Annotated in this window: 50 protein-coding genes and 2 CRISPR repeat arrays (1 of these 52 running past the window's edge); of the genes, 7 read left to right on the forward strand and 43 right to left on the reverse strand. The window is 35.7% G+C overall.

Annotated features, from left to right (window positions below):
• Positions 1-169: 169 nt before the first annotated feature.
• The 7 genes from GKE48_RS12845 to GKE48_RS12875 form a co-directional block, all read right to left on the reverse strand.
• Positions 170-2,548 (reverse strand): ABC transporter permease, encoded by a 2,379-nt coding sequence (locus GKE48_RS12845; protein ID WP_154265035.1) that lies wholly within the window; start codon positions 2,546-2,548, stop codon positions 170-172.
• A gap of 14 nt (positions 2,549-2,562) precedes the next feature.
• Positions 2,563-3,228 (reverse strand): ABC transporter ATP-binding protein, encoded by a 666-nt coding sequence (locus GKE48_RS12850; RefSeq protein ID WP_071422048.1) that lies wholly within the window; start codon positions 3,226-3,228, stop codon positions 2,563-2,565.
• Between the two features lie 5 nt (positions 3,229-3,233).
• Complete coding sequence (locus GKE48_RS12855; protein WP_129900489.1) at positions 3,234-3,494, reverse strand: hypothetical protein; 261 nt, start codon at positions 3,492-3,494, stop codon at positions 3,234-3,236.
• 126 nt (positions 3,495-3,620) lie between these two features.
• Positions 3,621-6,008 carry an ABC transporter permease gene (locus tag GKE48_RS12860; protein WP_035300449.1) on the reverse strand — a complete coding sequence of 796 codons (2,388 nt, stop codon included), beginning with the start codon at positions 6,006-6,008 and terminating at the stop codon, positions 3,621-3,623.
• 165 nt (positions 6,009-6,173) lie between these two features.
• Entirely contained in the window at positions 6,174-7,205 is a 1,032-nt protein-coding gene (locus tag GKE48_RS12865; RefSeq protein WP_129976260.1) for a sensor histidine kinase, read from the reverse strand.
• A complete protein-coding gene (locus GKE48_RS12870; RefSeq protein ID WP_035394423.1) occupies positions 7,202-7,894 on the reverse strand; it encodes a response regulator transcription factor in 693 nt (230 codons plus the stop codon). The genes GKE48_RS12865 and GKE48_RS12870 overlap by 4 nt, the downstream gene beginning before the upstream one ends.
• A gap of 211 nt (positions 7,895-8,105) precedes the next feature.
• Entirely contained in the window at positions 8,106-8,231 is a 126-nt protein-coding gene (locus GKE48_RS12875; RefSeq protein ID WP_154301247.1) for a helix-turn-helix transcriptional regulator, read from the reverse strand.
• Between the two features lie 226 nt (positions 8,232-8,457).
• Positions 8,458-9,798: direct repeats of the CRISPR family, unit length 30 nt; unit sequence ATTTACATCCCACTATGTAACTATTAATTC.
• 632 nt (positions 9,799-10,430) lie between these two features.
• On the opposite strand from GKE48_RS12875, the gene GKE48_RS12880 reads away from it, so the two are divergent.
• Together GKE48_RS12880 and GKE48_RS14615 are read left to right on the forward strand one after the other, a co-directional pair.
• The gene (locus GKE48_RS12880; protein WP_154301248.1) at positions 10,431-11,117 is read left to right on the forward strand and encodes a hypothetical protein; all 687 of its coding nucleotides are present in this window, start codon (positions 10,431-10,433) and stop codon (positions 11,115-11,117) included.
• Between the two features lie 4 nt (positions 11,118-11,121).
• Entirely contained in the window at positions 11,122-11,268 is a 147-nt protein-coding gene (locus GKE48_RS14615; RefSeq protein ID WP_173016945.1) for a hypothetical protein, read from the forward strand.
• 207 nt (positions 11,269-11,475) lie between these two features.
• Positions 11,476-12,621: direct repeats of the CRISPR family, unit length 30 nt; unit sequence ATTTACATCCCACTATGTATCTATTAATTC.
• A 166-nt stretch (positions 12,622-12,787) separates the two neighbouring features.
• Here the strand turns inward: GKE48_RS14615 and cas2 are convergent.
• Genes cas2 through cas6 form a run of 8 tightly spaced genes read right to left on the reverse strand, consistent with a single transcriptional unit; the run spans position 12,788 to position 21,008 of the window.
• Positions 12,788-13,066, reverse strand: a complete 279-nt coding sequence (gene cas2, locus GKE48_RS12885) for a CRISPR-associated endonuclease Cas2 (protein ID WP_055215843.1) — start codon at positions 13,064-13,066, stop codon at positions 12,788-12,790.
• A 3-nt stretch (positions 13,067-13,069) separates the two neighbouring features.
• Positions 13,070-14,062: a type I-B CRISPR-associated endonuclease Cas1b gene (gene cas1b, locus GKE48_RS12890; RefSeq protein ID WP_118008700.1), complete on the reverse strand. Its 993-nt coding sequence runs from the start codon at positions 14,060-14,062 to the stop codon at positions 13,070-13,072.
• A gap of 20 nt (positions 14,063-14,082) precedes the next feature.
• Positions 14,083-14,577 (reverse strand): CRISPR-associated protein Cas4, encoded by a 495-nt coding sequence (cas4, locus tag GKE48_RS12895; protein ID WP_055215841.1) that lies wholly within the window; start codon positions 14,575-14,577, stop codon positions 14,083-14,085.
• A gap of 24 nt (positions 14,578-14,601) precedes the next feature.
• Positions 14,602-16,872, reverse strand: a complete 2,271-nt coding sequence (gene cas3 / locus GKE48_RS12900; RefSeq protein WP_154301249.1) for a CRISPR-associated helicase Cas3' — start codon at positions 16,870-16,872, stop codon at positions 14,602-14,604.
• Positions 16,873-16,922: 50 nt separating this feature from the next.
• Complete coding sequence (cas5, locus tag GKE48_RS12905) at positions 16,923-17,648, reverse strand: CRISPR-associated protein Cas5 (protein WP_330375421.1); 726 nt, start codon at positions 17,646-17,648, stop codon at positions 16,923-16,925.
• On the reverse strand, positions 17,632-18,501 hold the full coding sequence (cas7i, locus tag GKE48_RS12910; protein ID WP_055215839.1) for a type I-B CRISPR-associated protein Cas7/Cst2/DevR: 870 nt from the start codon (positions 18,499-18,501) through the stop codon (positions 17,632-17,634). The genes cas5 and cas7i overlap by 17 nt, the downstream gene beginning before the upstream one ends.
• The gene (locus GKE48_RS12915; RefSeq protein WP_330583138.1) at positions 18,502-20,262 is read right to left on the reverse strand and encodes a Cas8a1 family CRISPR/Cas system-associated protein; all 1,761 of its coding nucleotides are present in this window, start codon (positions 20,260-20,262) and stop codon (positions 18,502-18,504) included.
• A 23-nt stretch (positions 20,263-20,285) separates the two neighbouring features.
• On the reverse strand, positions 20,286-21,008 hold the full coding sequence (gene cas6, locus GKE48_RS12920) for a CRISPR-associated endoribonuclease Cas6 (protein ID WP_154301250.1): 723 nt from the start codon (positions 21,006-21,008) through the stop codon (positions 20,286-20,288).
• A gap of 299 nt (positions 21,009-21,307) precedes the next feature.
• Between cas6 and GKE48_RS12925 the strand changes: the two genes are divergently transcribed.
• Both GKE48_RS12925 and GKE48_RS12930 read left to right on the forward strand, forming a co-directional pair.
• A complete protein-coding gene (locus tag GKE48_RS12925; RefSeq protein ID WP_154301251.1) occupies positions 21,308-22,519 on the forward strand; it encodes a dicarboxylate/amino acid:cation symporter in 1,212 nt (403 codons plus the stop codon).
• A 78-nt stretch (positions 22,520-22,597) separates the two neighbouring features.
• The gene (locus tag GKE48_RS12930; RefSeq protein WP_154301252.1) at positions 22,598-22,942 is read left to right on the forward strand and encodes a phenylpyruvate tautomerase MIF-related protein; all 345 of its coding nucleotides are present in this window, start codon (positions 22,598-22,600) and stop codon (positions 22,940-22,942) included.
• Between the two features lie 59 nt (positions 22,943-23,001).
• Here GKE48_RS12930 and GKE48_RS12935 read toward each other — a convergent pair whose 3' ends face one another.
• From GKE48_RS12935 to GKE48_RS13000, 13 genes are all read right to left on the reverse strand, one after another.
• Entirely contained in the window at positions 23,002-23,643 is a 642-nt protein-coding gene (locus GKE48_RS12935; protein ID WP_154301253.1) for an ABC-2 transporter permease, read from the reverse strand.
• On the reverse strand, positions 23,643-24,491 hold the full coding sequence (locus GKE48_RS12940) for an ABC transporter ATP-binding protein (RefSeq protein WP_154301254.1): 849 nt from the start codon (positions 24,489-24,491) through the stop codon (positions 23,643-23,645). The genes GKE48_RS12935 and GKE48_RS12940 overlap by 1 nt, the downstream gene beginning before the upstream one ends.
• 11 nt (positions 24,492-24,502) lie before the next feature.
• The gene (locus tag GKE48_RS12945) at positions 24,503-24,877 is read right to left on the reverse strand and encodes a GntR family transcriptional regulator (RefSeq protein ID WP_154301255.1); all 375 of its coding nucleotides are present in this window, start codon (positions 24,875-24,877) and stop codon (positions 24,503-24,505) included.
• 297 nt (positions 24,878-25,174) lie between these two features.
• On the reverse strand, positions 25,175-27,904 hold the full coding sequence (locus tag GKE48_RS12950) for an AAA domain-containing protein (protein WP_154301256.1): 2,730 nt from the start codon (positions 27,902-27,904) through the stop codon (positions 25,175-25,177).
• 809 nt (positions 27,905-28,713) lie between these two features.
• Positions 28,714-29,736: a virulence RhuM family protein gene (locus tag GKE48_RS12955; RefSeq protein WP_154301257.1), complete on the reverse strand. Its 1,023-nt coding sequence runs from the start codon at positions 29,734-29,736 to the stop codon at positions 28,714-28,716.
• 26 nt (positions 29,737-29,762) lie between these two features.
• Positions 29,763-30,356, reverse strand: coding sequence for a hypothetical protein (locus GKE48_RS12960; protein WP_154301258.1), 594 nt, complete (start codon positions 30,354-30,356; stop codon positions 29,763-29,765).
• 115 nt (positions 30,357-30,471) lie between these two features.
• Positions 30,472-31,056 carry a DUF6933 domain-containing protein gene (locus tag GKE48_RS12965; protein WP_154301259.1) on the reverse strand — a complete coding sequence of 195 codons (585 nt, stop codon included), beginning with the start codon at positions 31,054-31,056 and terminating at the stop codon, positions 30,472-30,474.
• A gap of 737 nt (positions 31,057-31,793) precedes the next feature.
• Complete coding sequence (locus GKE48_RS12975; protein WP_154301260.1) at positions 31,794-33,329, reverse strand: ATP-binding protein; 1,536 nt, start codon at positions 33,327-33,329, stop codon at positions 31,794-31,796.
• 140 nt (positions 33,330-33,469) lie between these two features.
• Positions 33,470-35,047 (reverse strand): ADP-ribosylglycohydrolase family protein, encoded by a 1,578-nt coding sequence (locus GKE48_RS12980; RefSeq protein ID WP_154301261.1) that lies wholly within the window; start codon positions 35,045-35,047, stop codon positions 33,470-33,472.
• On the reverse strand, positions 35,034-35,714 hold the full coding sequence (locus GKE48_RS12985) for a DarT ssDNA thymidine ADP-ribosyltransferase family protein (protein WP_154301262.1): 681 nt from the start codon (positions 35,712-35,714) through the stop codon (positions 35,034-35,036). Before GKE48_RS12985 ends, GKE48_RS12980 begins: the two co-directional genes overlap by 14 nt.
• Positions 35,711-37,144, reverse strand: coding sequence for a 3'-5' exonuclease (locus GKE48_RS12990; RefSeq protein ID WP_154301263.1), 1,434 nt, complete (start codon positions 37,142-37,144; stop codon positions 35,711-35,713). Before GKE48_RS12990 ends, GKE48_RS12985 begins: the two co-directional genes overlap by 4 nt.
• Before the next feature lie 297 nt (positions 37,145-37,441).
• Positions 37,442-40,585: a type I restriction endonuclease subunit R gene (locus GKE48_RS12995; RefSeq protein ID WP_330583139.1), complete on the reverse strand. Its 3,144-nt coding sequence runs from the start codon at positions 40,583-40,585 to the stop codon at positions 37,442-37,444.
• Position 40,586: 1 nt separating this feature from the next.
• Complete coding sequence (locus GKE48_RS13000) at positions 40,587-41,861, reverse strand: FRG domain-containing protein (RefSeq protein WP_154301265.1); 1,275 nt, start codon at positions 41,859-41,861, stop codon at positions 40,587-40,589.
• A 259-nt stretch (positions 41,862-42,120) separates the two neighbouring features.
• Between GKE48_RS13000 and GKE48_RS13005 the strand changes: the two genes are divergently transcribed.
• Positions 42,121-42,837, forward strand: coding sequence for a restriction endonuclease subunit S (locus GKE48_RS13005; protein WP_154301266.1), 717 nt, complete (start codon positions 42,121-42,123; stop codon positions 42,835-42,837).
• On the opposite strand, the gene GKE48_RS13010 is transcribed toward GKE48_RS13005, so the two are convergent.
• The 11 genes from GKE48_RS13010 to GKE48_RS13060 all read right to left on the reverse strand — a co-directional run bounded on the left by GKE48_RS13010 (position 42,834) and on the right by GKE48_RS13060 (position 52,194).
• Positions 42,834-43,373, reverse strand: coding sequence for a restriction endonuclease subunit S (locus tag GKE48_RS13010; RefSeq protein WP_154301267.1), 540 nt, complete (start codon positions 43,371-43,373; stop codon positions 42,834-42,836). The genes GKE48_RS13005 and GKE48_RS13010 overlap by 4 nt on opposite strands.
• 13 nt (positions 43,374-43,386) lie before the next feature.
• Positions 43,387-44,370, reverse strand: a complete 984-nt coding sequence (gene xerA, locus GKE48_RS13015) for a site-specific tyrosine recombinase/integron integrase (protein WP_330583140.1) — start codon at positions 44,368-44,370, stop codon at positions 43,387-43,389.
• Between the two features lie 116 nt (positions 44,371-44,486).
• Positions 44,487-45,587, reverse strand: a complete 1,101-nt coding sequence (locus tag GKE48_RS13020; RefSeq protein ID WP_330583141.1) for a restriction endonuclease subunit S — start codon at positions 45,585-45,587, stop codon at positions 44,487-44,489.
• Between the two features lie 40 nt (positions 45,588-45,627).
• The gene (locus GKE48_RS13025) at positions 45,628-47,133 is read right to left on the reverse strand and encodes a type I restriction-modification system subunit M (RefSeq protein ID WP_154301269.1); all 1,506 of its coding nucleotides are present in this window, start codon (positions 47,131-47,133) and stop codon (positions 45,628-45,630) included.
• A 68-nt stretch (positions 47,134-47,201) separates the two neighbouring features.
• Entirely contained in the window at positions 47,202-47,417 is a 216-nt protein-coding gene (locus GKE48_RS13030) for a helix-turn-helix domain-containing protein (RefSeq protein ID WP_015560982.1), read from the reverse strand.
• A gap of 356 nt (positions 47,418-47,773) precedes the next feature.
• Entirely contained in the window at positions 47,774-49,084 is a 1,311-nt protein-coding gene (locus tag GKE48_RS13035; protein ID WP_154301270.1) for a reverse transcriptase domain-containing protein, read from the reverse strand.
• Positions 49,085-49,645 (reverse strand): SLATT domain-containing protein, encoded by a 561-nt coding sequence (locus GKE48_RS13040; RefSeq protein WP_173016946.1) that lies wholly within the window; start codon positions 49,643-49,645, stop codon positions 49,085-49,087.
• A gap of 189 nt (positions 49,646-49,834) precedes the next feature.
• Positions 49,835-50,368 carry a hypothetical protein gene (locus GKE48_RS13045; protein ID WP_154301272.1) on the reverse strand — a complete coding sequence of 178 codons (534 nt, stop codon included), beginning with the start codon at positions 50,366-50,368 and terminating at the stop codon, positions 49,835-49,837.
• A 169-nt stretch (positions 50,369-50,537) separates the two neighbouring features.
• Positions 50,538-51,050: a GNAT family N-acetyltransferase gene (locus tag GKE48_RS13050; RefSeq protein ID WP_154301273.1), complete on the reverse strand. Its 513-nt coding sequence runs from the start codon at positions 51,048-51,050 to the stop codon at positions 50,538-50,540.
• 11 nt (positions 51,051-51,061) lie between these two features.
• On the reverse strand, positions 51,062-51,544 hold the full coding sequence (locus tag GKE48_RS13055) for an NUDIX hydrolase (protein ID WP_330583142.1): 483 nt from the start codon (positions 51,542-51,544) through the stop codon (positions 51,062-51,064).
• A gap of 53 nt (positions 51,545-51,597) precedes the next feature.
• A complete protein-coding gene (locus GKE48_RS13060) occupies positions 51,598-52,194 on the reverse strand; it encodes an HD domain-containing protein (RefSeq protein ID WP_154301274.1) in 597 nt (198 codons plus the stop codon).
• 412 nt (positions 52,195-52,606) lie between these two features.
• Between GKE48_RS13060 and GKE48_RS13065 the strand changes: the two genes are divergently transcribed.
• A complete protein-coding gene (locus GKE48_RS13065) occupies positions 52,607-52,990 on the forward strand; it encodes a plasmid mobilization protein (RefSeq protein WP_154301275.1) in 384 nt (127 codons plus the stop codon).
• The gene (locus tag GKE48_RS13070; RefSeq protein WP_154301276.1) at positions 52,977-53,243 is read left to right on the forward strand and encodes a hypothetical protein; all 267 of its coding nucleotides are present in this window, start codon (positions 52,977-52,979) and stop codon (positions 53,241-53,243) included. The genes GKE48_RS13065 and GKE48_RS13070 overlap by 14 nt, the downstream gene beginning before the upstream one ends.
• Before the next feature lie 365 nt (positions 53,244-53,608).
• On the opposite strand, the gene GKE48_RS13075 is transcribed toward GKE48_RS13070, so the two are convergent.
• The 4 genes in view from GKE48_RS13075 to GKE48_RS13090 are tightly spaced (at most 26 nt apart) and all read right to left on the reverse strand, a layout consistent with a single transcriptional unit that may run on beyond the window.
• Positions 53,609-53,974, reverse strand: a complete 366-nt coding sequence (locus GKE48_RS13075; RefSeq protein ID WP_154301277.1) for a hypothetical protein — start codon at positions 53,972-53,974, stop codon at positions 53,609-53,611.
• 21 nt (positions 53,975-53,995) lie between these two features.
• A complete protein-coding gene (locus tag GKE48_RS13080; protein WP_154301278.1) occupies positions 53,996-55,336 on the reverse strand; it encodes a UvrD-helicase domain-containing protein in 1,341 nt (446 codons plus the stop codon).
• Between the two features lie 13 nt (positions 55,337-55,349).
• Positions 55,350-57,095 (reverse strand): ATP-dependent nuclease, encoded by a 1,746-nt coding sequence (locus GKE48_RS13085; RefSeq protein WP_154301279.1) that lies wholly within the window; start codon positions 57,093-57,095, stop codon positions 55,350-55,352.
• Positions 57,096-57,121: 26 nt separating this feature from the next.
• Positions 57,122-57,671, reverse strand: partial view of a hypothetical protein gene (locus tag GKE48_RS13090; protein ID WP_154301280.1) — the 3' portion only. Its footprint extends 128 nt past the window's final position; 550 of the gene's 678 nt are visible here — the last part of the coding sequence; its start codon lies beyond the right edge, outside the window — the gene reads right to left on this strand; its stop codon occupies positions 57,122-57,124.

Raw genomic sequence — 57,671 nt, forward strand, 5'->3', positions numbered from 1 at the left:
AATGGTAATATTATCATCAAACTTTTGGAAGAACTATAAATGTCCGAGGTGCCTTTGATTTCGACAAAAAAACAGGCCGAATTGTTACAAAGCTCGGACATTTCAAAAATTTTTTGAGAAATGGCGAAAAAAGCGGGGCAGCACACGCCGCCCCGCCGATCCCATACGGTTATTCCATCGTCCGCATTTGTTCAATCAGGGATTGTTTTTTCTGTCTGCGGACTGTCCATACAGACAAAATCAGCTCCATTCCGAATAATACCAGAATGAACAGGCCCATTTCCAAAACCGGGAATTTGTAAGGCACTACCTTTCCGGCAAAAATGGCAATGCTCATTTTTCTGCAAGCAAAGATGGAAGCCGGAAGCCCAACGATCAGCGTCGCCAATGTTGCAAAGAGCGCATAGCACAGGCCCTCGCAGATGTTCATTTTACATAGCTGTTTTTGTGTTAGACCGATGGAACGCAAAACACTGTTTTCCTGCTTTCTGGACATCTGGTTAGAGAGTGTCGTATTGATAAGATTGATAACACCAAAAAGGAATACCAGCCATGAAAGCACCTCCATACTCCCGAATGCCACCTGATCTTTCGACTTCATATATTCAATCCGTATATTTATTTCATCTAAAGCAAGGTTACTATGGCTGGCAACAATATTTTTTAAGCCAGCTTTTACGATTTCCGCTTTTTTCGGATCGCTTGCAATACTCCACGAATAGTCAAATGAAGTAATTTCCGGGTGTAGTTCACAGAACAAATCCTGTGGTGCAAATGCAACAGCCCCATCAATAAGTAATTTACCATGCCCGGTATATGTGCCTGGGCCAAATAGCCCTGATATAGTAACAGGAACGGATGACTGCCCCTCTCCGAAAGATATTTCGACCGTTGAACCAACTCCCATATCTTCATAAGAATCTACAATCGAGCGTGAAATTACGATACTATGAGAATCTGTTGGCATCGTTCCCTCCGTCAATGCAGCCTCAACCTTAGCATAATTCTGATCGGTCAGCATATCACAGTTTCCAGTGTTCTGATTGATGTCCCCCTTAAAAGTTGTATGAAGCGTTTGTCTGTTTGCAATTACATCTGTGACACCATCAATAGATAAAATTTCCTGCTTTAATTCCTCGTTCAGTGGATTTCCTGCTGCCATAAGTTCTTCTTCTGGCACTTCTGATTGTAGATAAATTTTATAATCGCCATCTGGAAAATAAAGTCTTGCCCGTGCTTCCGGGGAGCGCGTTAATACAATGGAAGATACCACAAGTAGGATAATTCCGCCCAAACTCAATGAGGCTACAATAGCAACGGTCTTTTTTCCGTCACGCTTAAAATTCGCAATTCCCATTGAAACAGGATTGAGCTTGATAGTCTTTTTCCGGCTGCGGATGTCCTTTTGCGCCGGGGTAAAACGGACGGCTTCAATGGGGGAAATCCCTGCCGCAATTTTCACCGGCTTACGGATGGAAACAGATACCATGATCCAACTGCTTATAAGCGTTAAAATAACCGTTGCCACATAGGAAACAGCGTTAAAACCCTTGGAAAACAGGAGGAAACCGCCGCATACGCCCAGCACTGTGCCAATCAGAATCCCGATACTGCCGAGTTTGCGTCCCTCGTTCTTTACAATCCGCTTGATTTGCTTTGGTGTCGCACCAATCGTCCGAAGCTGCCCGTAGCTCTTGATTTTGTCATTGATGGAAATACGGAAGATACTCTGGATCACAATATAGCCGCCGATCAGAACAATGGCAATCACGCTAGCCATCAGTGGTGCAAAATCAAAGGATTTAGAGGCATAAGCAAAATACTTGTTGTTCATTTTGGGTATAGGAAGCTGATATTCCTCCGCAATCTCCCTACAATAAGAGGTCATCAGTTCTTCGTCCAACTGGTCGCTGTTTTTGAAATGGGCATAGGCACGATACCCAGCGGGGTTAAACCCATCCCATTCTTTCAAGGCAGCTTTGGAAAGAATGATAGCGCAGGTATTCGCTTCTTTTTCGTTTACGCTGTCCATAATGCCGGTAACAACATAATTACCATGAAAGCTCTCGGTGTCTAAGGTCACAGTGTCCCCAATTTTGGCATTGTTTCCATAGGTGGAAAGAAAGTATTCGCTTACGACAACTTCATTTGCTTTTTCAGGAACCCGGCCCTCTAACAACTCCATCTGCGCCTTGGTAATCTCCATCATTTGCGCGTCGCAATACACATAGGACGCATGATAGCCTTGTTCTGAAAGTTCCTCACCCAGCATATAGTAGCCGCCTACGCGCTCAAACTCCGGCAGTCCTTTCAGGGTTTCAATGTCGTTTTCCTCTACGCCCATCCAGACCGCCTCATAAGTATCAACAACCTGATTGCGCTGCATTTGTGTCAGGGAAGTAGATACAATTCCCGTAAAGCAGATCAGAAACGCCGCCAGCGCAACAGCGATCACTACCATCAGATTCCGGCGCTTCTCGCTTTGCAAACTTTTCTTTGCCAGCTTCTTTGTAATGGCGCTGGTATCATTTTCAAAAGGCCATGTCATAGCCTGCCACCTCCTTATTCCACAATCTTGCCATCCTCAATGCGGACAATCCGATCTGCAAGACGGGCAATGTCGTTGTTGTGGGTAATCATCACGACAGTTTGCCGGAACTCCGCACTGGTGCGCTTGATAAGCCCCAGCACCTCGGCACTGGTCTTACTGTCAAGGTTGCCGGTCGGCTCGTCGGCCAGCACAATAGCCGGTTTGGTAATCAGGGCGCGGGCAATCGCCACACGCTGTTGCTGTCCGCCGGAAAGATTGTTCGGCATATTTTTCAGTTTATCTTCCAGCCCCAGCAGGTGAACGATCTCGTCCAAAAACTTCTGATCCACCGTGTCCCCGTCCAGCTCCACCGGCAGGACAATGTTCTCATACACATTCAGGATGGGAACAAGGTTATAGTTCTGGAAGATAAAGCCGATGTTGCGGCGGCGGAAGATGGTGAGCTGTTCGTCATTCATTTTCGACAGCTCTTTGTCCCGGACAATCACATTGCCGGAAGTAGGGGTGTCCAGTCCGCCCATCATGTGAAGCAGGGTAGACTTGCCGCTGCCGGAGGTTCCCACAACGGCCACAAACTCGCCGTCATTTACGGAGAAGTTCACGCCGTCAAGGGCGCGGGTGATATTCGGCTCTGTGCCGTAATACTTTTTCAGGTCGATAGTCTGTAAAATGCTCATAAAATTCAATCCTTTCTTTGTTTGTTGTAAATGCGGAACGCTGCTGCGCCGGTGGCCGCCAACTGTACCAGAATCAGCACAGCAAACAGGCCGAAGCTCTCATAGTAGAACAGTTCATCCCAAAACAGGAGAACATCACAGAGAGCAGTCAAGGCAACCGTCCAGCGGATGTGCCGGGCCAGCCATTGCCGGAATACCAGCACAAGGGCAACGGGCTGGACGATCAGCAGCGCCAGATTCAAAATCAAGGTCGGGGTCAGTTCCATTGCGTCGCCTCCTCACTTTTGTTGATAAGGTCATTGTAAAACCCAAATGTCCGCGAAATGTTACAGCGGCCAAAAAATTTCATTGAAAATCGGGGTGAAATGTTACAACACTCGGACATTTCAAAATCAGTCTGCCATTTTGATCCGTTCCACCAACGAATTTCTGCATTGAATTTTTAGACAGATAGCAGAAATTATAATAGGTGTTATTATTAAGCAGACACCGTAAATCAGTAATGGAATAAAAGGAAAAGCATATTGAAAATAAGTTAATCCATTCGCAGACAATATCCGTACTAACAAATACCCTATCAAGGTTCCTACCACAACCGTAATAATCAAGCATGGAATAATCAGTAAGACACTTTCATGCAGCAGCATTTTCTTTAGCTGCTTTTTTGTCATACCGATAGATTCCAATATTCCAAATTCTTTTCTCCTTGTACTGATACGACTAATCAAGGTGTTTGTCAGATTAAAAATGCTAAACATAATGACAAAGGCAGATACTCCATAAACTTGTACGCTGGTATTATGAATCGTATTTGCCGAAGATGCTTTTACCTCTTGTAAGGTTTCCATTACCAAATCAGGGTGTCGGGACAGTATATTATTTAATTTGCTTTCTACTGATTTACCCACTTTTTCATATTCAGGTACGGACAAAGTTAAGGAAGCTGTTAAATCCATATCGCCCCACAACTTTTCTATGGTTTCTTTGGGGAGATAAAAGCCCTCATTCATACTTTTTTCGGAAGTACCGGCAATCAAAATATCTATGCTGTGTTCAGCCCCATCAAACCATCGTAATGTCACTTTTTCTCCTATTGACGGGCAAGCATGATAGACTTCTTTCTGTACACTTGTTCCTAATATAACCATAGCGTCTTGTTTCACCAATGTTTCGTATGTCCAATCAACAGGAAGCGTTTTCAAAATTTCTTCCTGATTATCAGGCGTAATCGGAATAATGGGAATTTCTAATTGTTCATTGTGATACTCAATAATGGCTGCGGTTCTCTCCGTAGCATAAATCTCTTTAACTTCCGGGATTTGTTGCAATTCTTCCATGAGTTCCTGTGAAAAAGGCGTATCAACTTGATACTCCGAAATACCATACGGTTTCGGATTGACTAATGTATTGTGGTTAATCGTAATATAATATTCTCCATCTTCCAAATTCCCCATTCTTGCAAAGGAATCTGGATTCCATGATGATATAAAAGTGGCTCCAACCATAAATAAAATCCCGCCGATTGCAAGCGAGGCAATCGTCAGATTGTGTTTTTTTCGATTCTGCTTTTCGCTCAATACGGCTAAAGAATACGGTGAGAGACGAATATGATTTTTCCTGTTCCGCACTCTACTTTCTTTTAGTTCTGGATTGTTTCCAACATATTTTGTTGCTTCAATAGGGGAAATATTTGAAGCTATTTGTGCGGGCTTGTATACGGAAATTTGTACGATGATAATGCCTAATATTATTGCGAAAATACTTGTGGCTATGGCATTGATAATCGTTATTCCATTCGGCTCTAACAAATATGCAAATATGATACCTACTGTAATACCGGCAGGTATTCCGAACAGGCAGAAACGATACCCCTCTTTACGAATCATCCGCTTAATTTGTTTTTCTGTCATGCCAATAGTTTTGAGCTGTCCAATCTGCGACACTTGATTTGATACCGAAAGGTAGAACACACTGTATATGACAATTCCGCTTGAAAATGCAATAAAAAGAGTAGCTAAAAGAACACCTCCCATTCCTGATCCACTGATAAGTGAGGAACAGAATTTGCTATTAAAATAAAGCTGGTTCCTGCTTATGTCTTGGGATAAAGCCAGACGATATACTGTATTCTCAAAATCAATAAGTCCCATTTCCGTGGCACCATTTACACGAATCAAGGCACTATATGGAATATCAGATAATAACACACCCTGTTCTGCATACGCTGGGGAGACATAAAAGTAAAATGTTCCTGTTTCCACATTATCAGTAAAACCAGTAATGATGAAATCCTCTGTTTTACTCCCTGCCGTTGGTAAAGTGATGGTATCTCCTATATTTAGCTGATACCCCAGTTCTAATTGCACATTTTTATCAATTACAATTTCATTGTACTGTTCTGGACAGGTTCCACTGACTAATTCATAGGATTTTATAATTCCAAAACCAGTCGGCATATAAACCGCTTCAAATTTGATCCCATCCATCAGAAAACTATCACTATGCTTATAGGGTACAATATCTTCAAGATCAGGTTCTTTTTTCAGAACTTCTATCTGTTCTGCTGTAAGCCCCCCGATGGTAGCTTGCTGCATTTGATTCAAAATCTTTTGTTCACTAATTTTGCTGCCTTGTTGGAATAAGGAGATTCCCACAATCAAACTAATTGCCAGCGCAATGGTCAAAACATTAAAAAAGCAAAAAATACGATTTGAAGATACATTGCGTTTTGCTAATTTCTTTACAATGGCGCTGGTATCGTTCTCAAAAGGCCATGTCATAGTTGTATCACCTCCATATTTGATAAGGGTATTGTAAACCCCAAATGTCCGCGAAATGTTACAGCGGCCAAAAAATTTCATTGAAAATCGGGGTGAAATGTTACAACGCTCGGACATTTCAAAAAAATTTACGGCGGGCAGCCGGAAATGGCCGTCCGCCGCGTTCTATTTTGTAGGCAGCATAATGGAAAATTCCGAACCCTTGCCCGGCTCCGAAACCACTTTGATATAGCCGCCCTGCCGCGTTACGATCTCGCGGGCCAGATACAGGCCAATGCCAACGCCCTGCTGTTCGTGTACTTCTTCCTCACGATAAAAGCGCCGGAAGATAGCGGCCTGATTGCTTTCGGAAATGCCCTTGCCGGTGTCGGTTACTTTAATCTCCACATACATTTCCCATAGCACCACCGACACAGCGATTTTTCCGCCCGCCGGGGTGTATTTCACCGCATTGTCCAGCAGGTTAAAGAGGGCTTCGGATGTCCACTTGCTGTCATGGGAAACGGTCAAATCCTCCGGGCAGTCCACGGACACAGCGATTTCCTTTTTCTCCGCTGCATACACGATCCCACTCATGGCCTGCGCCACAGTATCAAAGAGGCGGCCCGGTTTCTTATCCAACTGGATCACGCCTGTTTCCAGACGGGAGGTTTTCACAAGGGCCTGAAAGAGAAAGTCCAGCTTATCCGTCTGGCTGCGGATTCCCCGGATAAAGTCGGTGCGCTCTGCCTCGGCCATAGGCTTTTCCAGCAGGGTGTCCGTCGCCATTTTCAGATTGCTTACCGGCGTTTTCACCTGATGGGAAATATCCGATACAAGGGTCTGTAACTCCTGCCGTTCCTCGTCCACCCGGCGGCGGTTCTCCTGCATGATCTGGTAGAGCCTTGCCAGACGGTGCCCAATTCTGGCAAGCTGGGTTTCGCTGTCCTCTGGGCGCTGGGGCGCTTCATTCCCGGCGATCATGTGGTCTAAGGTCTGGCACAGGTCAGCGGTAAACTGCGACAGCCGCTTTCCAAACGCCTGCGTCAGTACGAAAATCCCCACAAGGGCACACAGCAGCAGCGCCCCGCCTGTCAGCAGCACCGCCGTCTGTTTTGTCACAAAAAACAGGACTATGGTGATCCCGGACATGGAGAGGACAAGCCCTATTGCCACCCGGCCAAACAGCCGCTTTACCGAGAGGTTTTGAACCTTCATTTTGCCTCGCCTCCCGTCCATTGATAGCCCATGCCGTAAACAGTCTTGATGTAGGGTGCGCCGCCGTCGGATTCGATCTTGCTGCGAATCCGGCTGATGGAGGTTGTCAGGGTGTGTTCGTCTACAAACCTCTCGTCTATATCCCACAGCTTTTCCAAAAGCTGCCCACGGGTCAGCACTTGCCGGGGATTTTTACGAAACAGGTTCAGCATTTTGTACTCCATCGGGGATAGGGTCAGGGGCTTGCCGTTTAGGGAAGCCGTCTGCTCCGAGAAGTCCAGAAACAGCCGTCCGTCATCGTAAATGTCCTTAGCCGGTTTGTGGTGTTCCAGCATGGCGAACATGGCTTTGATCTTCCGCTGCAAGGCCCCGATTACAAAGGGCTTTGTGATGTAGTCCACCGCGCCCACCTCATAGCCCCGTATCTGGTCGCTCTCCTGATCGTTGGCGGTCAGGAATATTACGATGGTGTCCGGGTGCTGGGGCTTTATCAGCTTGCACAGTTCAAAACCGTTCCCGTCCGGCAGGTTGATGTCCAGCAGCACTAAATCAAATTCCCGCTGGCGGATGGCTTCGGCTGCGGTTCTGGCATTTAGGGCAGAAGTCACGCCGTAGCCGTCTGCGGTCAGGTTATAGTCTAACATCTTATTCAAAAAACTGTCGTCCTCGACAATTAAAATCTGCTCCATATTCTCACTTCCTTTGCTTTTTGCAGATAGTATAACAGGCAAATGTCCGAGAATTGTTACAAGGACAAATATATTTATCATTTTACAGCTTTTTTATGTGTACTGCAATTTTATAAAAGAAAGGACAGCAGTATCATCAAATTGCTGTCCTTGCGGTTTATTATAGCTGGTAGTGTATAAGCGTGGGTTCATCATATTTGGTGTGGTATCTTTAACTATGGGAAACTCCACGCTCCCATTTGGCATACGCCTGCCTCGATATTCCAATAACCTCTGCGATATCCTCCTGTGTCTTACCTGCAATCGACCTCAGCATTATAAGATTTTCCTGTAGCATAATGTCAGTCCTTTCTGTTGTTATGTATGTATTATAGCCCATGTAAAATGTGGATTCCACCAATTGTAGTTGTCAGAAAAGTGGGAATTGTGGTGGAATTGGTTGCGTGGAGGGGATTGCATTTATCAATCATATTGATCCTGTCAAAAGCGCATAATTTAAAGCCACTATTTTGTTTAATAACATATCCTATCTTCAAGAAAATCAAACATATAATTGTATCGTATTTTATATTCCACTATGTAACTATTAATTCCCTGCTTGCTGGAAGAACATCTTATATCCGCAGTTCATTTACATCCCACTATGTAACTATTAATTCTGCTGCCTTCTGTGCCATATCAAGAAGTTTATCCTCATTTACATCCCACTATGTAACTATTAATTCCGATCCTGTTCGATTTCGTATTTCGCCATTAACTCCATTTACATCCCACTATGTAACTATTAATTCAACTGTTGGGGTAGAGAAAGTAAATACTCTTATGTTATTTACATTCCACTATGTAACTATTAATTCCTCCCCCACACGCGCGAACCTACTGTCCCATTTAAATTTACATCCCACTATGTAACTATTAATTCAATTCCCTGGCAGCTCTATCCTGTAATGACATTATGATTTACATCCCACTATGTAACTATTAATTCAGAGGAGAACCAGGACAAATTATTTACTTCAAAAATATTTACATCCCACTATGTAACTATTAATTCATAGATTCAATACACATAAAAAGATGACCACCAAAATTTACATCCCACTATGTAACTATTAATTCGAATTTCTTTTCGATCAGGTCATTCGCGATAGAAAATTTACATCCCACTATGTAACTATTAATTCCACATTAGCGTCTGCTGCCTGCTGCTCGTTTGCTGTATTTACATCCCACTATGTAACTATTAATTCCTATGCAACTAAAAATGATATTAATAATCTACAAATATTTACATCCCACTATGTAACTATTAATTCCTATTTCGACAGAAAATTAAATAAACCTTTTAATTTATTTACATCCCACTATGTAACTATTAATTCTTGCCGCATACCTAATGCCCCAGCTTTCATATTCATTTACATCCCACTATGTAACTATTAATTCTATATGACAATGACTCTTCACTGTAATCTTTTTCACATTTACATCCCACTATGTAACTATTAATTCCGTTATACCATGAGATTTTATCCTGCTTTGAGATAATTTACATCCCACTATGTAACTATTAATTCCATCGGATGCCGTTTTTCCGTCTGCTTTCTTTGTGATTTACATCCCACTATGTAACTATTAATTCGTATAACAGCTTTTGTTCTCCACCTTTTGTAAGGGTATTTACATCCCACTATGTAACTATTAATTCAAAAACAGCAAACAATCATTGAACAGTCGAAAATCGATTTACATCCCACTATGTAACTATTAATTCGGAAGTTACGTATTAAAGTAAGGAGAGAAAGAAAATTTACATCCCACTATGTAACTATTAATTCCCAAAGTGCAAAAATTGTTTACAATCATAAGCCAGTATTTACATCCCACTATGTAACTATTAATTCCCGTAATTTTATATACATCTTTAAACCTCTAATCTAAAGCTGTTATTTGTCGTTCTAATAAAATCTCACATATATTACTAATGTCATTTTCAATAAATTCAAATTAAACGCATAAATTAAGCCTTTGTCGACCTTGCTTATATTTTACACTATAATAGGTCGACAAGCAATTTCAAATATATCTTTATCATTTTTCACTTATAACTTTTCTTGCTTTTCCCACAATTCACAAAATACATAAGTCGATGTCAAATCAATGCCATTGCTAATTGTAAAAACAGTGATATTTTTACCCTTGAGAATAATTTCATAAGTACCTCTAAAATGTTTTTATATTGTTTAAGGCATTCAAAACTTTGCTATCAGATTCCATATTAAATAAATCTTTTTCATCTCAAAAATATTTTCAATTCCTCAGATTGTCTAATTTGTAAGTCATATTCTTTTAATTTTATCTTTTAAATATATCATTGTTCTGTCTATTTACTACTATATTTTCTCACCAGTTCCCTATCGCTGGCATATATTCACCATCAATTTTCTACTGTGATTACCCATGATGCAACCAGCGTATTCATGATAAAAAGGTCAAAAAAGATTACAAACAGGATTAGAAACAGCAATATACTGTCATGCTGGTTGATCAGTTTGACAGGCTGTCTAGGTATTCCTTAGACCCGGATAATCAGAAGATGTATGCAGCTAGGAAGGAACAATGGGAGCAACAATTATCAGATAGTCAGGAATATAGACCGATAATAAGAGACGATAGTAAGACAATCGAGGTTAGACCAGATACAAAAGTAGATGTAAAAAAGATTAATACATATCAGGAAGATATATATGTATCAGATAATGTTGATATAAAGCCAAGAACATTACACGAGATTTATACCAATACTGTTAAGGCACTTAAAAAATGGGATATTTCAAAAGATAGGATGCCAGAGATAAGAATATTGTCAAAAGATGAATTAAAGGCATATGGAAAGTATGATGCAGTAAATAATGTTGTATATTATATCCCAGAAATTGCTAATAAAGACATTGTGGGACAAAAAGGTGTAACAGAGTATCATGAGATGTGGCATATGAAGCAAGCTGAAAAATTTAGAAGTAAAGGCTGGAATATCACTAAAGAGAACTATAGCGAGTATATTAGAGAATTAAATAAAGAGTGTAAGAAAACAATTGACGCACTTGGTATAAATGAATATAATGTGGGTAAGATAAGTGATTATGCAAAGAAAATGTATTTTGCAAATCGTTATGATGAAGTTGAAGCGGAATATATGACATTAATAAAAAGAAAGGGGTAAGATTATGCCAGTAAAATATCCAGAAGAGATACAGAAACTTATTGATATTTTTGAACCATTTATGGTTGGGTGTCATCTTGAAAATGCCCCTAAAGAAGCAATAGAAGCTGCTGAGAAATTTAAAAAGTGGGCTTGGGAACAGGGACAGTAGATGAGTAGCCACCAGTCGAGAGATTGGTGGTATTTTTATACCCAATTTTAAGAAAGTGAGGATTTAGAAATGAAGAATTATGCAAGAGCAAAATCTTAGGCAGATATGCTTGCAGAAGATTTGTGCATAGTAGAATAATTCAAAGTTGCACCGGTGCAACAGAATAACGATAAAAAATATTTCTCTTGAAATTACACCTATTCGCAGATTTACATTCCACTATGTATCTATTAATTTTAAATACTCCGGATGATTAAGCACGCTGTCCTGCCCATTTACATCCCACTATGTATCTATTAATTCTACACGCTCAAGGCTGCCTTCTGGTATCATGTCGTAATTTACATCCCACTATGTATCTATTAATTCAATGGAATCCCTGTCCTTGACCATCTTGTCAACGAAATTTACATCCCACTATGTATCTATTAATTCGCTAGAGCCGCCCTTATTAGTGCCGTTTGGACTTCATTTACATCCCACTATGTATCTATTAATTCCGGGCTTATATTGTGCTTTTTCGGGGTTGTCTAAAATTTACATCCCACTATGTATCTATTAATTCGTAAAATGACAGTAAATGAAAAGATATTTGAAATAAATTTACATCCCACTATGTATCTATTAATTCTCCGTCCAAGCTGTTGTCTAAAGGTTCAACAATAATATTTACATCCCACTATGTATCTATTAATTCTCATACGGAGTCTCCTGTGCTGCCTTGTCATCTGTATTTACATCCCACTATGTATCTATTAATTCAGACAACAAAAGCCGCATAACAACACCGCTACTGTATTTACATCCCACTATGTATCTATTAATTCCATTTTTCTGCCTGTGCTTGTCCTTTGTTATGTACTATTTACATCCCACTATGTATCTATTAATTCTATTAGCAGTAGCAAAACCTTACGACATGATACCGGAATTTACATCCCACTATGTATCTATTAATTCCCTTGTCTCCCTGCTTTGCAGATACCAAATATCTTTAATTTACATCCCACTATGTATCTATTAATTCCGTCAAGCGTATCTTCTCCGTCGTCAAGAATTACATTTACATCCCACTATGTATCTATTAATTCATCTTTGAAGATAATGACTTTTTGTCCTGGTCTTCATTTACATCCCACTATGTATCTATTAATTCGTACAGATATAAATATACAAAATGAGTTAATAGAAATTTACATCCCACTATGTATCTATTAATTCGTAGCGGAGAAAGAGAAAGAAGCCGCGGAGACATAGATTTACATCCCACTATGTATCTATTAATTCTTCTTTTTCCTGTTTAACTTTTTTAATTTTATTATAATTTACATCCCACTATGTATCTATTAATTCCCGTAATTATTAAAGCCTCTCTGTTTCTCAACTCTGAAGCGTTATTCTGTCTACCCTTTAAATCCGCCAAGAGATTACTAATACTTTATGCCCTTAATATGCCAGAAGCATAGCAATATCGCCATTGTCGACTCTGTGCATATTTTACACTATTTCTGGTCGACAATCAAATTATGAAACTCGTCAAATCATCTTCCTTACCCCAAAATTCTTTATCCAGCCATTTTTCACTCCTGCTTTTGAATAAAATGACTGAATCCAGATTAGTATTAACATGTGGTTTCAACTCACCCCGTAATTTTTCTAATTGAACTGTTGATATTTCTCCTTCAAAGACAGAATTCTGAATATGCGTCAGATACTTTTTGCAGATTTTGAAAATATGTGACCATCTCTTTTGCCCATTTTCATCTTTACTAACATCATATACAAGTACAATATACATATACTACCACCATATTCTAAACCCTTCATATTCTTTCTCACCTATTAAATGCTTTATAAGCTTATATGCTTCTAACCTCATCAGATACTGGTAAGACACCTGTCTTCCCAATTCTTTATGCATTATCGTTTTCTTCATACGATTCTCAAATTCTGAAACAATAAGTTTAGAAGCTTCTTTCTTAAGATGAAGATAGTTAAGTTCTTTTGTAAAGCTGTCTTCTGTTATCTGTCTTCTGTTTAACAACGAAAATATCAATCTGTCTCCAATCAATGGTTTAAATACTTCCGATATATCCAGACATAATGAATATCTTCTTACTCCCGGTTCATGCAGATAACTTATCGTTGGATTCAGTTGTGTATGATATATCTCGCTTAATAAACGCGTATACACTAGGGAATTAACAAATGAAATCAATGAATTAATCATATTGTCTGGCGGATGCATAACACGCTTATCAAACTGTATATCCTGATTAACAATCACATTCCACGCTGCATAATATCTCTTTCTTATATTTCCTTCAATTCCCATCAATTCTTCTATTGTCCTTGCTTTACAAAGAGTTCCACGAAGTGAATCTATATCCCTCATATATTCCGAGACATCTTTTTCTCGGCCATTATAATATCTGAGATTTCTATATATATTATCTGCTGCCGCCTGTATAAATTTTATGGCAATATCCAATCTCTTATCATAATCCACATAATGTTCAACCTGCTTAACCAGCAACTGACCTGCTGGATTTCCATCCTTTGGATAAAAACTTCCTGAATAATAATTATAATAATTAAAGAAATGTATAGGTATTCCATACTGCGATATATAATTAAGAAATGTCGTATTAAACGACATTTCAGACATTACATATATATCTGAAATTCTTTCAATTGGAATATCTCTTTTTTCTCCGTCATAAGCAGTGAACTGTAATGTATTATCCTTGCGTTTTAAATCCCCATTATTATACACATAAAAACTCTGTTTCAATTATCATCACCTTCTTCTGTCTATATAAAACACAAATCATAATATGCACATTTTTTGCATATCTTTTTCTCTTCCAGCTTCGGCGGATACTCCTGATTCTTCACACTAATGATTTCTTTTATAATATCGTCTAGTTTTTTACAGTCCTCATCCGACAATTCTACATCAACATTTTTCTTCAGCAGCGGATAGTCTATCACGCCATGAAGTCCATCCACATTTCTTTTTTTCAGGTAATATAGATAATACTTAACCTGCCATATTCCAGCCTCTTCTATACTCTTGCTCTTCTTTATCTCATGAAGTTCATTTTTTTCATGAATAAAATCAATATTAATAATGCCATCTATTTCAATATGCTTATCATCCCGCTTGTAACTGTTCTCATCCAGCAATTTTCCAAGCTGCACATTTTCATTCTCATCTTCCATATTAATCTGATGACAAAAATACCATAACTTTCTTGAGCACACGAAATAATAATAAATCATCACTCCTGTTATTCTTTCTTCCATAAAATGCTCCTATCGTATGAATATTCAGACAAATATATCTCTTTCATATTCGCCTAAAACTAACCCTGCTCCTGTTAAATCCACAACATTGAAATCGTACATAATACATGATCTATGAATATCACTACCATATATTACATCACGATCTATCCCATCCGGATATTTCTTATAAGCATATAACTGTATAGAAATCACATATGAATCCAGCTTTGTCCTTGCGTCATTCTTCTCTCTTCTATCAGCATCAGAGCTATGCATTATATCAATACACTCGCTTATAACTTCACGATTATCTTCATATACGTCATCAGGAATAATTTTAATACTGTTAATATCCCTGAATTTTTCATCAGCTTCACTTTTACTGTATTCTGCTGGTGTCAGTTCTTTAAACATTGCAAGAAACTTCTCTATATCCCTGTAATAATCCGTATCCTTTATCTCATCTGTACAGTATACTTTATTGATATATTCAGATTTGTCTGATTCTGTCATAACTCTGCCAATATATTTTTCTAAACACTCAACAGAACGAGTGTATATCTCACGATTATATATAGCCCGGCTGACTCCTACTCCATTTGCATTAATGTATATATGTATATTGGCCTTATCCGGAATATACCGACCTTTCCTGTTGCATCTTCCCATTCTCTGCATCAAACTATCAGCCGTACTCATCTCTGTATACAACACATCAAAATCAATATCCAGACTTGCCTCAACTAACTGTGTTGTTACCCATATTCCCGTTTCATTTTCACTATCTGAGAACTTTATAATCTCATTTTCCAGCATTCTCTTATGTTCTTTGGTAAATCGTGCATGCAGAAGATGAACATTATCTGTTTTTTCGGTCAGGCTTTTATATATCTGCTGTGCCTTTTTTACCGTATTGCATATTACAAGAACCTTTTTATCATAGCTATCTTCTACAACCCTATCTATTTCTATATCGCCATCTTTTATATCTATCCAATGTCTTTTAAGATTCGATAATGCAGAAAAATCCCTGTATTCATACTGATTATCAGCCATCAATCCATATTTATGCATAAGACTTCCCAATACCGGTGGAAATGTTGCTGTTATTATGGCAAATTTCCCACCCATATCAGTCACTATCTTTAATCCATATATTATTGCTGCTATTACTGATGGACTATATGCCTGTATCTCATCAATAATTATCTTAGAATATTTCAATGTAGCTGCAAATATTTCTGTTCCCAACGCCTTATACACAAACTTAAACAACTGATCTACTGTACATATAGTAAGCGGCTGAGATAATAATTTTGCTTTCTGATATTTTTCATATCCATCAGAATCTGTTTCGTTTACCTGGTCTTCAAAATAATAATGCATACTGTCTGAATGAAGTATTGCCACGTCCTTATATTCATACCTGTCTCTTATTCTTTCATATATTGCATTCGATGATACTACATATGGCAATGTATAAAATCCCTTTTCACCATTAAGCCATAATAATGATGCCTCTGTTTTTCCCATTCCAGTTGGTGCAACCACAACAAGATTCTTATCACATTTATCTCTCATATACTCCTGAACTGGTCTTAATCCATGCTGTTGAAAAATGTTTTCTATAGATGTTTTAAGATATTTTGTTGTGAAAGCAGAACAATCCTCTGCTTCTGTATAACCAGCACTCACTGTATAATCAAATTTATTCAGCAGACCTTTGATTAGCACAAATTCCTGCCATTCATGCAAATATTCATTCTTATCATAACAGCTCATGATGTATTTGCTTCCCGATATGCTGCCTGTATTTCTGAACAGAAGATATTTATTTATACCCGAAACCTTAGCTTTGATACTTTCATCATTTAAAAAATCCCTTATATATGGGTTATAGTATTTCTTACAGAAATTTAATATTATATCATCACCGTTTTTATCTTCTCTGACATGATGATGATATACTGCTGTATAGAAAGCTTTATAATCATCATTATCTGCTTCTGGTATATGATTCTTAAATTCTTCAGGCGATGTCGTCATTGCACTTAAAAATCCGTGTGGTATCTCCTGAGTCTTTATTACATCCAGCTCTTTATTTATCTTAGATTGAAAAACAATGTTTGCCTTTCCCAGGTCATGCACTCTGCATGCTTCTATTATTATTGCTTTTTCTTTTTCTGTAAAATAATGTCCGAATTTTTCAAAAAAATCCTGTGCACATTTAACTGTATCATCCAGATGCTGTTTTAATGTCACCTGTTCTTCTTTAGAACCCCCATTCGGAACTGACTTTGCAAAATATTCCATCTACCCCTCCATACATTTAAATCCACAATGTAACTATTAATAAAATCTCATCACGCAAATATTACAACATCTTCATCATCCGTATCATCTACATACGCTCTTTCCAGGCATTTATGAGGCGGGCAGTAATATGCCTTAACTCTTCCACCTTCTTTTTCAGACTTCCATCTCCTTAACCCCTGTTTAGTTATCTCATATTCTTTATTCAATGTATAAACAGTTGCTTCAACAGGTTCTTCCCCCATGTAAGACACAGGAATATACATATCGTGATTAGTCAGTACTTCTTCATCTTCTTTTAATGAAACAATTCTGACATCTCTTATATCTATAATATCCTCATATCTTCCAAGAGACAGATACGTTGGCGGATTCTTAAGTGCCTGATATATTATTTCAAAATCAGCCTCATCCTCTGGCACAATATGTATTATGAGCTTGCATTCACATAACAGTTCAACATTGGCTATTCCCTTAAATATTCCATAATTATCGCCATCTTTTACGCATATCTGATGCCTGCCTTCTTCATATCTGGCACCTGCTGAAAATGAATAGCGTGTATACAGATCAGATATAGTCCCTTTGTTATCGCCCTGAATACTCAGCTTCATTTTGTGATACTCTTTAAATCCACATGCGGCATGTATCATTCCACTTACTGTTGAATATGGTGGAAGAGGATAGGTCTCTTTAATTATAAAACTGCTCGGTTTTCTATAATTAACAAGATTCTGAAAACAATCCAGTCTTATTGCTCTATGCATAGTACTCATCCACTTTCTTCTTAAACTCTCCAAATGCTTCTGCTATTGTTACAGCCCCAAGTTTTTCCTTAATCTGACTGTCATTATTAAAGATTCCTGATGTTACTCCTACTATTGTAGAATTTTCAAGATCTTCACTACTTTCTTTCATTTCTACCAATGTATCAACATTTATCATATTATTATCAATCTTAACTATGTTTTCAAAAAACGGATTCTTTCTTTCATAGTTACCACCTATGATAAATAATGGAGATAAATTCTCTCTCCTGCCGCGTATATCTCTATAAAGATACTGAACGGTTTCAAGAAGTGTTTTAACCCTTTTAGCTTTTTCCTCCTTTGATACATTAATCTCTCCATCAATTCCAACCCTGTCAAGATCCACTGAAATTGTATATGCATAATAAGAACGGTGAATTTCACTCTGTGCAATACCATTGTCAAGATTCTGGCGCTTAGCTAATCCCATATTAGTAAGAAACTCCAGCTCCCCCTGATATGGTTCAAGTGATATGGCGTTGCTAAGTCTAGCCACTGCACTTCTTGTTGATGCACCTCCCCTTGCATTATCGTCCTTTGCCATTGTCTTCATATAACCAAATAAATCTATTTCTGGGTAATCCTCAATAGTAGCTGATGGAGCAAACTGTACAACTCCGCTCTTATCCTCGACAGGTGTGTTATCCCACTCAGCCTGCTGTACAATATTGTATCTTATTGCCTGCCTTGATATATATGAATACTGGCTTGCATTACCTCTTGTCATTTTCTTAATATTAGAAATATTACCTAATCCTTCTCCATAATTCGCACTCTCTGCAACAAATACTATTGTCATTGTCAATCCGTTCTTACTCATCTAAATAACCTCCTCATTCTTCTTATTCTGTCTGCAACCTTTTAATCCCAAAACAAATGCATATCCATATTCTTCAAATAACTCCTGATTTTTCTGGATATATACAAACTCTCTTGGAATAACTAATTTATCAGCCTGTCCCACTTCAGCTGGCACCTTACAGGTACAATATAATCTCATTACAATATCCAGAAATTTTCCTGTATTTCTCGTAGATAATGCATTAAGAAGCTGATATATTGTTCCTTTGATACATTCATCATCCTTTGCCCCTTTTGAAGACAATATGGCAGTTCTTAAAGCAAAACCACTATCCATTACTGTTATACTTCCCATTTCTATAACCTTACCTCCATTTCCTTGCAAATCCTTATCTTTCTTAACAAGTGCACTATACAACATTACAACATATATCCAATAAGCAGTTACTATCTGTCCCGCATTATCAGAATCAAGATTATTCTTTAGCACTTTCTTTAGAAGCAATTCCTGACTTCTATGTTTCAGAATATTCATAACTACATTTTCGTATATATTAAGATAATCTGCTCCAATTCTTGTGTAAGGATATTCTCCTAAATACTCTAAAGCTTTTCTTACCTTTTCATCATTAAATGTCTGAAGTGCTTCATTACTTATTACAGAAAAGATATATTTATCCTTCTCATCTGTTCCCTTTAAAATAACCTGAATATTGTTAAGTTGTTCAACTTTACAATCCATCAACTGCTTCAACATTCTGGCAAACCATTGTGTATATCGCTCAGCTTCTTTTTTCTCTGCCTCTGTCACAATCTTTCCACTCCTGCTATTAGAAGCCAGTAACTGATTAATTGATGAATTAGTATTCATAAATGCAAAGCGCTGTCCTAAAAGTGTGAATCCCAGCGGACTGGCAGCATATACAAATGCGCATGCAGGACACAAAAAGGCATCTACTTTACAATTCCAGAATGCAGACTTTTTTCTCGCAAGATCATCTGCCATATCCTTCATAAAAGCAATAGAAACACGTTCCTTATTTCCCATTGGTCTTCCACAGTCTATACACATATCCTTATCTTTATCATGATTTGTCCTGATATATTCTTTAAATGGTTTTGTAAAATCCTGTTCAAACAATATACGCATGTCCTTCTTTGCATTAGCTCTTAGCAGAAAACATTTACCATCCCAGAAACGGTTAATATAGTTATATATGACGCTCTTCATTACAAATGTTTCTTTACACTTTGGCTGCATTATAAAGTTCTTGATACCTTCAAGCCTCTGTTTTAGTTCTTGTGATGTTGATTTCGCATTTAATTTATTTTGCTGAAGATTCACATATATCTCAGACCCATCAACTTCGTTTCTTATATTTTCAAATCCAGCCTTATAACTATTGGACAAAAGCTTATCATTTATAAACTTGATATCTTCCTTATCTTCTTTAACCAGCTTGTCCGGATTCCATTGTTCATTATCAATTTTGCATATAATCTTGTTAATTCTGTCTAATATTCCTTTATATACTGTAAAATCTCCATAATAGTTAACACAGGCATCAAAATACATTCCAGTCCAGTCACACTGCTGCACGAAATCCTCGTCAAGCCATAATCCCTGCTCATACAGTTCAAGCCCATCTACCGGTCTGTTCTGCATTTTTATGCCATAATCCTTTCCGCTCTCTGCATCTGACATATCCAGCATATAGTTAAGACCTACTATCCCCGTATTTTTCAGGAAATCTCCCATAGTTACCAGATATTTACCCACATTCTGTCCCTCCTTTCCTAAAATTATAGTAATATTTCGAACTTACCGTGACCTTCTGATCTTCTGGCACCCAGCCCTGCCTGATAAAGAATATTAAGCAGCTCGCAATTACCGCTAATCTTATATATTCCAAGGTTAGCATCAACCTTTCTTCCAAAGCAGTTAACTACTACTTTTCTTGCTTTGACAGGTTCTATTGATAATCCTTCTGTATCAACCCCGATTTCCATTTTCTGAATAAAAATCTCTACATTTTCACATAATGCCTTTGAAAATCCTTCATCTGCATATGTATAATAAATGTCTTTGTTAGTCACACTGTCGTGCCGTCTTACAATCAATGGGCTCTGCATCTTTACAATAATTTCATCATCAACAATATCTTTACGATTGTTTGACCTTATTGAAATCAATTTCATAGAATTGCCACTGACAGGATACTGCTTGTATCTCATAAGCTGAAAAGCATTAAACCATTCTATAATCTGTCCCATATCAGCATCTGTAAAAAAAACTTTAAATCTGTTGTCCCTAAGAAATATAGTGTCACCTTTAAATACCGCACCTGGCAGATATGTACTGAATGTAAATGATTTAATAATTGAATGCTCCTTATTATATAATCGCTCAAACATATCTTCCGAATAATTCCTGCTTGCTGCTTTTAAGAAACTAACCATCAATCTCTCATATTCCAGCGGTAACTGTGGCTTTTCAAGTTGAAATTCTAAAGATAGCTGTATCATTGTATCACCTTCTTTTGCTTAATTATGTAGTTCATATCTGGATATTACTACTTTAGATTTAAGATGTCAATATAAATTATCAATTTGGATTAAAAAACTTTGTTTGATTTTTAATGTCACTTATTATAATATACATATATAATTTTTACATTTTGGGATGTAAATAATTGATAATTAATATAATCAACTTTTAATAGCTACATTTTGGAATTCTCCCATCCCCCAAACCTTTCCATTGTTATTTCCAATCCCATATATTATAATTTTTCTTAACCAAACAAATGAAGGAGATTTATTTAATGAAGAAAAATAGTATCTTTCGCAGCCTGCCGTTTAAATTGCTGGTGGGCGTTATTGCCGGCGTCATGGTGGGACTACTGTTAAGTTCAACTGATGGCAATTCATTTTCACGCGCCATTTTGAATATCGTTGTAACTCTGAAATATATTCTCAATCAGATAATTAATTTCTGCATACCTCTGATAATCATTGCATTTATTGCGCCTTCGATTACTCAGATGGGTAAAAATGCATCAAAGCTTCTTCTGATTGCAGTTACAATCGCATATACATCATCAGTTGGTGCTGCATTTTTCTCTACAGCATCCGGATATCTTTTGATACCACATTTGTCAATATCCTCTACTGCTGATGGATTGAAAGAGCTTCCGGCTGCGGTTTTCGAATTATCAATCCCACAGATAATGCCTGTTATGAGCGCACTTGTGTTCTCAATTATGATTGGACTTGCTGCCGCTTGGACAAAAGCAGAATTGATTTCAAATATTCTTGAAGAATTCCAGAAAATCGTGCTTGCGATAGTTTCAAGAATCATGATACCGATTCTTCCATTTTTCATCGGACTTACTTTCTGCGGACTCTCATACGAAGGTTCAATAACAAAGCAGGTTCCTGTGTTCCTGAAAATCATAATTATTGTATTAATCGGACATTACATTTGGATGACTCTGCTTTACACAATCGCAGGATTGTATTCTAAGAAGAACCCGATTGAAGTAATCAGACATTACGGTCCTGCATACCTTACATCAATTGGAACAATGTCATCTGCTGCCACACTCGCAGTTGCACTCCAGTGTGCCGGAAAATCAAAGGTTTTGAGAAAGGACATGGTCTCTTTTGGAATTCCTTTGTTTGCAAATATACATTTGTGCGGCTCTGTGCTGACAGAGGTATTTTTCTGCATGACTGTATCAAAGATTTTGTATGGCACTATTCCATCAGCCGGAACTATGATTCTGTTCTGCGTGCTTCTCGGAATATTTGCAATCGGCGCACCTGGCGTACCTGGCGGAACAGTTATGGCTTCGCTCGGACTTATTACCGGCGTGCTTGGATTTAACGACACTGGAACTGCCCTTATGCTTACAATATTTGCACTTCAGGACAGCTTCGGAACAGCCTGCAATGTAACAGGCGACGGTGCGCTCACACTTATCCTGACTGGATATGCAGAGCGCCACGGCATCAAAGAAGGCGCTGACAATTAATATGTTTCTTTGACATATGTAAAGTGCTATAATCATCACATGAATACACGCGCCTGCGGCGCAGAAATGAGGTAACATATGCCATTTATTAATTCAAAGATAAGCACTTCTCTTACAGAAGCACAGGAAACTGAAATCAAAACCCGTTTAGGTCAGGCTATCCAGACAATTCCCGGCAAGTCAGAAAGCTGGCTCATGATCGGCTTTGAACCTGACTACAAGCTCTACTTCAGAGGAAGCAATGCCGAGCCTATAGCTATGGTCGAGGTCAGCGTTTACGGAAGTGAGAACCCATCTGCCTTTTCTAAACTGACTGGCCAGATATGTGACATTTTTAAAGATGTTCTTGGAATTGCACCAGATCATGTATATGTAAAATATCAGGCTGTTTCTAACTGGGGATGGAATGGAGATAATTTCTAATATGCATTAATAAGCGGGACACTCATTTTTTTATGAATGTCCCGCTTAAATATTTTTTTCTAAAATTCTTTCTTTTCCATAATCCGGACACTAATTGCATAAGAGAGCAGTATGAGAAGTACTGTCACTACCACTGCAATTCCTGCAAGTATCCAGCCATTCATTTGGTTTAAAAATGAAAAGGCACTTAATACATTTGTCTTTACCAGCTCCGCAAATGCAATGACAGACGCTCCCATTACACCACATGCCCCCGAAATGACTACTCTGCTCTTTTCTACTCCGGATACTAGCTGCAGCGGAATCAGCAATGCAATCAACAATGCCGTAACCGGCAGGAACACCAATACCATAGGAATCTGGGAAGTCATGTCTATCGGCATCTGTTGTCTCATTTCCAAGATTATGTAAAGTCCCGCTGCCACAAGCCATGAAACCGTTCCTCCTGTAAGACAGAAAATATACTTTTCCCTCACATACATTTCTGCATCAATCGGCAAAGTCATCAAAAATCCATATCCTTTATCAAGCTCGTCATAAGTAACTGTATTTATCAGAAGAATACTAATTGCAAACGGCAGCCACCCCAGGATAACTGCTTCGTTCTGTAACCCTATCACCACTCCAATGATAAGAAGGAGAATTACTGCCTGTTTATTACACCTCATTAACCTGATATCTTTTTCTATTAAACCTGCCATTATCTGTACCCTCCCGTCATCATAAGAATTAATTCATCAATTCCACCATGCTCCACCACAATCTGCGGATAATTTTCCTGATAAAATCTTCTGTCATTAGTAAAGCAGGCGTAACCATAGGTTTCTTTCTGCGCTTTTATGACTGCTGTCTTGTCTAATGTCCTATATTGCTCCTCATCCACCTTTAAAATGCCATACTGCTCTAAAATAACATCTGTATCCTCATGCAAAATAATTTTTCCGTCATGAATGAGATAAATGTCGTCACAAAGTGACTCCAAATCTGTGGAAATGTGCGATGTAATCAATATTGTGCGCTTCTCATCCTGCGCTATATATTCACGCAGCAAATCAAGTATTTCATTTCGTGCTTCCACATCAAGTCCTGCTGTCGGCTCATCTAAAATCAACAAATCGGCTTTATGACTGATTGCCGTCAACACCCTCAGTTTTGCTTTCATACCGGTGGAAAATTCTTTTAATTTCTTCTTCCGAGGAAGCTTTAACACATCACATTTTTGGTCAAAAAAATCCTTCTGGAAATCAGGATACATTTTAGCAAGGATATGCCAGACATCTTCCACCGTAAACTGTGAACTAAAGCCCGACTCCGTCAAAGATACTCCGATTTTCTGCTTTACCGCAACCGGAAGCTCCCCGCCTTCGTTTCCAAGCACACAAATGCTTCCCATGTCCGGCTTTACAAGTCCAAGTATCAGTTTAATTGCTGTACTTTTTCCTGCCCCGTTTTTTCCTACAAACCCTGTAATTCTCCCCTCCGGTATTTCCAAAGATAGTTCCAGTTCAAAGTCCTTATATTTTTTTCGGACATTCTGCATTGTTATCATAATTCGCCTTTCTATTTCTCATCAAGTATAAGCTTTACAATCTCTAAAATTTCTTCTTTATTCATGCCAATTGCCACTGCCCGGTCAATGGCTTTGTCAAAGTCCTCTTCCACAGCAAATCTTCTCGCCTGCGACGCAAGCTGTTTATCCGAAGCGGTCACATATGTTCCCTTTCCGTGAACAGTCGTAACAAAGCCTTCCTCTTCTAACTTGTCATAGGCTTTCTTTACGGTCAGTGCGCTGATGCGAAGCTCCCCTGCAAGCGTCCTCACAGACGGAAGTGCCTCTCCCTCTTTTAATACAGACTGGATAATCTCTGACTTTATCTGCTCCATAAGCTGTTCGTAAATCGGAACCATGGAAGAATGATTTAATATAATATGCATATTTTTCTTTTCTCCTTTGTGATAAACAGTATATAACAGTTGATGTGTGTTGTCAACTGTTATATACTGTTTATTAAAAATATACAAAATAAGAGCCACTCTAAGGTGACTCTCATTTATTTTTATATTTAACTTAACTAAAATATTTTACCTATTTTTCTGTTAATCTACAAGAAGTTCCCTACAATAATATTTTAATCCTTTTTGAGCATTCTCTTTCTTATAAATATAAAAATCGTACCAAACTTTCAAAGTTTAGTACGATATCTCCACTATAATAGGATTATTTCCTCTCGACTATCCAACCAGATTATCTAACATTCCTACAATCTTTTCTCTTTCACCACAGCCATTAGTCTTAAATCTTAATAATGGAATTTCATACAAATCCATTATGCGATCCTTTAATAAATCTCTTGAAGCCTGTACGGTATCCTTTTTATGAAATTCATATCCATCAACTTCAATCGCTAAAACCGGCTTTTTACTGATTCTGTTGTAAATCAGAAAATCCAGATGTGTTGCAGGATTCATTGCATACTGGCACTCTCTGTCATTTAATAGTTGAGGATTTTTAATCAGCATATTCAATGGAAAATGACAAATAACATCTAAACTTGAATACTTATTATCCGCAATTATTTCCTGTATCAATGAATACATAAGATTCTCAGAGTCATATTCTGATATCTTTTTATATTTCTGCAAATATGCTATTCTTTCCTCAGTATACTGCTTGTAAAGATAATCAAAGATTGAATAAATCTTACTCTCAACAACTTCAAAATTATTATACTGAATGTAATCTATTAAATCTGTTATATTGTGTTCTTTTGACTGCTCATTTCCAGTCACAACCAACATCAGTTTCTTTTTTGCCCTTGAAACTGCAACATTAATCAAATACGGATTATCCGCAAAATCTGATATTTCATCATCTACAGTGGATATAATAATATTGTCTTTCTCCTTGCCCTGAAACTTATGTACGGTAGCTGCATCAATATCTGTTATCTCCCTGTTCAATGCTTCAACCTGATTCCTGTACGGAGCAATAATCCCCGTTTCTTCCGGGTTGAAATTATATTTAGGCATAATTTCATTTTTTATAACATCTATCTGACGCTGACTGTAATGATTTCGTTCATGATTCCCGGCAACTGTTTTCACCACTGACAAAACATCATCTTCACCATTATCCTTTGTCATAATAATCAGTTCACCACGATAAAATTTCTGATTACAGAAATTAATTATTTTAGGATGACACCTATAATGCTCTCGCAATAATGTCTGTGTTACATCAGGCATAATATCCAGAATTGACTGCAAAAAGCTCTTTGTAAACTGATATCCTTCTTTCAGATTATATGTATCAAATATAGCTTTTGCTCTGACCCTCATATCTTCTGTAACAACATTTGGAAGCTGCTTAGTATCTCCCACAATAACCACATTTCTCGCACAAGAAAGTGCTAAAGCCCCTGTTGCAATATCTACCTGTGATGCCTCGTCCATAATAAGATAATCATATACCACATCTGAATTCAGACTATTTCTCGATGAAAATGTGGTACTTAATATAACCGGATACTCCTTCAATACATCATTGGATTCCTTCCACAGATTATCCTCACTAAATACTCTCCGGCTGTCGTTCCCTTCATATCTTCTTGCCAGCTTGTCTTTTAGTAAAATCATTGAATTGTCACATAAATCGTCAAGCAAATGCTTATCAACACCGTTTAAATATCCCTCAATATCTGAAATCTGCTTAGATAATTCTTTTTCTTTTGCCTTATAATACATAGCCTGAAATGTTGTAATTATCTTTGAAAATTCCTGCTTATAAAAACTCCAGTGTGTTATGCCATACTTGAAAAATGTCTTTATTTTAAACCAGAATCCTATTGTCTTTTTCTCCTCTGATATTGCCTGACACTCCTGCCATAACATCATCCATTGTTTTGATGATAACATTTTCTTGCACTTTATATTATCTGTATTAACATCGGATTCTTCAACATACTGGTTAAAATATTGCTGTTCTGTAACTAATTGAGATAATTCCTGCCTTAAATAAGCAAGTTTTTCCTGTTTATCAAAAAATTCTTTTAACCTAACGGATTGCTCTGATATTTTCTTACGCATTTCACCAAATTCTTCAAACATTTTCCAAGTTGAAAAATCAGGATAAGATGAATCCTGATGTTCAACAAATGTTTTCTTATTTTTAGAACTTCCCAGTGTTGCAGCAACAAATCCCAGATTATACTGTGGCGAAGACAGTTTGTCATATACATTTTCAGTTGCAGAATTATTATTAGATACAATCTGTACCGTTTTGTCCAGCATCAATATATTAGCGATAATATTTAATATCGTCTGTGTTTTACCTGTTCCCGGCGGTCCTTGTATTACACTTATCTGATTCTCCATCGCATTTTTTACAGCATTATACTGACTGTTATTACAGCCAAATGGAAATATCGGAACATATTCTCCCCCTCTTTTACCAGTATTCAATAAAGAAGGATTCAAATATTTCGCTAATGCAACCTCATTACCAACATAAGTAATTTTATCAAATCTTTTAGGTGATAATTTTTCCCCCGTCTCTTCATTTCTAATATTACTCAATTCAGCAATCTGCTTTATATATTGGAATACATCGGCAGACCTTTTATCATTCAGGCACGACTCCGCAATATGTAAATCGTGCTCATAGTAATCCCGTTCACTGCCGTCTTTAAAACAAATATGCCAATAAGACTCCTGTCTGCCTCTGAACACAGATATTGCATCTATATCAAAAAACTCCCGTCCCTCTCTGCTAATACGATACGACTTAGGATTTAAAACATCCGGCTTAGTTAATTTCTCAACATTCATATATGCATAGAGATAGCTTTTCCCATTATTAAATTTCACGTTCCATTTATGTGTCTCCGTGTCGTACACACATGACATTACTTCGGTTGTCTTTATCTCGCCCTTGATAATAATCATATAATATCTTGTATCCATTTAGGCCTCACTGTTTCTGGTTGTTATTAGAAAAAATTATTCAAAATAGTACCTTTGAATACATAAATAACTTTTCTTAATCTATTCCTAATCGTTCATAATCTCTTTTATTTTCTTAATGCAGAAAACACACGCCTTAAAAAATCTATAAAAAGAAAAACCATTTTTACTATTGCTTTGTATGTAATTTATTATATTGTTATCGTTATTTGTATAATACATTTAGGTTGGAATCTTATGGAGTCTATCACTTATGTGTTAAGTATACCACCTATCATTATTCCTTTTATTATTAAAATGATTAAACCAGACTTATCTCTCAAAGTCTGGAATCATTCGTATGAAAATAAAGAGACTTATTTCTCAGCAAAAAGAATGCTGGAAACATATCAAGAAAAAGTAACACAACAAGATGCTTTAGTTAATAAGCTCACACTTGAACAAACCAAGTAATATTCCAAAAATTATTGTCACTCAACCAAAAACGAGCCAAGAAAAGCCGTAAATTCGGCATTTCTTGGCTCTTGTACATTACTCGAACTCGCAGAATCTAGTTTGATTTAGGTTATTTCAATATAGTTATCTATACTGTTTTGTATTGATATTTACATCTTTTCCACACGTTATTTTTCGTTTCACATATTTTTAGTACCAATCCAGTACCATTACATTCTTTCATTATTGTGTGTAGTTCCGATGGCTTGCAGGTTTGTTTACTATTCAGAGAATAATCATCTGATAGTTTGCAAATCCACCTATGGAAATTATAATCTCCGGACGATGTTTCTGCAACTAGAAATTTTGAGGTACTAATGGATAGCATCATTCTTTTCCATATCATTCATCAATTTATCAAAGTCACTTTCATATAGTGAATCCTGTATAACTCTGTATTTCTCAAACTCACTTTCTGCAAATTCCTTTGCAATAGCTGCTGTTACTTTTCCTTTATCCTGAAGTACATCCGCATCATTAAATCTAAGAAATGCGTCAAGCTTTGTTTTCCAATCTTCCATAGTCATAGGAATATGTCTTCGTGCCTGTCTTGTTGCATAATCAAGATACATTGTCACAATCTCATTTAATTCTGCAAGTTCATCTTTTTCCAAGTAGTTTTTTGCAATTGACACATCTGTTTTTACTATTTTACCATCAGGCGCATTTTTCCATGATTTAAGTCCCATATGTTCCTTATTATAATCAGCTCTTGCCACTATCACTTCTGCCGCTGTATTACCATGAACTGCATAATGCATCTTGTTCTGAACTGTTGCATAAAACTCTCTTGTCACCTGGGAATTCTTATCATAATCAACTGCTGTTGCATATATGTCTGTAATTTTCTGGTAAAATCTTCTCTCACTTGCTCTGATTTCCTGAATCTCAGCAATAAGATGCTCAAAATAATCTTCGTCGAAAATCTGTCCATTAATCAATCTGCTTTTATCAAGAACATAACCCTGCTTTGTAAATGTATCCAATACTTTTGTTGCCCATGTTCTAAACTGCATTGCCCGCTCTGAATTAATGCGATAACCCACAGCAATAATTGCAGCTAATGAATAAAATTTGTAGTTGTATGTTTTTCCATTATCAGCAACCTGTGCAAAATTTGCACAAGTTGAATTTTCATTTAATTCCCCCTCTTTAAAAATATTGCTCAGATGTTTTGTAACCACACTTCTATCTACATCAAAAAGCTGCGAAATTGCTTTCTGCGTAAGCCATACATCACCATTCTGAACCCTGACTTCTATTCCGTCTTCTCCTGCATCTCGTGTGAAAACTAGAAAATCCACAGTGCTATTTCTTATCTGTAATTCTTTGCTCATAAAAGCATTCCTTTCTCTAGATTCTATCAATACATCTCTATAAAACATTTTCCCCGGTTTCTTTCAAATATCAAGAAGGGAATTTCTGCTTTTGCCAGCATACTATTATTAACTGGAACATATTCATAATTTTCAATATCTGGTATACACTTTATAGCTTTCTTTTTATCTATACAATATAGATTATTTTCACTGCTGTTCCATAAAGCCTTTATCTTCAAAACAACACATTTTGTTTGAACCATCACCTTATATTTTTCAAGCCTGCTTTTTTCTATCTCCTTTGATTTATCACCATAAGAAATAGTAATATATCTGGAATTGGATTTTATAATGTGAACATCTCCATTCCTTACTACCTCTTTAGGGAATCCCAAATCTTCAAAAAAACTATCATAATCTGTAATGCATTCTGGGAGTTCCATTTTGACTGCATAACTGCTATTTATAATATTCTGTATATCCTTATCATCAACCCTGAACATATAAATATTCCATCCCGTGCTATCGCCATCATCATCTAATATTGGAATAGAACCATAAGGATTAAACATATGTAAATTAGACAAATCATCTTTTGTTGGCTTTTTAAATTTGACTATTTCAAATGTTATGCTCATAAATGTTCTCCTTTTCCGTCACTTTTTTAGCGACGAATTATTTTATACATCTTGCTTTTCGTCATTGCAAACTAACTTCTTATGCCCAAACAATTGTTTTAACAATTCTTTTGCGCTAATGGTTAGAACTGCGATTAGTATCTATGTACCTGGTAAAATCAATTACCTTTGCAGGCTTTCTCTTAGTAGCAATCCCTAGTCGTTCCATGTCTAATTTAAAAAGTTCGTTCGGATATCCATACGCATCAAATCCCTCTGGCTGGCAAATATCTCTGTTCAGATACTCACTAAGCTCCCATTGATACTTTGCTTCTTTCTCCAGCTTTTTACCAAAATACTGTGCATCCATTACCATTCTGTTAATGCCACCAACCGATTTCCTACCATGAGTTTTTGTTACAATTGTATCACCTGACATTTTAAAATACTGCCCTATCTGTTCCTCGGAATATCCCATTTCCTGCATCACGCCATGAATCACACTGCGAATATACATTGTATAGTAATTCCAGTTTCTTGGTTCAATATCTGTCATTGCTATTGTATAACGATTACTGGCATTCACAATAAACAAGACATTTCTTCCTTTTATTTTCGTCAAATGTGTGTCCCAGCAGAACACAAGTGAGTCGCCTTTGCTTTCTTCAATCTTTGTTGTTTTTAGTCGATCTTGAACTGCTTTTGTTGCACCAATCTCCATATGTATCACCTGCTCATCTCAAGTATTCTTTCACTTCCCGCCTCATTTCTCCACTGAATTCTGATAAATCATCATATGTAATTACTTTCAGTCTAATGAGACGAACAATATCCCATATTACCTCTGATTTACTCATATACATGATAACACCCGGATGACGCTTATCTTCTTTTATCCGTTTTCAAGTTCCAACAATTTCTCTGATGCAGGCTTTTTATCATCATTCAGAAAATTTGCATACTCTTTAACAAGACCTTCCATATAATTTTCCTGCCTGATAATCTTTCTCGAAATAATTTCCAATCCTTTTTGCTTATGTCCATGATTTTGAACCTCCTCAGTCTCAAGTTAGTCTCAGCAAACAATTTCAGAAATGAGACTGACTCGAAACTACAACTTTATAATTTACCTGCAAATCCCGGTTTTATCGCGTTTTGCTATATCATAGAGTCTCACTCAGTCTCAAATCTCGTGAGACTTCGTTGAGACTAACTTTGAAATATTAGTTTTTCAGAAAGCTCTTTAATCGTCTCTCTTTAGAAAGCTTTTTCTTAGAATATTCTGATTTTAACCACTTGATTTTTCTCAAAATTTCTATGACATTTTCTGTGACATTTCCCATCTTCATTATAAGCGTTACCTAAAACAAATTTGTACCTTTAATCAATTCAATTTTTACCTTCTCCCTACTTCCATACATAGAGCTTTTACTTTCATCAATAGTCTATATCTGATGTTTATTCTATGAATACATACTTTCCCTTTCCTTTACCATTTACCACTTTAACAACTTTCATGTCTCTAAGTTTTGTCATGACTGCTCTTGCTGTGGATGGTGAGCAATCAAGAATTTCTTTTATTTCTTTTGTTCCAAAAATCTGATTTTTCTCTATTTCATCATACACCTTAAGAATATTTGCCTTCGAAGGTTCATTATATTTTTGTTGCTCAATCGCCGACTTTATCCTATCAACCGCCGATTTTTTATCGTCAATCGCCGACTTTTCTTCTCCAATCGCCGGCTTTTGGTAATCAATCAACGACTTATTGACTGCAACAGCTAATTTTTTTAATGAATCAGCGGTTTTTTCAACAATATTTTTTCCAACTTTTGAATTATAAATAACCGCCTGCAACATAAAAGCATTTGTATGATAAACAGGATCTTTTAATCCCACCTGCTCCAACTCATTACACATACGATTGACACCTTCTCCAAATTCTTTTACAAATTTATAATTCTTTAAAAACTCTGCAATCTTAGGGTTTCTGGAAAAATGTGTGAAACGTATATTGTCCGCTCTTACAAGCCCTGGAAGTTTTCCCGGGCTTTCAACTACTATATGGTCATCAAACATTTTTATCTGAATATCCGTACCGGTAATACTGTAAGCACGATGAGTAACTGCATTTACGATCAATTCCTGTCTGACAAACTTAGGATATTCCTCATCTGTAACAAATGTTCCATCTGGTCCAAGATATGTTTTTTCTTTTACCTGCGTATCCAAATATGCAATTGCCTCATTTATCATATTAAGTAGTGTTCCTTCAAAGATAACATCCTTTATAACATTCATTTCTGTTCCAAATTTTTCTTCTGTTCCCTCATAACGTATAAAACGGATCCTAGCACGGGGAAAGAAATTTTGAGGATTCTTTCCAAATAGCAAAATTGCAGCGGTACTGATTTGAATCTCGCCATCTTTTTCTTTTATGAAGCCTCTGTTTTCTTTGAGATATTCCAATGGACTTTTCCCATAATCAATCTCATCTATATATTCTTTTACAAAGTCCATATCTATATCATCAATCGTAGCATCAGGCACAGCCTTATCTTCAAAGTATCGTTCTCCCTTGTCATAATTAAGCTGAAGGCGTTCTTCAAAAGTCTGTAATTTAGATTTATCACCAACTCTTAAGAATACATCATCTGCCTGATTTGCATGCACTTGTGGACTTGCATCAATATGCATTACAAGTACATGATTCTCTCTTCCCTTTTCATCAACACATGGAACTTTTTCTATTCCGACTTTAATAGTCGGATTGCAGAAATCAAATGGCACTCTTAGAAGTTCATTTAACTTCTTGGTTTCAAAATCAATGCCTTCAATTCTTTTTGTCTTATCGGTTATACCTATTGCAATATCTCCACCATCCGCATTAGCAAATGCAACAATCGGTATTGCCAAATCCTTTGGAGAAATATTTATACTTTTCCGATCAAATGTCTGATTTTCTTCCATTGATAAAATTTCTTCAATCGTCATTGCATTTACCTTCCTATAATTTTCCCTAGAATTATTTAACTATTATAGTAATCACTTCCCCTAAATCACAGACTTATACCACTGTATTTAGTAACTTTGTTTTTATTTCACAACTATTATACATAATTCATTATTGACAATTACAACAGCTCATATATATTTACGATCTGCTTCTTTGTCATCTTATACTGCCTCCACTTTGATTTCATCCCATCAATTTGTTCTTTTGAAATTCTATTTTCTTCCTTCATTTTCATAATCTCACATAAAATTTCAACAAAATCATTGGCATCAGATACTTTAATTAAAATCTGTTTAATGTCACGTAAATTTTGTACCGTAAACAAAATTTCTGAACTATGTTTTTCGTTTACTTCATACTGTACGCTCTGTTCTAAATTTAATGCTTTTTTCCCTATTTTCCTCGAGAAAATTGTTTGTCCATATGCTGTTTTCCATATATATACCTTTACATACATGTCTGCTCGTTTCGGTTTATCTTCTCTTATCTCCTTTAGTGTTATCTCTCCAAAAGGAAGACACTCTATACTTTCTCCTATTTTCAATGTTGCCATTTTCTCATTATTAAATAGCTTATATTTTTTATCGCTATTGAGGAAATCACACTTTTCATCCATCATTTGCTCTACAAGGTATTCAAATAATGAATAGTCTTGTACTCCCCTTAACTCTATTGGAATCCAATCTTTGCCGTTTAGAGCACCAGCCAATCCACCAACCATGGATGCCAATGTATCTGTATCTGCATTACTTAAGTTCGCAGTCTCATATATTGCCATTGTAGGATCATCCGCATACTTAGAAAATAAATAGATTGAAACTACCGCTGAGACATTCCCCGCACCATTTATTTTCGAATTATAACATCCCAATTTTTGAAGAGTATCATCTCTTAAATCCAAAATGCCTTGATTTAATGCTTCTTTTGCAATTTTTAAATAATTTATTGTTTCTATTACACATTCATTCCACATTCGGTCATAATCATATTGTGCATATCTTTCAGCTTCACTTTTCCATATAGCAATATTGTTCACCTCTGGAAGTTTACTCCATTGTTTCTCTTCTATTAATACATCTATCAATTCTCCATAACTTAACACAACATCCTGTTGTATCAATGTTCTCACTGCCATCGCATATAACATAGCCCCTATCAATGCTCGTGGATGTCCATGAGTATACATTCCATTTAAAACAACTTGTTCCATGATTTTTTCGGCATTTTCTTCATTTCTAAATATATGTGGAAGGATTCTCATTGCAACTCCATTTCCACCAGCCATAAAGTAATCCTTTATTTCTAAAGGTGAATTGCTTTTCTCATCCCACGGAGATATATTGTTAGCCCACTTTTGTGCCGCCCTCTTGGTTGCTCCTCCGCCTCCTCTTTCATACTTCAACCACGCTGGTAATTCTGCTTGGCGAAAAAAATTACTCCATTGGCGACCTCTTAATAAACTTCTAGCAGTGGCAATAATTAGTTGTGTATCATCACTATATTCACCCGCACAAATTTTTTCTTCATGTGGCCAGTATTTTCCGCCTGCACGACGATTCCACTCCACATATGTTCTTATGCTATTTCTATTCTTTCTAATGTTTTTACTATTTTGTTCATTTGGCCACCCCAATGCGTCACCTATTGCTGCTCCAATTAACGCCCCTGTATATTTTTCCTTTTTAGAACAACTCATTTTTTTCCTCCCTATATGGTCTTACTACTGGTTCTACTCCACTTCTTATTTTTCCACTTGTTGATACATCAAATAATTCTGGTGAAATAAACACATCGATTTTAGGAAATCCCATTACCTTCCATTCAACTATTTTTTGTCTTGCAATTTTCTCATTTTCAAATACTATTCCTTTAATCATTGATACTGGAATACTCTCATAAACTAACACTTCTGCTTGATCATCTGTAGGTGCATTCTGTAACATATCAATTGTCCTATTTTGCCTTCCTACATTTGCTGAAAACATTTCTCGAAATGCTTCTACTCCTTTATAAATATATGCACCATAGCGAGTAGCTGCATTAACCTTACAAAATTGTGTCGTTTCAATAGTAGCAACTATAGGATCAATAAATAGGATTGCCCAATCTGAAAATATAGGGTTATTATCTTTTACTCTACGTAAGTACCACCAATTGGGATATTGGACAGAACAATTAATATATTCCGTTTTGCCATCTAATCGCAATTTATCATTTTGAATCAAAACATCTTGATTTATAAAATCAACAGCTTTAACACCTTCATTGTTGTTCAATATATGTAAAAGTACATTTGTATGAACAAAATGACATAGCCTAGTTATATTTCTTTTTCTAATTTCCTCATATATTTCATCTATCATTTTAATTCCCTCTCATCATACAACGATTCATCTACTTCTAACAATAGCTCTGTTTTTTCTGCAGTATACGATAATATTAATCCTCTTTTTGCTCTTGTTATAGCTACATATAATAATTTTGCTTCTTCCTTTAATGCTTCGTCTCTGCCCTCATTTGCTAAAATTCTTTCTTCTGATGGCAGATATTTCACAGAACAAAAAGGTAAAAATACCATATCGAATTCTAATCCCTTAGCTGAATGAAAAGTTCCTATTGAAATTTTTGCATTTAAATCCAATACTCCCATCCGATTTTTCAGAATTTGTGGAATAATCTTTTTTGTTCTCAACTTTTCCTCTACTAAATCAACTAGTTCTCGGTTTCTAACCAAAATTGCAATGCTCTGATTTCCAGACATTCTTATCGCCGTCTCTACTATCCACTCTAACTCCGTCTCTTCATCTTTGCATTTTACAATTGCAGGCAATGGAGACGATGCTGTAGGTAATACTGGTTCTACCAAATCCTGCTTATCTTCAAAATATTTTGATTTTGAAATAGCTACTGCAAATTTAGCAATTTCTTTACTATTTCTATAATTACGATCAAAATACCATATCTTATTTTTTACTATTTTTAATCCAGCTTCTCTCCACGACAATCGTGATCCATAAATTTGTTGTGCAACATCACCAAAAAAAGTAAATGTTCCATCCTCCGGAATAGCTTTAACAAGTGACTTAAGCATTATAGGTGATAAATCCTGTCCTTCATCCACTATAATATGCTTATACATTCTCTTTTCCGTATCATTATCTAGTTCTTCGTATACTGTTTGTGCTATATCTTCCCAATCATATAAATACCCTTCCTCTTTTCTTACCTCAAGATATGCCTTATATACTTGAAAAAAATATTTCCTATTTTCTCTTATTATCCGCGTATCAAAGCGTCCAACACGTTCAACTTTCTCATATTCATCAAGTGTTTTTATTCCCATTTTTTCAATCCAATTTATCTCTTCTAGAAAAACTTCTTCTGATCTTTTTAATGTACTATTAGTTCCATTCTCTGCTTTCACCTTTTCCAATGCTCTTCTTACAAACAGTTGCTTTTTATTATCGCCATCTTCCATTCCCGAAACTATACCATTCCATCTCGGCATCTTGTTCCTATGTGCTAAATATCCTCTTGCAAACTTGTGATAATTTCTAACATCAATGTTTCTAGGAATTTCTGAGCCAACTATAGCCTCTAAATATTTTACAAGTGTCGTATTAAAAGTAACTAACAACACTCTTTCCTTATCATCCAAAGTGGCAAGATAAATTGCTCTATAAATAGCTAATGTTGTTTTTCCACTACCAGCTGTACCCAAAACAACATTATGTCCTTCTGGTTTTAAATCTAATACCTCTAATTGTTTTCCTCTCGGCTGTGATAATGCCATATTTTACCTCCATATATTTATTCATACTATAACACACTTAATGATTTCTTTATACTCCACCAAGTATTTTGAATACTTGGTCTCTTATATCACTATAATCCCCTCCCCCCATTTTTGTCACATATATCTTCTATGCCACGTGCAAAATACTTTTCATTATCTTATAAAAAATAATTGACACAAACTTCCCTAAACACTTCTGCTTTGTTTTTAAAATCATTTATTATTTTATAAACTAATTTTAGTTTTGCACAAATCATACATTTTCTTTTCATCTCAAACTAATCTTTAACTATTTTAGTTTCCATATACCTCTCTTTCCTCAGCCACCATCAACACATCATTTTTTTCTTGCATATATGTGTATCCGGCTTTTCTAAAATCCACAACCTTTTCTTCTCCCATATCATTATTATCTGTCCAAAGTTCACACTGTGTCATAACAGTCTGAACTGCATCCTCCATACCTTCAGGCGGATACTTATGTTTTTTCAGCAGTTTCTTTATAAGCATACGCATTTTTGCTCTTGCCGATTCTCTCTTCTGCCAGTCAATTGTTTTGTTTCTTCGGAGAGTGTCTGCAAGTTCTTTTGTAATTGCTATCAGTTCTTCATTTTCATAGAAATCCTTTATTGCCTGTGGCTTCGTCAATGCATCATAGAAGGCAAGCTCGTCAGCAGTAAGCCCAAGCTGGTCACCTTCCTTTTTGGCTGCTGCAATCTGTTTTGCAAGATTCAGCATTTCCTCAATAACTTCTTCATTTGTCAACATACCATTAAGATACGCATTAAGCGAACGCTGCATAATTTCACTAAACTTCTCAGATTTAACTACATTAGTTCTGCGATATACTGAAACCTGTTCTGCAATCAATTTTTTCAGAAGTTCAACCGCGAGATTCTTTTCTTTCATATTGGCAACTTCTTCAAGAAACTTCGGGTCAAACAGTGAAAATTCTTCTTTGATATCTGAGAAAAGATTGATAACTCCATCACTCTTGATACTCTGCTTTAAAAGCTCATTTATTCTTGTATTCATTTCTGGAAGAGAAATCTTCTTCCCAACTCCTGTATTAGTCAGTCTAAGGACAAGAACACGCACTGATTCAAAGAATGCTGCTTCAAATCGACTGTCTTCATCAACCAGAGAAGAGCAAAGAGACAATGCCTGATGCAGCATAAGTGCTTCTTTTACAAATGAGCCCTTATCATCCACTTTCTCTCTGTCCATAATAAAGTTGACTGCACCACTGATAGTTTTTGCTCTTTCAAGGTCTGTTCCACCTGTAAACTTCGAGTAATCATATCCGTGAAACATATCCCGACAAACTGAAAGCTTTTCCAAGAACTTCGGATATGCTACCTTTGCGACATCAGTATCACCATAATTCTTTTTATCACGAGAAGTATAATCGTTCATTGCCTGTTTCAATGCAGAAGCAATTCCAACATAATCTACAACAAGTCCGCCTTCTTTATCACGAAATACACGATTTACACGAGCTATAGCCTGCATAAGATTATGTCCAGACATTGGTTTATAAACATACATAGTTGCAAGTGAAGGAACATCAAAGCCTGTCAGCCACATATCAACGACAATTGCTATCTTCATAGGGCTGTTATTATCTTTGAATTTCTTAGCAAGTTCATCCTTATGATGTTTATTGCCAATAATCTTTCTCCACTCTTCCGGATCATTATTACCAGAAGTCATAACAACTCCAACTTTCTCTGTCCATGCAGGACGAAGTTCTAAGATACGCTTGTATATCTTCATCGCAATAGGACGAGAGTAAGCAACAATCATTGCCTTTCCTGTTAAAAGATTCTCTCTGTTATTCTCATAATGGTCAAGAATATCACAGACAAGGGAATTGATAGTATTATCATTGCCAAGAACAGCTTCCATCTTACCAAGTTCACGCTTGCTTTTCTCAACTACTTCTCCATCAGCATTTTCAGCCATAACATCATATTCACTATCAATCAACCTAAGAGTATCTTCATCAAGGTTAAGCTTGATAACTCGGCTCTCGTAATAAACAGGTCTTGTTGCTCCATCCTCAACCGCCTGTGTCATATCATAAATATCAATATAATCACCAAATACTTCACGAGTGCTGCGGTCTTTTGATGAAATAGGAGTACCAGTAAATCCGATATATATAGCATTAGGCAGAGTATTTCTGATAATTCGTGCCGTTCCAATTTTTATCTTACCGGTTTTGGCATCAACAGTTTCTGTCAGTCCATATTGTCCTCTGTGTGCTTCATCCGCCATAACTATAATGTTGTTTCGCTCCGACAAAGCTTCGTGAGATTCTTCAAACTTCTGCATTGTAGTAAAAATAATACCATTTGCCTGTCTGCCGGCAAGCAAAGACTTTAAGTTTTCTCTGCTTTCAGCATGTATCGGCTCTTGTCTTAAGAATTCTTTACACTTTGCAAATTGCCCATAAAGCTGATCATCAAGATCATTTCTATCGGTAATAACAACTATCGTTGGACTATCCAATGCTTCCTGCAACAAATGTGCATAGAATACCATAGAAAGTGACTTACCACTTCCTTGTGTATGCCAGAACACGCCACCCTTACCATCCGTAACAGTAGCATGTTTTGTGGATTCAATCGCTTTTCTAACTGCAAAATACTGGTGATATCCTGCAAGAATTTTGAATGCATTTATACCCTCATTTGAAAAACAAATGAAGTTCTTTATAATATCAAGCAGTCGTTCTTTCTTGAACATTCCCTCAAAGAAAGTATCAAACTGTGCAAACTGTGTATTCTCATAATCTCCATCTTTCGTTTTCCATTCCATAAAGCGGTCTTCACCTGAAGTGATTGTACCTGCCTTAGATGTCAACTGATCGCTCATAACGCAGATAGCATTATAAATAAACATAGATGGGATTTCCTGCATATAATTACGAAGCTGTCTGTATGCTTCAGAAGCGTCCGTTTCTTCTCGCGAAGGGGATTTCAACTCAACCAATACAACCGGTAAGCCATTTAAAAAGAGAATTACATCCGGACGCTTATTACTATTTTCAATGAGAGTCCACTGATTCGCTATGATAAATGAATTATTGTCATGATTTTTGTAGTCAACAAGATAAACGATAGAGGAACGCTCCTCACCATCCACAAAATATCTTACCGGAATTCCATTTTGCAGATAGTCCATAAAAGCAGCATTTTTCTGCACAAGTTCTCCATTTTCAAAGTTTTTAAGCTTAAATAAGGCATCCTGAATAGCATCATCAGGCAGGCCTCTGTTCAAACGATACAGAGAATCAAGCAGAACTTCCTCATATAGCGGATTGTAAAAATCTCTTTCTATATCCGGACCATAAACATATTCATAGCCTAAATCATTTCTAAATAGCTCTATAACTGAATTTTCATAATTAGCTTCCGTATAATTAGCTGACACTTTATTCACCTCTCTCATCCGTTGCTGTAATAAAATCTTCAACCATTTGGTTTAATAATGTCACAATCTGTTCTGCCTTTTGCTTCGCGGTATCCCTAGATTGACATTTTTTTAAATAATATCCTGTAATAGACATATTTATTTTGCTGAGTATTGGATTACGCTTATACCAATCAACAGTAAAATGCTCTTTTATTATGTTTAATACTTCCCTAACATCTTCTTCACCAATAATATCTTTAAATTGATCATCGAAATTATCAAGAATGTATTGTTCAAGTTCCGGTTGTTTTACACCTATATCCTGCTTATTGCTTGCAGACTCTTCTTCATATTTTGTAAAATCTGTAACAGGATTAACCAGATTACGATTTGCATATTTTATGTAACTTAATTGATGCTCTAATTCAGGAAACAAAGTAGCCTCATTTATGTTATACAGATCTAGTTCCTTTAAAATATTTTCTTTATCTTCTCCTGAAATATAAAAACATGTATCGCTAAATTCTTCTTTTAGTTTTCCCTTTGCTTTTGATATAACAGAATTCTTGACTTCATTCTCTTTATTAAAAGAAAATAGGCTTGTCAGTAAAAATACTCCACTTTGCTTTCTCAATCTTTCATTTGTATAAGTTGGCATTACCATGTAGTTATTTTGTATTATTTTTACAAACTCTCCGTAATTTACTAACCAATTATCCTTTGTTCTTTCGTCTATAATCCGATCATGATATAGTCTTTCAAGAACATCAGACAAAGTATTTTCTTTTTCCAAATCATAACTCGCCAAGGCAGACACGATTTGAATTTCAGTATCTGTGGATTGAGATGAGTAGTATTTGTCCGTGTAATAAATCACTCCATATGGTTCTTTTTCCACTTCTCCATCTTCTGTAACGTATTTTACTGTACCATGCTTTTTACATGCGAAGTAGAGTGCAACCAACGGATTCGTAGTCAAATCCAAAAGACGAGTACACATCCCATAATGCTGGTACTTAGTCATAATATCAAACATCGAATTCAAGTCCCTAAATTCTGTTGGTGACTTCTGCAATGGTATCTGCATCAATTTATGTTCAATACTCAGCATATCATCTCTAAATATACTCGGCTCAATATCCCAAAATTCAGTCTCCTGACCCCTGAAATACAATTCAGTGGAAGTTCCGTCTTGAGCTTCCTTCGTCTCTTTTACCTGTCTTATCATTTCAATAAAAGAACTAACTGAATCAATCAATGTTATATTAGATTCATCAATTTCTTTATATGCCACTTTATCTACTCCTTTGCAAACTAAACGATTATCCTTTGAAGTGTTTTGGCTAGCAGTGCACCACCTGCCAAATTAGCGCTCATAGTATATAAAATATCAAAAATTACACTTACGAATTCTTTCACTTTACTTCCCATGGCGTCATCTCCCTTCGCTTTTATTACTATCTTGACAACAGATACAGTAAATAAGACTACAAGCGATGAAATAGCAATTGGTGCAACTAACCCTTGCACTGCAAGCCAAAACACTTCAAAGTATGGTAAACAATAATTTAGAGCAGCAAGCTCAGGCGATATTCAAAGAATGGTTTATAGACAATCCCGAAAACAATGAATGGTCAACAGGAACATTCTCTGAACTTATTAAATCAACTTTAAATGGCGATTGGGGAAAAGAAGCACCAACAGGCAATAATACTGAAAAGGTTTATTGCATCAGAGGTGCAGATATTCCCGAAGTCAAAGCAGGCAATAAAGGCAAAATGCCCACAAGGTATATTCTTCCTAAAAACTTTGCCGCAAAACAACTTGCAGCCGGTGACATTGTTGTTGAAATTTCAGGAGGTAGTCCTACTCAATCAACCGGAAGATGTACAGCTATAACTCAATCATTACTCGATCGTTATGATAGTGGTATGGTTTGCACAAATTTCTGTAAGGCAATGAAGCCAAAAGAAGGATACAGTCTGTTTATCTACTATTATTGGCAATACCTGTATGGTAAAGGTGTCTTTTTCTCTTATGAAAACGGCACAACAGGTATTAAGAACCTTGATTTTTCAGGTTTTATCGAAACGGAAACTATTTTAATTCCGCCAGTAGATAAAATTATAGCATTTGACGATTATTGCAAATCAATTTTTAATCAGATTTTTGCCAATGGCAAGCAAAACGAACATCTTGCTGTACTTCGAGATACTCTTTTGCCAAAGTTGATGTCTGGCGAGCTTGATGTCTCCGACATGGACCTTTAAGCCGCTAAATTATTGTTTATTGCTCTGTTGTTTTTAATCTTTTCATCTATTTTTCGTAAAACGGAAGATATTCTCTTTTGTTCACCAATTTCTGGCAACTCAAAAGTGTATTCCCTCATTTGCTTTAAAGAAATGTTTTTTATTGTTGTTCCTGTTGCATTGCTCTCAAGATACTGCTTAAATGTCGGCGATGAAACGATATAATATATAAAATCTTTGTCCACAGATTCTTTAACATTAAAATAGCAGGCACTTTTTCCAAGAATTATTTTTTCTGAGCCATATACGCCAACATTACCCAAGGTTCCGTTTATGGAAACTAGAATTGTTCTATTTGTTAATGGTTTCTTATACTTATCATATTGGCTATAATCAACCCTTTTTGTTTCTTTTTTTATTAGTATTTCACCATCTACGAGGTTATTTCCATTGACAAATGCGTATTCTCCATTTTCTGTATATTTAGGTGTTCCATGTAGTCCGTCTCCCAAAATATCAGTACATTCTTCCAAGGTAGTGGTTATCCATTCAGCCATAATATTTTCCTCTCTATCCAATGTATTTTCGGTGGGCAATCTTAACATTGCTCTGTTTGACCATTGCGTATTGCAAGGTCGTATCTATCTTTCTATGCCCCAAAAGCTGTTGAAGCTGCTCAATAGGCATTCCTTTATCTATCGCCACAGTTGCAAGTGTACGCCTGAACTTGTGCGGGTGTACCTTGTTAATTCCTAATTGCTTTCCAAATTGTCTCAGACGAACTTCAACGCCGCCGATTTTTAACCTTTTGTGAGGCGATTTCAGCGAAACAAACAATGCCGGATTATCGTCCGTTCTACTATCCAAGTAGTTCTGCAAATGTATCTTTGTACGAGCGTCAAAATAGACCACTCGTTCCTTACTACCTTTACCGAACACGATACATTCTCTTTCATTGAAATCAATATCATCTCTGTTGAGCAGTACCATTTCGCCAACACGCATACCCGTTGAAGCAAGCATATCAATAATCGCCAAGTCTCGAAGCTCTGTGCAGTTATCCCTCATAAGCTCCAACACTTCATCGGAGTATGTCTCCTTAATGTTAGTACCAGTTTTTACTCTGTGTATTCGTCTGACTGGGCTTTTCAGTATGTAATCTTCATCCTCTAACCAAGAGAAAAAGCTGGATAAGATACGGCGGATATTATCTATAGTAACCTTACTTGACTTCTTCTTTTCTTGATATTCTGTCAGGTATCCGCGTATATCGTCTGTTACTATGTGTTTAACATCTTTTTGAAGTTCATCAAGCATGGCTTCAATAGTTGCCTTATAGTATTTAAGAGATTTCTCAGAGCAGCCCTCTATTCGCTTTGCTGATATAAATAATTCTATATAGTTCTGCTCCGAGTATTTCTCTTTGTTTTGATTTCCTGTTACCTCATACTTTGCAAGAGTGTATCGCAACACCTCTTGCAGTTTTTCATTTTGTGCATTATTCAGGTAAGGTAACATTCCCAGAATAACATCTTTGATTAAATCCTGTTTCACAGTCAATTCTCCTTTGAAATATTTTTAGAGAACGACTATGGGGCGGAAGTCCCCTGATATTAACTCCCGCCACCCACGGAAGTTATGGGATATGTTATAAACAATAATTTAGTGGCTTAAATCTTGATGTTTGAAACATCAAACTCACCAGACATCAGTTTAGGTAAAAGAGTGTCTCGCATTTGCTTTAATGCTTCGTTTTCTTGGCAATTTGCAAATATTTTTTTTGTAATGTTTCGAGCAATACTATCAAATATTTCTATATCTTCTTTTGAAGCAACATAGATAGAATGTTTGATTATATGAGTTACCTTAATACTTGGTTGAACAGAACCAATATTGTATGCTACTAAGTCGTTTTTTATGTAATTCAGATATTGATACAAGTAGAGTGGTGATATATCTTTTGTTCTAAATCCTACAACATTTTGAGCAATGCAGCCTATAGTTCCTAGAAAGATTTTCATTTCAGCCAAACTACCTACAGTTGAAATGAGAATATCATATTCTTTAGGGTGTCCACTTCTGAACCAATTATTGTATGTCTCTTTGGAAACGTATTTAGTACAGTTGGTGTAATCAATTATTCTTGAATTACTGGATAATGCTCTAACATCTATTATTGGATAGTCTGTTGGTTCGTCAGATAATGGTGGTGTTTTCCCTCTGTTATCGACACTTTCAATTAAGTCGCCTAATTTAATGTCACTATTATCAAGAGAATCTATAGAATGACCAAACATATTTACGAATAAGGCACTTAATTGTTCCTCTAAATTATTGTTTATCGTAGAATTCAGTTCTATTTTTTCATCTAAGCTCCTCAAAACACTTGCTATTTTTCTTTGAGTATCTATATCAAATATCGGCACTTCATATTGCATTATTGAAGTCTTATCGCCTCTTGGCATTTTTGTGCCTTTTGAAGTTGCCATTGAATAGGCAAAAAAATCATCATTAGCAAGTATATAGTAGAGGAAATCTCCATCTATGTTTGAATTTCCTTGAAATACTAAAACATCATTTGAACAACCACCATCACATTTCGCTTGCCATATTTTCTTAAAATATGGTCTGATGTTAGATACAAGGATATCTCCTTTTTTATATTCCTGAGTTAACTGAACTGTGGGAAGAGAGCTTGCCTCCGTAACCCCTCCTTTATTTGGCAACATATTTTCAGTAGATATATATGTTTTCAAGGTAAGTTTTGACACATCAACTTTCCCCTTACGAAAAACGCAAATATCCGACAACTTACATTTCATACCCAATCGCCCCCAATTTCTTACGAATTTCTTCTTCCAATTCATGAGACTTTGCAAACATATCTGAAAGCTCTGATGTAAGGCGTGTCATCTTTTCTTCAAATGGTTCTCCATCATCCGGAGTTTCTTCAATACCAACATATCTGCCCGGTGTAAGAATAAAGTCCTGCTTTTCGATTTCATTAAGATCTGCTATAGCACAGAATCCTTTCACATCTTCAAGCTTACCATCTTGAAATGCTGTAAATGTACCAGACAACTTCTGAATATCTTCATCGGTAAAATCTCTATGCTTGCGGTCAACCATATAACCCATCTTGCGGGCATCTATAAATAAAGTTTTACCTTTCTGCTTTTTGTTCTTAGAAATAAACCAAAGTGTAACCGGAATTGTAACGCTATAAAATAACTGCGTAGGAAGTGCAACGATACCTTCCACAAGATCAGCCTGAATAATATTCTTTCTGATTTCTCCCTCACCACTAGACTGAGATGATAAAGCTCCATTAGCAAGCACAAGACCGATTTTTCCATTCGGTGCAAGATGATGTATCATATGCTGAATCCACGCATAGTTGGCATTTCCTGCTGGCGGCGTTCCATATTTCCATCTAACATCATCTTTTAACTTGTCTTGTCCCCAGTTTGAAAGATTGAAGGGCGGATTTGCCATAATAAAATCAGCTTTAAGCGTTTTATGTAAATCATTGAAAAATGTATCTGCCTGATAAGGTCCAAAATCTGCATCGATACCGCGAATAGCCATATTCATTTTTGCCATCTTCCAAGTATCTGCATTAGACTCCTGACCATAAACTGCAATTTCGCCACGCTTACCACTATGTGCCTGAATAAACTTTGCACTCTGAACAAACATACCACCTGAACCACAACATGGGTCATATACACGACAATTTTTGAATGGTTTCAAAATAGCAACGATTGTTTTAACGATACTTGCAGGAGTATAGAATTCGCCACCCTTAACACCTTCATATGCTGCAAACTGCTGAATACAATACTCATATGTTCTGCCAAGAAGGTCTTTGCTTTCTTCTGTATCGCCCATATCCATATTGGTGAAAAGATCAACAACCTCGCCTAATACTCGCTTATCCAAATCTGGACTTGCATAATTCTTTGGAAGCACATTTTTAAGAGTTGTATTTTCCTTTTCAATAGCTCTCATTGCCTCGTCGATAACAGTACCGATTTCTGGAGTATGTGCTGCGGAAGCAATCTTGCTCCAACGGGCATCCTCCGGTACAAAGAAAATATTATCTTCTGCATATGCATCCTTATCATCTTCAAAGCCATCACCCTCTTCAACAAGCTGTTGATAGCGTTTTTCAAATGCACTTGATATGTAACGCAGAAAAATAAGTCCTACGATAACCTTTCTGTATTCTGCTGCTGGAATGTGTCCCCAAAGAACACAAGCCGCATCCCATATTTGTTTTTCAAATCCAATATTAGCATTATTTTGAACTGCCATTTATAAATTCCTTTCTATTAGCACCTTGCTATATTTATCTGTACATGTTTCTTCATTTTGCAATATCACTATCGTTCTATTTCCACAATATCATCAAAGCCACATTTCAATTCAACACATATCCTAGCTAAAATATCTAACGATACTTGTTGGTCGTTGTTCATTTTGGTAAATGTACTTGGTGCTATCTGTGTTTTCTTTCTTAATTCAGTTTTCGTCATATCCTTATCAATTAACAACTTCCATAAAGGTTTATAAGTTATTTTTACTTGATTTTCTGACATGTTATTTCCTCCGATTATCACGTCAAATAGTCTTTTATTTTAGTCTTATTATATCATTTGTTTTTCACTCATGCAATTTTAACTTTTGAGTTCTCGAAATTAAGAATATAATTTGTAACCAAACATAAAAACAAAAAGCTCGCAAATGCCCATTTTACTAGGCTTTGCGAGCTTTTGAAAATTATTCAAACTCTTGGGCAGAATGATTTATCTGGCTGTTTCTTGGTACACATTTGTTCATTTCATTCTTCATATTCATCTTATTTTTCACCTTTGTGTACCTCGTCTAGAATTTTTAGAGCCAAAATGGAGCCATTTCAAACTCATCATATAGTATTATTTGTAGGTTCCAAACATCAAGAAATATTTTCAATATCCTTTTCAATATCCCTTATTTCACGCTTCATTATTCTATGAAACTGTATTTCAACAAAATTTTCATCTTTATCAGACAAGTCCATCTGATATATGTCTGATAAAATAGCTTTCTTATCTTCCAATTTTAAAGCATCTAGATTGGGAATATACTTAGTCTCGTGCAATGCCATATGCATTTCCGCATATGTCCTAACAAATCTCTTTATTTTAATTTTACCTTCTAATTTATATCGTTTAATCAATTTTTGCACAACATCATCTAAATGAAAAAGTAAACTTAAATCTGTTATTTGAGAATAGAAAAATAGCCAACCATACTTGTGTTTTTCAAGAATAAAACCTGTAATCTTCAAATTTAATTTCCATTGTAAATATCCAATATTTTCTTTTTTTATTGTTCTAAACAATTCTTCTAAAGATTGTTCTATTTTTAATACACTACTTTTCCTTACCGTTACTTCACTATCATTTAAAACGTAACCTAAATATTCAAATGATTTTGTTACAAATCCCTCATCTTTCTTTTCGTTTAATTCCAATCCAAGTTTTTTTATATCATCACATATATTTTTCTTTACATCAAAATATTTATCTTCATTAACCAATATTAATATGTCATCAACATATCTGTAATATGATATGTAATCAAGTTTTCCATATTTTGTGTCAATATCCTGCATATATATGTTAGCCAAAGTATTTGAAATAGGCAATCCCTCAGGAACCCCTCTTGTCCTTTCTCCCTTTACAGTCTTTTCCTTTATAGGATAAAGCAGTGCCTCTGTTCTAATCGCGTTCCAAATAATTGAAATAATTTCAGTTTTATGTATTTTTCTTTTTATTATTCTAATCAACTTATCTTGATTTATTGAGCCATAAAATGATTTCACATCCAACTTTATAAAATGTGTGTACAATGAAATTTTTTTAGAAATATCATCTATAACAAGTTGCGGCATCATGGTCTTACATTTATCTCCATATACCCCCACCAACAATTCATTTAACACTGATGCTGTTAACTTATCTCTTAGAGTTGGTACACAAATTGCTCTAGGCGGTTTAAACGGTCCTTTCGTAAATAAAAGTTGCTTATATCTTGTAAAATGATAAGATCCATTCATAGATTTTCGGATAATAATTTCAATATTCTCATTCAAATTTTGTTCAAATTTTCGAGGTGACACTTTATCCAATCCGACAGAAGGCTTATCTTTTACCTTTTCTTCATAATGTTCAATAAGATGTTTTCTGGTAAATAATTTTTTCCATAAGTACGATGCCTGCATCTATAACACTCCACATATCCAATATAAAACTACTGGCAATAATATAACACATATTTTTAAAAGTAACCGCCAAGCTACATTACAATAATATCTGCGCCTTACAAATTTCCATTTCTTATCTCTATATTCGCCAGAACTACCATGAACTGTCTCATAATAATCAAATGATATATGATTACTACTTGAATCTAGTAAGTCGCAATACTTATTATATATGTTCTTAATTGACTCTACATCATCAATATCAATACTCTTTAATTCAAATTCAAGTTTTTGTAACTCCGTATAATTTTTCCTATATTCTCTAGCATGCTCTAAATATTTTTGTCCATTCAAATATAAAATAACAATAAGCAATGATATTGTCATAAATACTGTCATCAAACTTAACTTCTCATTACTATTCAATAATGAAAGTATAGAAAATATAATTGTAACACATGAATAATAAATGTTAATCCCCTGAAAAAATGCTTCTTTGTTTATTAATCTCTTTTCAGCATTAACTCTCGAAATTCTTGTTGTCCATATTTGATCTGGTAAATTTTCATATTTTTCCAATTTATACCCTCCTAAAAAAGTATTAGGGTCTCTATATACTAAGTGCAACACCTTCATAAGAAAGCCTATGAAATCTTTACAGATTGTTAATTACGTTATCTCCTAAGCGGAAATCATAACTTGCGTTATAAACCCTAATACAATATTATTTTATCACATCATACTATTATTCTCAATCCATCCTTCCCATTATCTTGTCCCATAAGACCTGTCATACCGCCTTATCTGCTGTTCTGTACGCTCCTGTTCCCTTACCTTACGAATAATCGTATCAATCTGCTCTGCACCAGCATATCTCTTCACACGCCCCAGATCATCAGCCTTTTCCTGCAACAGCTCTGTCCTATCACTCATATCCTTAATCTTACCCTTGTAAAACTCCACATCATCTGACAGTCTCTTCTTTTCCTTCCGAAGCTGTAATACTTCCTCTTTTAGCCTTACGCATTGGATTGTCAGGTTCTTTATCAAGGTCTTAAGTTTATTCACAAATGGCATTACCACCTTATCCCGAAATGACTTAGCACTTGCAAATGCTCCTGATTCCGGCAATTGCCACTCCGGTGCTTCATCATACTTCCTTACATCACGCTGTAATAACTGCTCCGACTGCACCATCTGCTCTATATGGCTCTTAAGCTCATTCTGTTGCTTTTCAAGCTGCACATTATTCTGTTGCAAATCATTGTATTTCTGTCTTAATGCCTGATTATCAGATTTCAATGAATCATTCCTTTGCTCCAGAGTGTGATTGTCAGCAGATAACTAATCATTCACATTCTTCAATTTACTATTCGTATATTGTAAATCTTCATGCCTTTGTTCCAGTTCTTCATTATCGGTCTGCAACTGTAGATGCTTTTGCTTCAAATCATGATTATCCATACGAAGTCTATCTTTGCAACTCCCAACTCTTTGTACCAATTATTACATTATCAACACTTTTGTCGGCATGCAACACAAACCTTTGATTAGGATATCCAAATTCTTCAATCAGCTCGCCCTCTTCAAATCCAAATTTCTTATATAATTTTCTAGGTGCAATTCCTTTAACATCATTTTCTCTAAATGTAGACACAGTTATATCTTTATCTCTGTCAAGCTTATCAATTGCTTCTCTTAAAAGAAGCGAAGCAATTCCCCTTTTTCGATAAGCCGGATCAACAGCCAAACAACATATCATATTATACTTCCTTGAATATAAAAGTACGCCAACAATCTCTTGTTCGTTCTTCACGCACAAAGCACGTTTGTCATTCATGAATTTCAGTACTATTATTTTGTGTTCATCTATACTCTGCTCTGTCTCTAATCCTGGAAAATTCCAACTTACTTTTCTCACTAATCGCATCCATGAATCAATATCTGATGTTCTGCCAAATTCTACCTTCATATTTTCTATCATTGACTATCTCCTCAAATCTGCTTTGAAACAAAATGTACAATTTCTTTCCCTGGCTCAAGAATATATGGTATCAACTCCAAAGGATATACCTTAGTACCTTTCTTTAAATCCTCTAGCGGAACCCAGCAGAAATCCAAATCAATTCTCTCATTATCCAGCTCATCATATCCATGAAACACTCTATCTAATGGAATATTATCATCCATCAGATGTACATTATAATATAAGCATATCTGATGACAGGGTCTTTTTCCCCATGGAAAATAAATTTCTCCGATTGCTAACAGATTATCTACCTCTATCTTAGCATGAAGCTCTTCTTCAAATTCCCGTTTAAGAGTTTCCATACTTGTCTCCATAGCCGCAACATGTCCGCCAATAATGGCATAATCATCATTCTTCGGACGCTGTAACAAGATTTTACCATTATGTTTCAATATACCGCCAACTCTGTATGAAAATACAAAATCATCATTTTTAAATAAAATATCCACTTAACCACCTCCAACCTGTTCATAAAACTTGTAGTAAAAATATATTTATAAGATCATAAATTTCCTGTTGCAAATGTATCTTTCTCACATATAAGGTAAATGTCTTTATTCATTTTCCCCTCAAAATATTGTTTCAAATTCATATTGGAATTCCACTTGTCCTGCGGATAAAAGCCATACCTTTTCTTTACGTCATTCATCCTATTTTCTATATCAAGAACTCCTTCCGCTCCTGCCAAACAATCGCACAATTGAATTAACCGGTCATATTCATCATATATGGTCTTTGCTAATTCAGTTTTTATAATTGTCAATTCTTCATCTGTAACATCAAATTTTCCGATGTATTCATCTATCGTATGATTATTAAAAGAATGGGTTAAACATATCTTTGCTACTTCATCATATCCCAATGATTTCATATATACGTATCCATCATAAACATGTCCAAGATGTCTTACACCAAATTTTCTTCCTATATCATGTAGTAAACCTAATATATATGCTTTCTCAACATCCATATCACCACATGCACCTGCTATTTTTTCTGCACAGTGTGCTGCTGTTAAACAATGTTTTCCCCAAGGTCCCGGATTAAATAATAACCCATCACGAATTAACTTCAGTGCTTCTTCTCTTGTTGGCAACATAGCTTGTACCTTCTTCCTTTTTTATTTACCTTTTCAAAACTGATAACTTCATTACTCTCCCCACAAATAGAGCCAAACCAGAGCCATTTGATAAAACAAATGCCGGAAGCTCGCATAAATACAGGCTTTCGGCATTTTAGTTCGTTATTCAAACTCTTCCCAAGGGAAGTATCATCAAATCAAAAATGCTGATTTTATGCGGCATTCCACCGCATCTGTTTCATCTAATGTTACTCTTTTCATATCGTTTTCAAAAACTTTAGTAGCAAATTAGTTGCAATGATTCACTATTGCTTCTATGAAATTCTTGGCAGATATAATCTACTTTTACTACTAAAAACGAATAATCAAATGTGGCTTGCGGGTGCTTAACTGTGCCTGCTGCCACCCCCACTATGAAAGGAGCTTTTCTATGAGCAATCAACACAAACATCCAACTATTAGTTTTAGAATCAGCGATGCTGAACGCAAACAAATCGATGCCCGTATCCTTGCCAGCGGCATGATGAAGAAAGATTACTTTGTCCGTTCCTGCCTCTATAACCGCATCTGCGTTGTCGGCAAGAAAGAAACTATATATCCTCTTGTGCAGACTGTTAATGCTCTGTATCTACAATTACTTAAAATGCAGAAAGCATTTATTGAATGCTGTGAGCACCAAACTTTAAGCAATCTTCCTACAAGCGATGAAATCAAGAAACTGCAGACCGACTATAACAATATGCTTACAGCCATCATTGATCTGCTTGATGGTGCTAAGTATCTGTGGGAAGGAGAACACCATGAAACAAAATAATCCTCGTTACCTGTTTGGCATGTATGAACCTGATACAGATTCCGTTATTGTTAATGCTATCAATCATACATATTCCGACACGCCTCTTACTATCAGTTGTGAAAAATGCAATTCAGCTGTCTTGCTCGATATATCGGATGATATTGTGTACCTATATAGACTGGCACAAGAGAATCCTCTGCTGTATGCTGAATTGGCTTGCAAACCTAATGGATTACAGGATTATGTAGATGCCATGAATGAATTTAATTAAGTTTATGCTTCATTATGGTTTTGAACTAACCTGACATAATTTTTAACTATCTTTTGATTGATAAAATAATTCGTCGCTTTTTTCGTCGCTTTTTATGTGTCGAAAAAGGCATCGAATTATTCTAATTATACATCTAACTCGACATTGACAAGTTAAACAACAAATCAAATCTCTTTATAACTCATATTGTAGTTAATTCATTTTATTTAAGTCCCATTCTAATATAAGGCTTATTTTTACATAAGGCACAAAGATTATTTAGAGCTATTGAATGGTTGTTGCCAAACCGATGCCATAGAAATATTAATTTTCTTATGTTTCAAAAATACAATAATGTATCAAGAAACAATTCAAAATATCCATTTCTATTTATCACTATTTTTATTGTAGTTAGAGATATTTTCTAATAAATATCGCGATACAAAATAAGGATTATTTTCATTTTTTAATAGTTCAATCAGAACAGCATCTTCATCAGTTTCCAAAACCCTATATTTATCGCCTTGCCTAAGAAATACACCTTCATTACTCTTTGCATCACGCATGATTGTATAAACAGCATCAGATTTATTTTCCTTACTTTTTACCTTATTCCATAATCTTTCTCCACCCTTAACAGCAAGTCCTCCTATAATCGCTCCCCCACCAGCTATTAACGCCACTAGATTTCTTGGTCCTCCTACTTTCTTTGCAAATGTCGTAAGTAATTGATATCCGCCTAAATTACTCATGAAAATTCATTCCTTTCTACTTCAAATATATCCTTCAAAGAATTCCATTATTTTCGATTTTGTGTATTTATTCTCAACCTCATTTAATATGTATATAGACAATTCATTCAACGAACGAGTAAGTGCAACATAAAGTTTATTCTTTGTCTTATTTGTCTCAGTATCATCATTAAATAAATACTCTGCTAAATCATTTGTAAGAATAAATAAGCACTTTTCGCCTTCCATACCTTTTATGTAATCTATTGACTTTACATAAATCTTACCTGTTTGTTTTAGCGCACTTTCATCCTCAAAAACATTTATGATAATACCATATCTCCTTGAATCTATTTTTTCATACTTTCCCAACAATGCCATTGCATCACTTTTCTTTCCAGTATTTCTATACTTTTCAAGCATTTTTCTAGCATAATAATATGCTGCTTTCTTTACAGCCATTATGTCTTTATTCGGATGATTCTCTAACAACAATGGTTCAAGTTCTTCAGCCAAATTATCTCTCATATTATTTTTTTGATAATCGTGTGTTTCATATATCCCCTGTTTTTTGGATATATACATCAAATCATATTTGTTGTTTTCAATTAATGTATGGCAATCAATTTCGCTTTCAAAATATACTGACAATTGACCATATTCCTTTTCTGATTTCTGTTTTTCATTTTCATCTACAAGATGATTTGACAGTTGTAAATGCAGTTGCGGACATCTATAGCATTCAGATATATACCTAACATTTTGTTCATATGTTTCCATAAGATTTCTTAAACAATTAAATCCTTTTAAATCTTGCTTTGGATCTCCCATAAGTGTCAGAGGAATTCCCATTCTACTCAATTCCTCAATAATTTCTTGCATATGTTTATCTATATCCTGTACCTCATCCACGCAAATTGCACCGCAATACTTAGAGAATGCATTTTTAATTATCATCCTACCTTCTTTTATGCTTTTTGTGTCCTTTGATTTTTTACATAATATCCATTTGGCATGTTCTGGAATTACTGTTTGGTGAAGTACATTCATATCATCAAGTCTTTTAATTTTTGCATTTCTATATTTTGCATCTTGTGGTAATTTCGCAACAGAAATTTTTTCATATCTTTTTTCATAAAGGAGATGATAATATGGCTTTATTATTTCCTTGTATAAAAACGAATGAATTGTACTAACAATTATACTTTCCGGAATCTGCACATAATGTTCACATAGCTTTTTACGAATACAGTCCACAGCACTATTAGTAAATGCAACACAATATATTTTCTTTTCCTCATCAATCTGATTACGAAGAAATATTATTTTATCAGACATTTTTGTTGTCTTTCCAGCTCCTGCACCTGCTATATTTATTTCCACTTTGTAACACCTCTTATGAAAGAAAATCTATAACCTCTTGTATGTGTTTTGGCATTTGAAATCCTTCTAACTCTCCAACTGCTAAATCCTTGCAAATTGTAAACATATCTGATGCTTTTGCATTTTTCCACGCTTCCGTAAGTTCTTCAAGTGTCATATTGCTCCATCCAAAAACATCGCCATATTTTTTCTTCAACAGCTTAAAGTTATTACCCGTATTTACAATTTCCGGTTCTAAAGTATAATATTCTGTTGTCCTAACACATATCTCCTTATCATCGTTATATTTATTATGTTGCTCTTTTGCATTAGGTTGATTATCATAATCACGAATAATACCTAGTTTATTACATGAACCTTCATTAATTTTTTTCCAAATATTCATTATTTTTTCAAAGCCTTTATGAAATGACAGTACTTCAATATCACTTAATTTTTCTTGTGAGTCAAGATACGAACGAATTAATAATTCTTCCGATATTCCCTCAAACAAAATACACTTGTTAGAGAAAAACAGTTTAAAGAGATCCAAATTAGGATTCTTTGCTAAATATGCAAAATCTTCTTCATCCAATTCATCTACAAATGAATAAGCCTTTCCATTATGTAGAACTACCACATTTTTCAAATTCATCTTATTAATAAATTCTGTACTATGCGTAGAATAAAACAACTGGATTTTTTTATTTTTATTTGTAAATGCTTTCAAAAAGCTTACCATTAGTCTAACATTATTAATACATAAATGCGCTTCTGGTTCCTCTATAGTCAAAACATTCAAAGCAGTATCTGTTTTCTTTCCAAGTAATGAATTAATTAGTACAAATAACAATACCAAATTGCGATACCCCAATCCTTGCATTGACAATTCTTCTTCTGCATATCCCAATCGTACACTATTCAAAATAGATTGCATGGGCGGCATGTTAGGAAGAATATTTATATGCGAAAAAAATTTCTTTGCTTCCTCCATCTCTGATATTTCTTGCCAATTGATTATGTCATTAATATCACTAATTTCCTTTAATGATTCAAAAAAATGACTATACTCTTTTTCTATTATCAATTTATCCTGATCTGAAAGTCCTTCTTTCAATAAATCGACCAAAGCTTTCGATCCTAATTGATTTTTTGTTCTTGAAAAATCATCTCTTTCTGCTTCAAGAGCCTCATACTTGAATGTTTTCAATGTATCATACGAAATATTTCTACCATCAGGAATTTTTATTGAATAATTATAATATTCTACAGGCAAAAGGTTCATTTTAACTTTTCTCAAATTTTCTTCATTAATTTCATTCTGAGATACGACTTCTTTTACCACTCTAAAAATATCTTCGCAATTCTTAGGAATAAATTCATATTTTAATCCGTATTGAATTTTATCATCTGCAATTGCATATGACATATCCTTAACATAATATTCCTCTGGACCATTTGCCTGAATATTTACTTCGACACTTACTATCGGTAATAATTTTATAAATTGCTCAACAGTAATTTTATCATCCTTAATTTCTTTCTGGATTTCAATAATTTTCTTATAGTAACGCTCTTTACTTTCATTGTTTATGTCAGTCCATGACAATCTTTTACTCGTATGTGTATTATCATCGGTCAAAAAAGGAAGTGTAATCGCTTTTAAAAAATTACTCTTACCACTATTGTTTTCCCCTATAACTGCAACTGTATCTGATAATCCTATATCAATATCTTTCAAATTTCTATAATTACATATTTTTACATATGCTATCTTCAAATTTTCACTTCCTTTTAAATTCTACTTTAAAGTACCAATTTATCAATAATATCTTGCACCTTCTCCGACTGTATCAGCATCCTCATCTTCTCATCCCCACATTCAACCTCAGGCTTACCACACCTCAGATTATCCGGATGCTCTGACACACAACAATCTTTATACCAGCATTCACCCATAAGAGTTCCTTTAACAGACCACTTCTCATTTTGTGTAAATTCACCAACCAATGACTTAATCACACGTTCTGTAGAATATCTCTTAAATCCAGCTATGTACTGTAATGTTTTCTTATCATCAATCCTTGATAAATCTATTCTGTGATTCTCAACTGCCGCCAAAACTTTATCACGGATTTTTATTTTATCGGTCTTTCCGGTGCCTGTCCATTCTACCAGCTTATCAAATGCAAGAATCAGGTACTCAAAACAAATCATATCCAGAATTACAATCTTTCCTTCCGACGTATCTGTTATTGATTTCAACATACGATACTTGTTGCGAATGTCCTGATTATCAACCACATAATCAAACGCAACGAAGTATTCATCTCCATCTTCAGTCTCCAAGTCTATT

The organism is Lachnospira eligens, assembly GCF_009680455.1.
Lineage (GTDB): Bacteria > Bacillota > Clostridia > Lachnospirales > Lachnospiraceae > Lachnospira > Lachnospira eligens_A.

Coding starts and splice junctions, on each gene's coding strand:
- GKE48_RS12845 (WP_154265035.1), bottom strand. CDS start 2,548: ATGACATGGCCTTTTGAAAATGATACCAGCGCCATTACAAAGAAGCTG.
- GKE48_RS12850 (WP_071422048.1), bottom strand. CDS start 3,228: ATGAGCATTTTACAGACTATCGACCTGAAAAAGTATTACGGCACAGAG.
- GKE48_RS12855 (WP_129900489.1), bottom strand. CDS start 3,494: ATGGAACTGACCCCGACCTTGATTTTGAATCTGGCGCTGCTGATCGTC.
- GKE48_RS12860 (WP_035300449.1), bottom strand. CDS start 6,008: ATGACATGGCCTTTTGAGAACGATACCAGCGCCATTGTAAAGAAATTA.
- GKE48_RS12865 (WP_129976260.1), bottom strand. CDS start 7,205: ATGAAGGTTCAAAACCTCTCGGTAAAGCGGCTGTTTGGCCGGGTGGCA.
- GKE48_RS12870 (WP_035394423.1), bottom strand. CDS start 7,894: ATGGAGCAGATTTTAATTGTCGAGGACGACAGTTTTTTGAATAAGATG.
- GKE48_RS12875 (WP_154301247.1), bottom strand. CDS start 8,231: ATGCTACAGGAAAATCTTATAATGCTGAGGTCGATTGCAGGTAAGACA.
- GKE48_RS12880 (WP_154301248.1), top strand. CDS start 10,431: ATGCTGGTTGATCAGTTTGACAGGCTGTCTAGGTATTCCTTAGACCCG.
- GKE48_RS14615 (WP_173016945.1), top strand. CDS start 11,122: ATGCCAGTAAAATATCCAGAAGAGATACAGAAACTTATTGATATTTTT.
- cas2 (WP_055215843.1), bottom strand. CDS start 13,066: ATGTATATTGTACTTGTATATGATGTTAGTAAAGATGAAAATGGGCAA.
- cas4 (WP_055215841.1), bottom strand. CDS start 14,577: ATGGAAGAAAGAATAACAGGAGTGATGATTTATTATTATTTCGTGTGC.
- cas3 (WP_154301249.1), bottom strand. CDS start 16,872: ATGGAATATTTTGCAAAGTCAGTTCCGAATGGGGGTTCTAAAGAAGAA.
- cas5 (WP_330375421.1), bottom strand. CDS start 17,648: ATGAGTACTATGCATAGAGCAATAAGACTGGATTGTTTTCAGAATCTT.
- cas7i (WP_055215839.1), bottom strand. CDS start 18,501: ATGAGTAAGAACGGATTGACAATGACAATAGTATTTGTTGCAGAGAGT.
- cas6 (WP_154301250.1), bottom strand. CDS start 21,008: ATGATACAGCTATCTTTAGAATTTCAACTTGAAAAGCCACAGTTACCG.
- GKE48_RS12925 (WP_154301251.1), top strand. CDS start 21,308: ATGAAGAAAAATAGTATCTTTCGCAGCCTGCCGTTTAAATTGCTGGTG.
- GKE48_RS12930 (WP_154301252.1), top strand. CDS start 22,598: ATGCCATTTATTAATTCAAAGATAAGCACTTCTCTTACAGAAGCACAG.
- GKE48_RS12935 (WP_154301253.1), bottom strand. CDS start 23,643: ATGGCAGGTTTAATAGAAAAAGATATCAGGTTAATGAGGTGTAATAAA.
- GKE48_RS12940 (WP_154301254.1), bottom strand. CDS start 24,491: ATGATAACAATGCAGAATGTCCGAAAAAAATATAAGGACTTTGAACTG.
- GKE48_RS12945 (WP_154301255.1), bottom strand. CDS start 24,877: ATGCATATTATATTAAATCATTCTTCCATGGTTCCGATTTACGAACAG.
- GKE48_RS12950 (WP_154301256.1), bottom strand. CDS start 27,904: ATGGATACAAGATATTATATGATTATTATCAAGGGCGAGATAAAGACA.
- GKE48_RS12955 (WP_154301257.1), bottom strand. CDS start 29,736: ATGAGCAAAGAATTACAGATAAGAAATAGCACTGTGGATTTTCTAGTT.
- GKE48_RS12960 (WP_154301258.1), bottom strand. CDS start 30,356: ATGAGCATAACATTTGAAATAGTCAAATTTAAAAAGCCAACAAAAGAT.
- GKE48_RS12965 (WP_154301259.1), bottom strand. CDS start 31,056: ATGGAGATTGGTGCAACAAAAGCAGTTCAAGATCGACTAAAAACAACA.
- GKE48_RS12975 (WP_154301260.1), bottom strand. CDS start 33,329: ATGACGATTGAAGAAATTTTATCAATGGAAGAAAATCAGACATTTGAT.
- GKE48_RS12980 (WP_154301261.1), bottom strand. CDS start 35,047: ATGAGTTGTTCTAAAAAGGAAAAATATACAGGGGCGTTAATTGGAGCA.
- GKE48_RS12985 (WP_154301262.1), bottom strand. CDS start 35,714: ATGATAGATGAAATATATGAGGAAATTAGAAAAAGAAATATAACTAGG.
- GKE48_RS12990 (WP_154301263.1), bottom strand. CDS start 37,144: ATGGCATTATCACAGCCGAGAGGAAAACAATTAGAGGTATTAGATTTA.
- GKE48_RS13005 (WP_154301266.1), top strand. CDS start 42,121: ATGGTAAACAATAATTTAGAGCAGCAAGCTCAGGCGATATTCAAAGAA.
- GKE48_RS13010 (WP_154301267.1), bottom strand. CDS start 43,373: ATGGCTGAATGGATAACCACTACCTTGGAAGAATGTACTGATATTTTG.
- GKE48_RS13025 (WP_154301269.1), bottom strand. CDS start 47,133: ATGGCAGTTCAAAATAATGCTAATATTGGATTTGAAAAACAAATATGG.
- GKE48_RS13030 (WP_015560982.1), bottom strand. CDS start 47,417: ATGTCAGAAAATCAAGTAAAAATAACTTATAAACCTTTATGGAAGTTG.
- GKE48_RS13035 (WP_154301270.1), bottom strand. CDS start 49,084: ATGCAGGCATCGTACTTATGGAAAAAATTATTTACCAGAAAACATCTT.
- GKE48_RS13050 (WP_154301273.1), bottom strand. CDS start 51,050: ATGATAGAAAATATGAAGGTAGAATTTGGCAGAACATCAGATATTGAT.
- GKE48_RS13060 (WP_154301274.1), bottom strand. CDS start 52,194: ATGTTGCCAACAAGAGAAGAAGCACTGAAGTTAATTCGTGATGGGTTA.
- GKE48_RS13065 (WP_154301275.1), top strand. CDS start 52,607: ATGAGCAATCAACACAAACATCCAACTATTAGTTTTAGAATCAGCGAT.
- GKE48_RS13070 (WP_154301276.1), top strand. CDS start 52,977: ATGAAACAAAATAATCCTCGTTACCTGTTTGGCATGTATGAACCTGAT.
- GKE48_RS13075 (WP_154301277.1), bottom strand. CDS start 53,974: ATGAGTAATTTAGGCGGATATCAATTACTTACGACATTTGCAAAGAAA.